This is a genomic window from Neisseria sp. HMSC067H09, from assembly GCF_001814135.1.
Lineage (GTDB): Bacteria > Pseudomonadota > Gammaproteobacteria > Burkholderiales > Neisseriaceae > Neisseria.
Genome location: NZ_KV814876.1, coordinates 1 through 50,493, shown reverse-complemented (window position 1 = coordinate 50,493; position 50,493 = coordinate 1). Strand labels below are relative to the sequence as shown.

54 protein-coding genes, 1 tRNA gene and 1 pseudogene are annotated in these 50,493 nt (G+C 50.6%); 25 read left to right on the top strand and 31 right to left on the bottom strand.

The window, feature by feature from the left end:
- Positions 1–300 precede the first annotated feature (300 nt).
- From HMPREF2954_RS03085 to HMPREF2954_RS03075, 3 genes are read right to left on the bottom strand one after another with little or no spacing between them, the layout of a single operon-like run.
- Complete coding sequence (locus tag HMPREF2954_RS03085; protein WP_045073527.1) at positions 301–855, bottom strand: hypothetical protein; 555 nt, start codon at positions 853–855, stop codon at positions 301–303.
- A 17-nt stretch (positions 856–872) separates the two neighbouring features.
- Positions 873–1,661 carry an N-6 DNA methylase gene (locus HMPREF2954_RS03080; RefSeq protein WP_045073525.1) on the bottom strand — a complete coding sequence of 263 codons (789 nt, stop codon included), beginning with the start codon at positions 1,659–1,661 and terminating at the stop codon, positions 873–875.
- 57 nt (positions 1,662–1,718) lie between these two features.
- Complete coding sequence (locus HMPREF2954_RS03075) at positions 1,719–2,117, bottom strand: hypothetical protein (protein WP_045073521.1); 399 nt, start codon at positions 2,115–2,117, stop codon at positions 1,719–1,721.
- A 664-nt stretch (positions 2,118–2,781) separates the two neighbouring features.
- Here HMPREF2954_RS03075 and HMPREF2954_RS03070 point away from each other — a divergent pair.
- Positions 2,782–3,162, top strand: coding sequence for a hypothetical protein (locus HMPREF2954_RS03070; protein ID WP_052673328.1), 381 nt, complete (start codon positions 2,782–2,784; stop codon positions 3,160–3,162).
- A gap of 45 nt (positions 3,163–3,207) precedes the next feature.
- On the opposite strand, the gene HMPREF2954_RS03065 is transcribed toward HMPREF2954_RS03070, so the two are convergent.
- From HMPREF2954_RS03065 to HMPREF2954_RS03040, 6 genes are all read right to left on the bottom strand, one after another.
- Positions 3,208–3,612, bottom strand: coding sequence for a type II toxin-antitoxin system VapC family toxin (locus tag HMPREF2954_RS03065; protein ID WP_045073518.1), 405 nt, complete (start codon positions 3,610–3,612; stop codon positions 3,208–3,210).
- Positions 3,609–3,896, bottom strand: coding sequence for an AbrB/MazE/SpoVT family DNA-binding domain-containing protein (locus tag HMPREF2954_RS03060; protein WP_016687813.1), 288 nt, complete (start codon positions 3,894–3,896; stop codon positions 3,609–3,611). Before HMPREF2954_RS03060 ends, HMPREF2954_RS03065 begins: the two co-directional genes overlap by 4 nt.
- 183 nt (positions 3,897–4,079) lie before the next feature.
- Positions 4,080–4,340, bottom strand: a complete 261-nt coding sequence (locus HMPREF2954_RS03055) for a Txe/YoeB family addiction module toxin (protein WP_019271414.1) — start codon at positions 4,338–4,340, stop codon at positions 4,080–4,082.
- Positions 4,340–4,588 (bottom strand): type II toxin-antitoxin system Phd/YefM family antitoxin, encoded by a 249-nt coding sequence (locus HMPREF2954_RS03050; protein ID WP_231574631.1) that lies wholly within the window; start codon positions 4,586–4,588, stop codon positions 4,340–4,342. Before HMPREF2954_RS03050 ends, HMPREF2954_RS03055 begins: the two co-directional genes overlap by 1 nt.
- A 507-nt stretch (positions 4,589–5,095) precedes the next feature.
- Complete coding sequence (locus HMPREF2954_RS03045) at positions 5,096–5,863, bottom strand: hypothetical protein (RefSeq protein ID WP_045073513.1); 768 nt, start codon at positions 5,861–5,863, stop codon at positions 5,096–5,098.
- Between the two features lie 15 nt (positions 5,864–5,878).
- Entirely contained in the window at positions 5,879–6,079 is a 201-nt protein-coding gene (locus HMPREF2954_RS03040; RefSeq protein ID WP_016688100.1) for a transcriptional regulator, read from the bottom strand.
- Between the two features lie 120 nt (positions 6,080–6,199).
- Here HMPREF2954_RS03040 and HMPREF2954_RS03035 point away from each other — a divergent pair, with 120 nt between their 5' ends.
- Positions 6,200–6,802 carry a LexA family transcriptional regulator gene (locus tag HMPREF2954_RS03035; protein ID WP_019271417.1) on the top strand — a complete coding sequence of 201 codons (603 nt, stop codon included), beginning with the start codon at positions 6,200–6,202 and terminating at the stop codon, positions 6,800–6,802.
- A gap of 117 nt (positions 6,803–6,919) precedes the next feature.
- Here HMPREF2954_RS03035 and HMPREF2954_RS03030 read toward each other — a convergent pair whose 3' ends face one another.
- Both HMPREF2954_RS03030 and HMPREF2954_RS03025 read right to left on the bottom strand, forming a co-directional pair.
- A complete protein-coding gene (locus tag HMPREF2954_RS03030) occupies positions 6,920–7,306 on the bottom strand; it encodes a type II toxin-antitoxin system VapC family toxin (protein ID WP_019271418.1) in 387 nt (128 codons plus the stop codon).
- Positions 7,303–7,548, bottom strand: a complete 246-nt coding sequence (locus HMPREF2954_RS03025) for a type II toxin-antitoxin system Phd/YefM family antitoxin (protein WP_019271419.1) — start codon at positions 7,546–7,548, stop codon at positions 7,303–7,305. The genes HMPREF2954_RS03030 and HMPREF2954_RS03025 overlap by 4 nt, the downstream gene beginning before the upstream one ends.
- 760 nt (positions 7,549–8,308) lie before the next feature.
- Between HMPREF2954_RS03025 and HMPREF2954_RS03020 the strand changes: the two genes are divergently transcribed.
- The gene (locus HMPREF2954_RS03020; RefSeq protein ID WP_045073504.1) at positions 8,309–8,614 is read left to right on the top strand and encodes a hypothetical protein; all 306 of its coding nucleotides are present in this window, start codon (positions 8,309–8,311) and stop codon (positions 8,612–8,614) included.
- A 599-nt stretch (positions 8,615–9,213) separates the two neighbouring features.
- Here the strand turns inward: HMPREF2954_RS03020 and HMPREF2954_RS03015 are convergent.
- Entirely contained in the window at positions 9,214–9,837 is a 624-nt protein-coding gene (locus tag HMPREF2954_RS03015) for a hypothetical protein (protein ID WP_141745297.1), read from the bottom strand.
- 379 nt (positions 9,838–10,216) lie between these two features.
- Between HMPREF2954_RS03015 and HMPREF2954_RS03010 the strand changes: the two genes are divergently transcribed.
- From HMPREF2954_RS03010 to HMPREF2954_RS13210, 7 genes are all read left to right on the top strand, one after another.
- A complete protein-coding gene (locus HMPREF2954_RS03010; protein WP_045073499.1) occupies positions 10,217–10,495 on the top strand; it encodes a hypothetical protein in 279 nt (92 codons plus the stop codon).
- Positions 10,496–10,693: 198 nt separating this feature from the next.
- Entirely contained in the window at positions 10,694–10,861 is a 168-nt protein-coding gene (locus HMPREF2954_RS12655) for a hypothetical protein (RefSeq protein ID WP_168165591.1), read from the top strand.
- A 126-nt stretch (positions 10,862–10,987) separates the two neighbouring features.
- Positions 10,988–11,539 (top strand): TrbM/KikA/MpfK family conjugal transfer protein, encoded by a 552-nt coding sequence (locus HMPREF2954_RS03005; RefSeq protein ID WP_070613224.1) that lies wholly within the window; start codon positions 10,988–10,990, stop codon positions 11,537–11,539.
- A 150-nt stretch (positions 11,540–11,689) separates the two neighbouring features.
- Positions 11,690–12,451, top strand: coding sequence for a P-loop NTPase family protein (locus tag HMPREF2954_RS03000; RefSeq protein ID WP_045073495.1), 762 nt, complete (start codon positions 11,690–11,692; stop codon positions 12,449–12,451).
- Positions 12,451–12,900, top strand: a complete 450-nt coding sequence (locus HMPREF2954_RS02995; RefSeq protein ID WP_045073493.1) for a hypothetical protein — start codon at positions 12,451–12,453, stop codon at positions 12,898–12,900. The genes HMPREF2954_RS03000 and HMPREF2954_RS02995 overlap by 1 nt, the downstream gene beginning before the upstream one ends.
- Positions 12,901–13,164: 264 nt before the next feature.
- Positions 13,165–13,494, top strand: coding sequence for an excisionase family DNA-binding protein (locus HMPREF2954_RS11405; protein WP_082054517.1), 330 nt, complete (start codon positions 13,165–13,167; stop codon positions 13,492–13,494).
- Complete coding sequence (locus HMPREF2954_RS13210; RefSeq protein WP_231574633.1) at positions 13,404–14,396, top strand: tyrosine-type recombinase/integrase; 993 nt, start codon at positions 13,404–13,406, stop codon at positions 14,394–14,396. The genes HMPREF2954_RS11405 and HMPREF2954_RS13210 overlap by 91 nt, the downstream gene beginning before the upstream one ends.
- Before the next feature lie 37 nt (positions 14,397–14,433).
- On the opposite strand, the gene HMPREF2954_RS02980 is transcribed toward HMPREF2954_RS13210, so the two are convergent.
- Positions 14,434–14,509: transfer RNA gene (locus HMPREF2954_RS02980), tRNA-Lys, on the bottom strand.
- Positions 14,510–14,679: 170 nt separating this feature from the next.
- On the bottom strand, positions 14,680–15,759 hold the full coding sequence (gene apbC / locus HMPREF2954_RS02975) for an iron-sulfur cluster carrier protein ApbC (protein WP_045073487.1): 1,080 nt from the start codon (positions 15,757–15,759) through the stop codon (positions 14,680–14,682).
- A 178-nt stretch (positions 15,760–15,937) separates the two neighbouring features.
- Between apbC and queA the strand changes: the two genes are divergently transcribed.
- Complete coding sequence (gene queA / locus HMPREF2954_RS02970) at positions 15,938–16,981, top strand: tRNA preQ1(34) S-adenosylmethionine ribosyltransferase-isomerase QueA (protein WP_045073485.1); 1,044 nt, start codon at positions 15,938–15,940, stop codon at positions 16,979–16,981.
- Between the two features lie 302 nt (positions 16,982–17,283).
- Here queA and HMPREF2954_RS02965 read toward each other — a convergent pair whose 3' ends face one another.
- The 6 genes from HMPREF2954_RS02965 to HMPREF2954_RS02940 all read right to left on the bottom strand — a co-directional run bounded on the left by HMPREF2954_RS02965 (position 17,284) and on the right by HMPREF2954_RS02940 (position 23,302).
- Positions 17,284–17,511 (bottom strand): hypothetical protein, encoded by a 228-nt coding sequence (locus tag HMPREF2954_RS02965; RefSeq protein WP_045073609.1) that lies wholly within the window; start codon positions 17,509–17,511, stop codon positions 17,284–17,286.
- Positions 17,512–17,800: 289 nt separating this feature from the next.
- Positions 17,801–18,559, bottom strand: coding sequence for an iron ABC transporter ATP-binding protein (locus HMPREF2954_RS02960; RefSeq protein ID WP_045073606.1), 759 nt, complete (start codon positions 18,557–18,559; stop codon positions 17,801–17,803).
- A gap of 71 nt (positions 18,560–18,630) precedes the next feature.
- Complete coding sequence (locus HMPREF2954_RS02955) at positions 18,631–19,254, bottom strand: FmdE family protein (protein ID WP_045073482.1); 624 nt, start codon at positions 19,252–19,254, stop codon at positions 18,631–18,633.
- Between the two features lie 58 nt (positions 19,255–19,312).
- Complete coding sequence (locus HMPREF2954_RS02950; RefSeq protein ID WP_045073480.1) at positions 19,313–21,178, bottom strand: acyltransferase family protein; 1,866 nt, start codon at positions 21,176–21,178, stop codon at positions 19,313–19,315.
- 161 nt (positions 21,179–21,339) lie between these two features.
- Positions 21,340–22,338: an iron chelate uptake ABC transporter family permease subunit gene (locus HMPREF2954_RS02945; RefSeq protein ID WP_082054515.1), complete on the bottom strand. Its 999-nt coding sequence runs from the start codon at positions 22,336–22,338 to the stop codon at positions 21,340–21,342.
- Entirely contained in the window at positions 22,328–23,302 is a 975-nt protein-coding gene (locus HMPREF2954_RS02940; protein WP_045073602.1) for an ABC transporter permease, read from the bottom strand. Before HMPREF2954_RS02940 ends, HMPREF2954_RS02945 begins: the two co-directional genes overlap by 11 nt.
- A gap of 433 nt (positions 23,303–23,735) precedes the next feature.
- Here HMPREF2954_RS02940 and HMPREF2954_RS02935 point away from each other — a divergent pair, with 433 nt between their 5' ends.
- The gene (locus HMPREF2954_RS02935; RefSeq protein ID WP_070688993.1) at positions 23,736–24,503 is read left to right on the top strand and encodes a HesA/MoeB/ThiF family protein; all 768 of its coding nucleotides are present in this window, start codon (positions 23,736–23,738) and stop codon (positions 24,501–24,503) included.
- Positions 24,504–24,704: 201 nt separating this feature from the next.
- On the opposite strand, the gene HMPREF2954_RS02930 is transcribed toward HMPREF2954_RS02935, so the two are convergent.
- From HMPREF2954_RS02930 to HMPREF2954_RS02915, 4 genes are all read right to left on the bottom strand, one after another.
- A complete protein-coding gene (locus HMPREF2954_RS02930; protein ID WP_003765585.1) occupies positions 24,705–25,490 on the bottom strand; it encodes a cytochrome c1 in 786 nt (261 codons plus the stop codon).
- A gap of 14 nt (positions 25,491–25,504) precedes the next feature.
- Positions 25,505–26,854, bottom strand: coding sequence for a cytochrome b (locus tag HMPREF2954_RS02925; RefSeq protein WP_003776257.1), 1,350 nt, complete (start codon positions 26,852–26,854; stop codon positions 25,505–25,507).
- An 18-nt stretch (positions 26,855–26,872) separates the two neighbouring features.
- The gene (petA, locus tag HMPREF2954_RS02920) at positions 26,873–27,454 is read right to left on the bottom strand and encodes a ubiquinol-cytochrome c reductase iron-sulfur subunit (RefSeq protein WP_003761390.1); all 582 of its coding nucleotides are present in this window, start codon (positions 27,452–27,454) and stop codon (positions 26,873–26,875) included.
- A gap of 122 nt (positions 27,455–27,576) precedes the next feature.
- Positions 27,577–28,326 carry a Nif3-like dinuclear metal center hexameric protein gene (locus HMPREF2954_RS02915; RefSeq protein WP_045073475.1) on the bottom strand — a complete coding sequence of 250 codons (750 nt, stop codon included), beginning with the start codon at positions 28,324–28,326 and terminating at the stop codon, positions 27,577–27,579.
- Between the two features lie 231 nt (positions 28,327–28,557).
- On the opposite strand from HMPREF2954_RS02915, the gene HMPREF2954_RS02910 reads away from it, so the two are divergent.
- From HMPREF2954_RS02910 to HMPREF2954_RS12650, 10 genes are all read left to right on the top strand, one after another.
- A complete protein-coding gene (locus tag HMPREF2954_RS02910; protein WP_003776250.1) occupies positions 28,558–29,496 on the top strand; it encodes a LysR family transcriptional regulator in 939 nt (312 codons plus the stop codon).
- 248 nt (positions 29,497–29,744) lie between these two features.
- Entirely contained in the window at positions 29,745–30,281 is a 537-nt protein-coding gene (locus tag HMPREF2954_RS02905) for a KdsC family phosphatase (protein WP_045073472.1), read from the top strand.
- Positions 30,278–30,859, top strand: coding sequence for an LPS export ABC transporter periplasmic protein LptC (gene lptC / locus HMPREF2954_RS02900; protein WP_045073471.1), 582 nt, complete (start codon positions 30,278–30,280; stop codon positions 30,857–30,859). The genes HMPREF2954_RS02905 and lptC overlap by 4 nt, the downstream gene beginning before the upstream one ends.
- On the top strand, positions 30,840–31,370 hold the full coding sequence (gene lptA, locus HMPREF2954_RS02895; RefSeq protein ID WP_003766057.1) for a lipopolysaccharide transport periplasmic protein LptA: 531 nt from the start codon (positions 30,840–30,842) through the stop codon (positions 31,368–31,370). Before lptC ends, lptA begins: the two co-directional genes overlap by 20 nt.
- Before the next feature lie 94 nt (positions 31,371–31,464).
- The gene (lptB, locus tag HMPREF2954_RS02890; RefSeq protein WP_003766063.1) at positions 31,465–32,199 is read left to right on the top strand and encodes an LPS export ABC transporter ATP-binding protein; all 735 of its coding nucleotides are present in this window, start codon (positions 31,465–31,467) and stop codon (positions 32,197–32,199) included.
- A gap of 245 nt (positions 32,200–32,444) precedes the next feature.
- Positions 32,445–33,797 (top strand): RNA polymerase factor sigma-54, encoded by a 1,353-nt coding sequence (rpoN, locus tag HMPREF2954_RS02885; protein ID WP_045073468.1) that lies wholly within the window; start codon positions 32,445–32,447, stop codon positions 33,795–33,797.
- 66 nt (positions 33,798–33,863) lie between these two features.
- Positions 33,864–34,178, top strand: a complete 315-nt coding sequence (gene hpf, locus HMPREF2954_RS02880) for a ribosome hibernation-promoting factor, HPF/YfiA family (protein WP_003757098.1) — start codon at positions 33,864–33,866, stop codon at positions 34,176–34,178.
- A 513-nt stretch (positions 34,179–34,691) separates the two neighbouring features.
- Positions 34,692–36,077, top strand: a complete 1,386-nt coding sequence (locus HMPREF2954_RS02875) for a GntP family permease (protein ID WP_045073466.1) — start codon at positions 34,692–34,694, stop codon at positions 36,075–36,077.
- Positions 36,078–36,156: 79 nt separating this feature from the next.
- Positions 36,157–36,675 (top strand): gluconokinase, GntK/IdnK-type, encoded by a 519-nt coding sequence (locus tag HMPREF2954_RS02870; RefSeq protein ID WP_003763385.1) that lies wholly within the window; start codon positions 36,157–36,159, stop codon positions 36,673–36,675.
- A 266-nt stretch (positions 36,676–36,941) separates the two neighbouring features.
- Positions 36,942–37,187 carry a hypothetical protein gene (locus HMPREF2954_RS12650; RefSeq protein WP_168165590.1) on the top strand — a complete coding sequence of 82 codons (246 nt, stop codon included), beginning with the start codon at positions 36,942–36,944 and terminating at the stop codon, positions 37,185–37,187.
- On the opposite strand, the gene HMPREF2954_RS02865 is transcribed toward HMPREF2954_RS12650, so the two are convergent.
- The 4 genes from HMPREF2954_RS02865 to HMPREF2954_RS11400 form a co-directional block, all read right to left on the bottom strand.
- On the bottom strand, positions 37,169–37,912 hold the full coding sequence (locus tag HMPREF2954_RS02865; RefSeq protein WP_070688992.1) for an ABC transporter ATP-binding protein: 744 nt from the start codon (positions 37,910–37,912) through the stop codon (positions 37,169–37,171). The genes HMPREF2954_RS12650 and HMPREF2954_RS02865 overlap by 19 nt on opposite strands.
- Before the next feature lies 1 nt (position 37,913).
- The gene (locus HMPREF2954_RS02860) at positions 37,914–38,846 is read right to left on the bottom strand and encodes a FecCD family ABC transporter permease (protein WP_039408307.1); all 933 of its coding nucleotides are present in this window, start codon (positions 38,844–38,846) and stop codon (positions 37,914–37,916) included.
- Between the two features lie 227 nt (positions 38,847–39,073).
- Positions 39,074–39,862 carry a heme/hemin ABC transporter substrate-binding protein gene (locus HMPREF2954_RS02855; protein ID WP_045072742.1) on the bottom strand — a complete coding sequence of 263 codons (789 nt, stop codon included), beginning with the start codon at positions 39,860–39,862 and terminating at the stop codon, positions 39,074–39,076.
- Between the two features lie 84 nt (positions 39,863–39,946).
- A complete protein-coding gene (locus HMPREF2954_RS11400) occupies positions 39,947–40,162 on the bottom strand; it encodes a ChuX/HutX family heme-like substrate-binding protein (protein WP_231574614.1) in 216 nt (71 codons plus the stop codon).
- A gap of 288 nt (positions 40,163–40,450) precedes the next feature.
- Here HMPREF2954_RS11400 and ileS point away from each other — a divergent pair, with 288 nt between their 5' ends.
- Entirely contained in the window at positions 40,451–43,243 is a 2,793-nt protein-coding gene (gene ileS / locus HMPREF2954_RS02845; protein ID WP_045072740.1) for an isoleucine--tRNA ligase, read from the top strand.
- A gap of 237 nt (positions 43,244–43,480) precedes the next feature.
- Here the strand turns inward: ileS and miaB are convergent, their stop codons facing one another.
- Positions 43,481–44,809, bottom strand: coding sequence for a tRNA (N6-isopentenyl adenosine(37)-C2)-methylthiotransferase MiaB (gene miaB, locus HMPREF2954_RS02840; protein WP_070688991.1), 1,329 nt, complete (start codon positions 44,807–44,809; stop codon positions 43,481–43,483).
- A 204-nt stretch (positions 44,810–45,013) separates the two neighbouring features.
- A complete protein-coding gene (locus HMPREF2954_RS02835) occupies positions 45,014–45,421 on the bottom strand; it encodes a hypothetical protein (protein ID WP_003758897.1) in 408 nt (135 codons plus the stop codon).
- Between the two features lie 212 nt (positions 45,422–45,633).
- Between HMPREF2954_RS02835 and hemL the strand changes: the two genes are divergently transcribed.
- Positions 45,634–46,917 (top strand): glutamate-1-semialdehyde 2,1-aminomutase, encoded by a 1,284-nt coding sequence (gene hemL / locus HMPREF2954_RS02830; RefSeq protein ID WP_045072738.1) that lies wholly within the window; start codon positions 45,634–45,636, stop codon positions 46,915–46,917.
- Positions 46,918–47,203: 286 nt separating this feature from the next.
- Here hemL and HMPREF2954_RS02825 read toward each other — a convergent pair whose 3' ends face one another.
- Positions 47,204–48,136, bottom strand: coding sequence for an AEC family transporter (locus tag HMPREF2954_RS02825; RefSeq protein ID WP_045072737.1), 933 nt, complete (start codon positions 48,134–48,136; stop codon positions 47,204–47,206).
- A gap of 664 nt (positions 48,137–48,800) precedes the next feature.
- On the opposite strand from HMPREF2954_RS02825, the pseudogene HMPREF2954_RS02820 reads away from it, so the two are divergent.
- Positions 48,801–50,493, top strand: a pseudogene (locus tag HMPREF2954_RS02820) (outer membrane insertion C- signal); the annotation flags it as partial.

The window sequence follows — 50,493 nt, the reverse complement described above, 5'->3', positions numbered from 1 at the left end:
ATTTGACGATGCGCTACTGTCCTATTTTGATTTTGATTTTGATTTTAATTTACTATACTAATTTTTCATAAATAAAAAAGCCCGCCGTAGGGGGCAAGAGAAAAATAGGCGTGGCAATTTTGCAGGCTGCCGAAGGTGCCGGAAAAGTTGCCTAAGTCTGTTTTTCTCTTGGGGGCGTGGGGACGTTTCTGCCGAACCTTGAGAGGCGGTAACGGGGCTGCGGCGGGCGTTTTTTTCCGTTAAGTTTCCTTCAGCATATAAAGGTCGTCTGAAATCGCCGTTTCAGACGACCTTTATATCTTAGTCATTGTAAATAACCTGCTCTACCGTCCACCATGTATGCTGGTAATTAGCCTGAAAATCTTCAATTTTCCATTGAATATTTTCATCGCCGCCCCCTGTATCATAGATAAATTTTTTGTTAGAACCTATAAAATGTGTTGCCCTAATACAACCTTTTCTGATGCTCACTTCAATTTCAGAAACATTATCCAACATCAAAAACTTAATTAGGGCTTCGGTATCCAGTCGCGTTTCAGCGGGAATTTTACCTTTAAGGCATTCAGAAAACATTTTGTCATACGTTTCACGCGGCAATAATGCAAATGTTTCCGTCATCGTGCCTACACTATAATCATGACAGGTATCCTTCAACAAATCATAGGTAAAATCCGAACTGCCTTTTAATGCAGTTGCAAAAAGTTCGACACAATCGTCAGCCGTCAAGCCGTCATTCAGTGCATCCATATGCCGCCACATCCGCATAAAAATTTCTCGGATTTCCTTCGGGCTTAACGCCGAAATTTCATTTAAAATTCTATCTATCATATTCACTTCTTTCACATCCTGAATCATCACTCTTCTACCTTTCTTTAAAACAAAACCAACTGTTCTTCCAATGTCAATACGGGGGCGGTTATCTTCGTTTCGTCTTGACTGTGCTGTTTTGCGTCGAAAGCGGCTTTTTTATCAGCTTCAATTTCAGCTCTCATATCGTCTTCAAAACCGCCACGCAACCAATGCACTGTGCGCCATGCCGTATGAAATTCGTTTTTTAAACTGTCTCCATGTATGATTTTTGCGGGGATACCGTAAAAATGGCATTGCACAAAACACATCCACACACACAAAACATCTATATCCACCGCAACCGCTGCCATATGTAAAGTCGGAACTTTTCCGCTATCGGCGATATGTTCAGCAAAGGCAAGCAGATTCGCACCGCTCCCGCAACATGGTTCAAGTAAGGAAACAAATCTTTGTTTCTCCAGTTTCTCCGCCGTGTCGATTCTTGCCAGTTTCGCCATCATCCTTGACACTGACATCGGCGTAAAATACTGCCCGTTACGCTCGTTTGACGCGCCCAAGTCCATATAAAGCTCACCCAAAAAATCTTCGTAGCTTCCGACGCTTACCGCACGAAGACAGCCTGAAGTTAAAACGCCCAACAGCTCAGGAAAGATTTTAAAAGCCTCTTCTTTATATTCTCGGCGGATAGTGTGGTATCGTTCCTCGCGTATTGCCCAATCATCATCCCGCATATAACTATTAAAAATCGCAAGGGCTGCCAGCTCCACGAAATCACGAAAAACATCAGACGGTTTATATGCCGCACCGAATGAATAAATAAGTTTTTTCAGGTCTTTAACCGTGTTATCCATTTTTTTGCTCCCGAAGGTTTCAGACGACCTTTGCCGCCCGAAACCGTTTAAATGGCATTACCACCAACTGTCATAGAAAACTGCTCGCCCCTCAGCTATCGCTAATCGCGCATTCGCTATAAAATTTTTGGTTTCTGTGATGTCTTCGGGATAAATTTGTGAATCTCCAAAGAAAAAGCCCGGCGTGTGTTCTAGTTTTTCATCATTTAAATCAGCTTCCAGCCGTTCCAAATCTTCGAGTTCTAACCGCACAGTGCAACAATTAAATACATCGGCTTTGCCGCCTTTCTGCCGATATAGTTTTTCCATCCAGCCATGTAGATGGTTAAACTTCCGCCAGTACGCAAATTGATTCAGTTCTGCTTCATCGCGTTCATCTTCACTCACATTCACATCGGTTTGACGGTCGCCAACAAACTCGGCATTCATGGTGTAGCCGTACATATCAAGTCCCATTTGATAATCCTTTCATAAATGTTCATTCATAAATAAACAACCATCGGGGGCAGCGGCCGCCGTGTTGTGATGTCGTAAAAAATTTCAAAGCGCAAAAAGTCCAGACTGGCTTTGTGCGGCTTTTATCTTTGTCCGGTGCGCCCTCTCGGCGTGGTGGAAAAGGTGGAAGCCGTGCAAAGACACTTGTCTTGGTCTGGACTTTTTGCGCTTTGAAATTTAGACATCAACCAACAACACGGCGGCCGCTGCCCCCGATGGTTGTTTCAAACCTTCAGCCGCTTTGCGGCGTTTCCGCCCTTTTGGGCGGAATTGAAAAAACGCTTTAGGGCGTTTTTTGGCACTCGTTGCCTATCCTGCGTTGTAGTTAAATTTGGTGTTGTACTTATGAAATATCCCTTTTTGAAGGGTAGATACGCGCTGATTGAGAAAATATTAGTTCAAATATTAGATATTATTGGATTCAAATAGATTGATATTAGATTATTAATAGGATGAATTTAGATTAAAATAGACTATTAATAGATTTAGTTAGATTTAAAATAGTTGTAAAATTAGAATGATATTAGATTGAAAAATAGATTCTGTTAGTTTAATATTAGATTTTATAGGCTATATATTAGATATTATTAGATTTAAATAGATTTATATTGGATTGGAATTATATATGGGTATTTCGGTAGAAAAATTCATAACCGAGCAGGAAGAAAAAGGGCGTCGATCTAAATTGGAACCGTTCAAAACAGACATCCTGCTACTTAAGCAAAAAGGCTTTTCTCAAAAACAGATTCAACAGTTTTTGAAGGAAAACGGTCTCAAAGTTGGACTAACGACAATTAACTGGTTTATCAAAACACGTTCAAAATCAGAAACAGTCCATAAACCTGAAAACAGCAAAGTGGAAGTTCAAAAAGCTCCGCGACTGCAAAATCATTTGCAAAAAAATGAATCCCAAAATTCAAAAATACCGGCAAATGGCTCATCTGAAACAGCAGGCGAAGGCAAGTTTGACTGGCAGAGTGGGATTGATCCAGAGGAATACAAATGAAAAAGCCGTCTGATTCACTCAGACGGCTGTACCAACAACAACGAATTATTTAATCTGCTCGACTACCAAGCCCTTACTTTCAAGCAAAACTGCTGCCTTACGGTCAAAAGTAACGAAACACGACGCTCCCATCATGCGTCCCAAAAACTCGTTGACTCCGTCGGCAAAGTCGCCATTGTCTTCCATAATGGCAAACCCCGCTCCCAGCTCGTCCTCCTGAATAACCAAATTGGGGATAGATTCGGAGAAACTGCGAAGTTGTTGCAAAACAAGGTTTTTTTCCATTTTATAACTACGGGTCAAAACCCATACGCATTCTAAAAATACCGTGGTTGGCACAATCACACTATCAGCATTTTCCAGTAATTCCAATGCCTTATCTCTTTGTACCAAATCGTCATCAACGAACAACCGTACCAAAACATTGGTATCAATAGCAATCTGCCTCATTTGAGTTTCAATCCTTCAGAACCTGCCGCTGCCCCAGCATCGGCAATAGCTTCGTTCAGCTCGTCAATGGAGAGATGGACATCATGCGGATTGCCCAAACAACCGGCGAAATCCCTAAATGATTTGTCAGAAACAGGTTTCTTCTTTTCCGCCCGTATCCGCAGCTCGCCGTTAGGCAGTTTGCTGACATGGATTCTGTCTCCGGCAGTAATGCCCAAATGCAGCAAAAACTCTTTTTTCAGCGTAACCTGATTTTTAGCGGTTAATCTCAAAGCCGTTCCCATGATTAATCTCCATCAAACAAAGTAAGGTAACTTTACCTTACTCTATGTTTCGTCTCAACCCATTTATCCACAAAATTCATCAGGCAAAGGTAAATTCGACTGGCAGAATGAGATTAATCCGGAGGAATACAAATAAAAAAGCCGTCTGAATTTTCAGACGGCTTTCGAGGTAAAATACCGCGTTCAGCGTTCGTAATGGTATCGGCAGGCATAAACCGTTACTGTATCTTCTTCTACCGAGTAAACCAAACGGTGTTCCCGATCAATCCTTCGTGACCACAGCCCCGATTTCTGATGACGCAGCGGTTCAGGTTTACCGATTCCCTTCGGATGGTTGGCTTTAATATCTTCCAAAAGCAACTTGATCCGTTCAACCTTCCTGGCATCGTGCTTTTTCCAATAAGCCAAATCTTCGGCGGCATCGGTGGTAAAACGGTGCTTCATCACAGATCAACCTCTACAAATTCTCCCTGTTCTGCCTGAGCCAGCGAGTGTTCCAAACGTGCAGCATTGGCAGGATTTCCGAACAGGTAAAGCGTCTCCATAATAGAGCCGTACTCTTCTTCAGACATCAAGACACAGTTCCCTCCGTTCCGGCGCGTAATATGTGTTACTACTTGGTCTTCGCACACTTTGGTCATAACCTTCGCCAAATCTTCACGGGCTGCGGTGTAGCTGATTACATAGTCCATTTTTTGTATCTCCATTAAGCAACACAATTAATTGTACAGTAAACCTGTACATATTTCTAGCTATTTATCCACAAAACCTGTACATATCCCCTCCTCAAAAACACCCCATATCCGCCCAAACGCCAATATCTATCTACATAGATCATAAATTGCACAAAAAACAATCAGGCGGCCGCCTGTAATATTTTTTGATAGTGGTCTGTGGATGTGGTCTTTGTATAAAGGCCGTCCTATACGGACAAAGTTCTCTGTCTTCTAAAGCCAAAGTTCTTTGTTCAATATGTACAAACACAATGTTTTCAATTACTTATTTTCATCAAAAAAGCGGGTTCTGATAATCTAATTGGTATAAAAACACGAAAGCAGGACGGAAAAACAGGTAAACATAACCCAATCTGCGCCGAAAAACAGGCAAAACAGCCTTTCAGACGACCTTTTCAGCGGCAAAAGGCACAAAAAAAGCTGCCGGAGCAGCGTTTGAGCGTGGCGGTGCCAACAGCCTGATGATTACTGTTTTTTCCTAAAGAGGTTTTTGAGATTTTGGCGATCGGGATTGTCGGGATTCCGCTGCCCGCTTGTATCAGGGGGCGGATGGGAGGATTGTTTGATTTGTTCTTCATACTCAGCCCGCGCTTTGCGCGTGGCCGCCTCGGACGTGGACGGCGCGGGGATATTGGAGGGACGGTCGGAGGCGTAGAAGCCTGCCCAGCCGTTCAGAATAGCTTTCCGCATGGCCGCTTCGAGATCGTAGTTCTTATTTTTGAGGTCTTTGAGCTGGTTGAGCAGGATTTTTTTCTGCTTGATATTGAGGGGCTTGCCTTTTTCGGCGCGCATCTTCAAAAAGTCATTCCAAAGACCGAGATTAATCCATTTCTCGAGGCGGAAATTGTCTGTATCGATATGATAGCGGCTGTCGAATTGCGGCACTGCCTCGCCTTTAACTAGATAGCAAAGCTCCAATAAACGCTCTTTATTGAGCTGCCAGTGCATTCTGCCGTGTACGCCTGCACGTCGGCATTGGATCACGCCTTTGCCCAATAAAAACTTTCTCGCTTTCTCGTACCCACGTCGCGTCAGTCCGAACTCGTCAAATAACTGGGTAGCCGTCTTGTATATCCAGCCATGACGTTTCGGCTCTTTGTCAACCACATCGCTCCACCAAAACAGCCCCGACAGCAATGTTGCCGCCTGAATATTAGAGCCGCACAAAAGCCCGAACTCGCGATAAACCACGAAGTCCGTTGTAATGTGATGGCGGAGGTCGGCGGTGAGCATGATTATTCCGAATGTTCAGTCGAATAAATCAGGTCTCAGTTCTTTTTTCTTCACTTTGGAGTCGGTCAATTTCTCGATCTTGATGGCAACCTCGGGCGGAATTTTGTTTCTACCATGAATCCAACTATTCACTGTTGAGCGTTGAACACCTAACTTTCGAGCTAATGATGCCTGACTACCAATTAATTCGACTACTACTTGAAGAGCTTTCAGCATATATTTTCTCGGTAAAATATTATCTTAAGTATATTTTTAATATACATATTAGTCAATTATTCAGATGCGACAACTATTTTGAGTCTATATAGAATCAAATTTTTAAATCAAGACTGTCCTATGAACTACGATTTGGCTAAATGGGTCACAAATGCAAGAAGGCAGGCGCGCTTGACGCAAGAAGAGTTGGCTGAGGCAATTGGATTCTCTGGCAAGGGTAGCGTTTCCGCTCTTGAAAAAGGAAGGAATAAGCCTACATTTGAGGTTATGGTAAAAATATCTGAGGTATGCAATTATCCACTACCTTACCAAAATCAAGTGATCAATAATAATGCAAATCATATACAAGTAGGAGGAAACAATTTTGGAGATGCCTCTTTTTCTTGCACACACAACGATAAGATAGATAGTCCTCTAATAAATCTTGAGAATGTCCCCCGGACCGGTTTTATAAAACCTTTTTTGGCTCGCGTCCCTGATAACGATTTACAAAGTGAAGGGATTTTCAAAAATGATATTCTAACTATTAACCCAAATATCATAGCCAAACATGGTGATTTTATAATGGTAGTCTCTGCACACAACCGAGGCATTGTTGCAAAACTTCTGCTGGATATAAAGAATCAGCATTTTTTAAAATACAATGATAACCAACCCGAAATCATGCCGTCCGATGCGAATATTATTGGCGTAGTTATTAATCTTAATAGAAACTTTTCCTAGCCAAACACAAGCCCTATTTTGAAGTTTGCCAATCAACATCTAATCAGAGAAAACTACTAGTTAAACCAAAAAGGTCGTCTGAAAGTTCAGACGACCTTTTGTGTTTGAAGTATATTTTTACTTGCTTGCATCAATTACCCTGATTCCGTATTGAGGGATATATCCGTCAACAGTCATCAGTTCTAAGCCTTCCGCTTGAGTTTGAGCAATCAGCATTCTGTCAAAGGGATCTCGGTGTATCGGAGGGAGTAATCCTGCTTGTTTTGCATGGAAGAAATCTATTGGCAGATTCTCAAAATCCTGTTGCCCTGTAATATCAAAAAATTCTTCAGGCAGTTTCAGCAGCCCTTTATTTAATTTGATGGAAATTTCCCAAATGCTTGCTGCACTGACAAAAATCAGATTATTGGGATTTCTGATTATTTTATGGGCATTTTCGCCTAATTTGTCATCATCCATCAGCCACCACAGTAAAACGTGCGTATCTAACAGAATCTTTCTCATAGTGAAGAAGCCTCAAATAAATCTGCGGTATCGTCATCACTTTCAAGGATTCTGGAAATATCGGTATTTTGGGAATTGCTGAATTTTTTCAGACCGCCTGCTTTCCGCTCTTGTTTGACAATACCGGTCAATTGAACGCAGGGTTTTCCTGCCTTGGCGATAATGACGGTTTCGCCTGCCTCAGCTTTTTGAATCAATTGGCTGAGATTGGTTTTTGCCTGATGGATATTTGCCTGGAACATGATTAATACCTTTAACTTAGTTTAGTTAGCTAACTATATCCTATATTGCAATAAACAGCTACTATTTTCATCAAAACAAAAAGGTCGTCTAAAAGTTCAGACGACCTTTTTGTTTTTCACATTTCTAGGACACCAATTTCAATTCCCCAAAAAGGTCGTTTCAAGGTTCAGATGTCCTTTCTTTTTTTAAATGAAAATAAAACATTAATAATCAATAAGTAAAAAATTTTCTTAGGAAAAATGTCAACTTGTAATAGACAGGTATGTATATTTAAAATATACTAAACATAACAATTTGATCTTTAACAGTTTGGAACGTAGCAACCGGCCTTCGGAGTTATTTCGGCTTAAAAAGTCCGAAACAACAAGCGTAGAAAAGGCGATCGAGCCTTTGGGTAAATCGGATAAACGGTTGCGGGCAGCTTTCAACCTGCCAAAAAAAATGCCGCGCATCCGGGTAGCCTGATGAGAGGGTCCGGTAACAGGCGGCAAGTTGGACGTATTTTTTAATCGGGACGTAATCCCGATGCAGCAGCGATAATCTGCGGACAAGCTGCAAAATACATTTGGTTTTTCTTTTTCCCCGCCGTGAGCGGGTATTTATCGGATAAATCCGATAGGGCGTATGCCCAAATGTTCAGACGGCTCTACCCGTCTTTAAAGGTGTATCCAAATCCAAGCCCACTTCTTGCACAAGTGGGTTTCCGTTTAGATTCATCCGAAATAATCAGACAGTTTATTATAGTTCAAAGGTGCGGTTATGACAAATATGACAAAGGATGAAATTAAAGCCCTGCAAATCAAAGCAGCAGAAATCAGTGATCATTTTGAAAAACGCTCGGCGGTTTATGTGCGATCGGGACAGGAAATTTATGAGGCGAACCGTGAGAATCACGATGACGCATTCGTCACATCGTGCATCGCGAACGACTACTGGTGGAAGTTTGAGTGGTATCTGAAAGGCAGCGATCTTTGGAAAGATAGCGATTTTGACGATATTGATGAGATTGCTGCGGAGTTTGAGGGGTGGTTTGCAGGATTTTGTCAGAAGAAATCGGCAAATTGACAGCACCTGTCGGCTGTATGTGCTGTATATGACTGTATGTGGTTGTCTGTGGCTGTATATCAGGATAAAATAAAGCCGTCGGGTGCGCCAAGAACCGACGGCTGCTTTATATTAAGTTGTCTTAGACTGCTACCAAGCAGGAATCGAAGCAAATAAAAGCAAAACTAATACTGCAATTTTTATTATTTTCACGAGGCTCCACCTCCTTTCGGGCGGTTCGATGCCGTGATACGCCTGACTTTCTCAGGGTGCGGGCGTATCGGTGCAGTCCGACCGCCTGACGTGATTATACTGCAAACCCGCTTATTCTGAATAAGCGGGTTTTGTTTTTGGGTCGTTTGAAGATGGCTTCAGACGACCTTTTCTACCACCTGAGTTCACATTTGGAGATGAATGATAAGATGGACTGCTGCAATAAAATCAGGCTGTTTATAATTTTAACATGGGCGTTGTTACATTCTTTCCATATATTCCGAGGTTGGAAAGAGTACGACAGGCAATCGGCTTTGATAACGATAACCAACGGCGTTCAGGTATGGATTTTATCTGAAATAATTATTTGGACATCCTTGGATGTCAGCTCATGCCACGGTTGCTCCTCATTTTTTAAGTGATGGGTATTCTTGCATCTCTATTTTGATGGGATTGTTAAATATGAACCGATAGCAGACCGTATCATTCTTCCGTATGGCAAAACTGCCCCGATTTGGTTTGCAGTCTGAATAGCTGTACGCATCCAACATGAGCAGCCAACGATCATATTCGACGGCTTGGTCATACGTTTTGATAAGAAGCCCCCACATCATGCACAGTGTTATTGCATATATCCCTTTTTTAAGTGATTTAAACACGGGAGCTCTTCTACCCTCTTTCATGAGTTTGAGTATATGCCACAAGATTGGAAGTGTTAAAAACATACCTGCGGTAATGACAGTCCATACGGAAATTGAATAATTGAGATATTCGGGATAGATTCCGTATTTGTGATTGAAATGATGGGTCGCGAATATTTTGGCGACAAATAATGCGAAGGCAGAAGTAACAAAAAACCTCCATGTCCATTTGAACTTTTTTGTGACCTCACTGCGGTTTTTCCATAACTGCCAAGCGGAAAACAATACGCATAAAAATACAAACAGTGGCAGTATTTGTATAAAAAACAGCGATAAATAAATAACGCTGACAGCAATATTTTCAAATAAGTCTTTTGAATGTTTTTCCATGGGCATTTCTTGTTTCGTGTAAAGAGAAGATGTGGTAATCCAATCTTAACACGGGTAAAGAAATGCCCGCCTATTCCCAAGATCGTCTGAAAACGTTTCAGACGACCTTTTCTACCGCCTAGCTACACAAAAGGCGGCGCGCAACTCAGCAGCTCGGAGCAAAAAGACTGAGCGGTTCCGATACCGTCCGTGTGTGATGTTGTGTGAACAAACACTTTGCCCGTGAACAACCAGCAGTAGCGGGAGGGTAAAAATCGGCGGCATGGCAGTTATCGCGCTTTGCCGTTTTGAGCGATGCCCTGATAAGGCTGACTACCGGCAATAGGTCGGGGAGCAGGTGGAAGCCCTGCATTTCAGCCTGTTTTGACGGAGACGCAAAATGAAGCAAGAGAACGACGCCTTAGTACGACTGAAGGCAAACATAGATGTCAAACTGCGCCATGCAGTGGAATACCGCCGCGATCAGGAAGAACGTGAAATGCTGGAGCGCATGATTTCACGGGGCGTGATTCCCCAAGACGATTACAGCAAGGAGGAACGGAAACTGCTGGTTAAGGCGTTCTTCGCCAGTATTTTCGGGCAGAAACAGGTTTCCATCGAGGAGGCAACACAAGAGGTTGAATCTGTATTGAGGGGAATTTTAAAGGCTAGAGGATAAACATTATTTTATCGAACTCTTGAGGCTTCCCGTGTCGTATGTATCGCCGCAAGCATCAATCAAACGTCCTGCCTGACGTTAAGGGCTGACTACCGGCAACAGGTCGGGGAGCAGGTGGAAGCCCTGCAATTAAATTCTGAGGTCGTCTGAAAACGTTTCAGACGACCTTCACTTTATCTGAAAGCGAAAGGAAGCAACATGAAAAAAATCGGAAAGCCCGTCAAACAGATCGTCATCGGTACTTATCAAAGCATGAGAGCCGCTGCCCAGCAGGTTGACCTGCTGATGAAGGGCAATGGTGATTTATGTGTGAACATTGTCCAAGAAGGAAGAAAGTTCCAAGTTCGGACGGTCGTATGGCAATGAAAAAACCGCTTTGTTGAGAAAGCGGTTTTTTCTGAGATTGGGTAATCTCGTGGGGTACGCAGATTATCCTTTTTTTCGTCTTTGGTTTCAATACCCGCATCGGTGGGTCTTTTAAAAGGTATGTGTATGAATAAATCTTTGGGTTTGCTGGCGGCCGCCATGCTGGGGGCTGCTCCTGCGGCTTTTGCCGACGATGTGCTGACGGGCGATACTCGCTTGGCGTGCGAGGCGGTTTTGTGCCTGTCGTCAGGCGACCGTCCAAGCGAGTGTGCGCCGTCGATTAAGCGTTATTTTTCGATCCGACACAAGAAATTGGGAGATACCCTCAAAGCACGTCGGAACTTCTTGAAGATGTGTCCGGCAAGTTCTGAAAATCGGGAAATGGCTGGATTAGTAGATGCCATCGCGGAAGGAGCCGGTCGTTGTGATGCAAAAGAGTTGAATCGAATGATGCGTTACCCGGCATGGGAACAGGTTTGCGAACAGAAAACCTATAACCGTCTTGGCCGAAACTACACCAAACAGGAAAACTGTCAGATGGTTAAAAAATTCCGTGTCCGTCCCGATAAACCGCAATACTGCAAAGCATATTTTGAACATGGTTGGACAACCACTGGCGACAAGGTGCGTTATGTAGGCGAAGAGAAAACCGGTGGTCGTTGGGTTGATGTTCACTGAAAATTTCACTCCTGCTCTACATCGGCATAATGTTTAGCAGTTTATGCAGCTCTTCCGAAAGGTGAGAGCTGCTTTTTTACAAACGAAAGCCTGTTCAAGGGCGAGCAGGTTTCTTTTTGTGAAAAATCATTACAAACGAAAGGTTATGCCATGAAGGAAGTCCATTTTATTGCCCAGGGTAAGGGCGGGGTCGGTAAATCTACGATTGCTGCATTTACCGCCGACTACTTGAAAAACGCCGCAGCCGCAGCCATGCCTGTCCCTCTGTTCTGCTTCGATACAGACCCTGTAAACCAAACCTTTCTGCGTCATCAGGCTTTCAAACCCGAGCTGGTTAAAATCATGACGGAACACAATACCATCAATTCGCGTAATTTTGACGGTTTGGTGGAAAAATTGGTGTTCGAAGAAGGCATAGCCATTGTTGACAACGGCGCGGCAACGTTTGTGCCGTTGATGTCCTATATGGCGGAGAACTCAATTCCGGAGTTGTTGGCCGAGAATAATGTTCGGATGGTAATTCATGTGCCACTGACGGGCGGACAGGCATTGAACGACTGTATTACCGGGTTAGTACAGATACTGAAAAGCCTGAAAGCCGAGGTTGTTGTGTGGTTGAACGATTTTCGGGGAAACGTGGAGCAGGAGAAACCGTTTGACCAATTTAAAGTTTATAAAGAATTTAAAGACCAAATTATAGGTATCGTACATATTCCGAACCGCAATCCCGACACTTTCGGTAAAGACCTGGAGGAGATGACAAGTAAAAATTTATCACTGTCCGAAGCAATCACATCTGACACATTTGGCTTGATGCCGCGCCAGCGTCTGAAAACCGTACAGCGCGATTTGTGGCAACAACTGGATAAAGTCCCGTTCTTGGCAACGCAGCAAACAGACGGAAGCGAGTGATGATGAATCAAGCCGATGTAGATGCCATTATTGCAGAAACATTCCGCCTGTCGGGCGTAAAGCTGACGGCGGACGATCCCATCATTCCCATCCTGCTGATAATGGAAGGCCGTCTGAAAGCCCTGTTTGCCGAGCAGCGTGTCCATACCCGTCAGGATTTTGACGAAATCACTGCCGAAATCGAAGAACCGCTGAAAGCAGCGGTTCAGATTGCGGAAGATTTGAAAACCTATCGGGCACAGATTCTGGCTGATCTGCTGGCAGGGTACGGCAAAGAATTGTCCGAAAGCGAAGGACGAATATCCAGTTCCATTCAACAAAAAATTGCAAAGCAAACTCAAGCACATATTGATGAAGTGGTAGCTAAAATGAATCGTTCTTGGTTAGTCGCTGCATTGATATTTTTTGCAATTCTTCTATTGGGGCTCTTTATTCCAAAATTTGTATAGGATTCATATGTTATCGGAATCAAGAATAAAGGTCGTTACCGTGAAAGTGGGTAGGCTGTTCGCGCCGACGGACGAACAGTATCCGCACTACCGCCTTGTTCCAATCGAAACAGACAGGCAGGGTTATCTCTGCCTGCTGTTTTATATCAACAGGAGCAATTTTTTGGTACTTGAGCCGCGTATTAAACGATATGCGGCAGTTCGGCGGTTGTCGCTGCTGCTGGAAAATGCCCCCTATACGGTCTATGAAACAGTGAGGTAGCCATGAAAACTTATGACGTAAAAGAAGCGGCGCAATACTGTAAATGCCACCCCGAAACCATACGGGAACACATCCGCTCCGGCCGTTTGGCAGCCTCCATGCCCGGGCGGAAATACTGTATCACGCAGCCCGCACTTGACGCATTTTTGACCGAACTGGAAAATGCGCGGTTGCTGGCTTCACTCGAAAGTAGGAGTGAACAAAAATGCCGATCTATAAACGCGAAAACGGCGTCTATTACATTGACATCACAACGCGCAGCGGTCAAAGAATTAGACAATCTTCTCGCACCAAAGACAAAAATGAAGCCCAAAGGCTGCATGACAAACTGAAACATGAATTGTGGCAGCAGGAACATTTCAACGAAAAACCGAAACGGCTGTGGGATGAAGCGGCAGTTCGGTGGATTGAAGAGATGGGGGACAAGAAAAGCATCAGGGATGACATCAGCCGGTTGCGCTGCCTAGTTCATTTCAGAGGTGTCTTCTTGCACCATATGAGCCGTGATTTCATCATGCAGACCATCAACCGCATGACTTGTTCGGACAGTACCAAAAATCGCTATCTTGCCTTAATCCGTTCGATTTTGAATAAGGCGGAAAAAGAATGGGGCTGGCTGGACAATGTGCCGAAGTTGAAGCTGTATCGTGAAGCCAAACGCCGTATCCGTTGGCTGAAACATGAAGAAGCCCAAAGGCTGATTGATGCCCTGCCGGAGTATTTGGCCGATATGGCAGTGTTCAGCTTAGCGACAGGCTTGCGGCAACGCAATGTATTGGGGCTGAAGTGGTCGCAGATCAATCTAAGCCGCAAGACGGCATGGATTGAGGCCGACGAAGCCAAAGCAGGACGCGCTATCGGCGTTGCCCTGAATCAGACGGCACTCGGTATATTGCAAAAACGGATGGGCAAACACCCGTCTTTTGTTTTTACCCAACCAAACGGCAAACCCGTGAAAAGCATCAGTTCGCGTATTTGGAAAAACTCATTGTCCCAGGCAGGCATTGTTGATTTCAGATGGCACGATCTGAGGCATACTTGGGCAAGTTGGCTGGTACAAGCCGGAGTTCCGCTCGCCGCTTTGCAGGAAATGGGCGGTTGGGAAAATGTCGGGATGGTTCAGAAGTATGCCCATCTAGCCCCCGAACATTTGCACGGACACGCGGCTATATTGGACAGTGTCGGTCTTAGTTTCGACACAAAACAGGCACACCCCAAGATAGGCGGTGGCTAAGAAAAAAGCCTAAACAATTGTTTAGGCTTAGGAAAAGTGGTGGGTCGTGAGCGATTCGAACGCTCGACCAACGGATTAAAAGTCCGCTGCTCTACCGACTGAGCTAACGACCCGATAAGCTGTGAATTATAGAAGGCGAGACTTTTCGTGTCAAGCAATTTTCTCAAAACAACAAGATTAAATCTTTAAATATTTGATTTTCTGATTATTCGCTTTTGCATAATCTTCAGCACCACAAGGTCGTCTGAAACCGTTCGAAAGGCTTTCAGACAACCTCTGCCCGTTATTCCACTACAATTTTTGGGAAACGGCTGCTGAAATCTTTGCCTTTGTCTGCAATCGTCAGTGCGATTTGGAAGGCTGCGTCTGTGTAGATTTTGGCAATGGCGGGATGTTCGTCAAACAACTGTTTCGCCGTGCCGCCATCCATTGCTTCACGCACGGGCAGGCTTAACGGGAGTTGTCCGAGCAGCGGGACATTCAGACGGCCTGCCAAGTTTTTGCCGCCTTCAGAACCGAAAATAGCTTCGGCATGACCGCAGTTGGAGCAGATATGTACCGACATGTTTTCCAGTACGCCGAAAATCGGAATATTGACTTTGTGGAACATATCGACTGCTTTGCGCGCATCAATCAGGGCAATGTCTTGCGGCGTGGTAACGACGACCGAACCGGTTACGGGGATTTTCTGCGACAGGGTGAGCTGGATGTCGCCAGTACCCGGCGGCAGGTCGATGAAGAGGTAGTCCACTTCGTCCCACTCGCTTTGGAACATCAACTGCTGCAAGGCTTGGCTGACCATCGGGCCGCGCCAAACGACGGCTTGGTCGGTATCGACCAGAAAGCCGATGGACATCACTTGGATGCCGCTGTCGGCTTCGACGGGAATCAGTTTTTTGTTTTGTTGGTCAGGTTTGCGGTCTTGTACGCCCAACATGGTCGGTTGGCTGGGACCGTAGAGGTCGGCATCCAGTACGCCCACGCGTGCGCCCATGCGTGCCATGGCGGTGGCAAGATTGGCGGTAGTGGTGGATTTGCCGACACCGCCTTTGCCGGATGCAACGGCGATAATGTTTTTGACGCCTTTGATGGTGGCAACGCCGGGCTGTACTTTGTGCGTTGTGATTTCCGTGTCGATGCTGAGGTGGATATGCGCGTCGCCCGTGATGCCGATGACGGCTTCTTGCAGGCTGTTGGCGATGTCGGCGGCGATATGCCCGACGGGGAATCCGAATTTCAGTCCGATATGGAGGCCGTCGGAACGTTCTTCCAACAGTTTGACGGCTTTTTCACTGCCGAGCGTGCGTTCGGTGCCGGGGATTTTTACTGCTTCGATTGCAGCGGAAATGGCGGGGATATTCATGTTGTTCTCTCTGATGCGGTGGCGTTTGAAACAGAACGAATGATACCGTATTGCCTTGTTAGGACGCAAAATATTGCGGGCTTGGCGTTTCAGACGACCTTTCGCATGAAACGCCAAGCCCGCGGGGAAATGCGTATAATGACCGCCTGACAAAATTTGTAAGCATCAAAATAAGATTATGGACATTTCCGATTTCGATTTTACCCTGCCCGACCGATTAATTGCCCAGCATCCGCCTGAAGTGCGCGGCAGCAGCCGCCTTTTGGTCGCGCTGCCCGATATGCCGCTGCAAGACCGCGTATTCGGCGATTTGCCTGATTATATTGAGGCGGGCGACGTTTTGGTGTTCAACAACACCAAAGTCATGAAAGCGCGGCTGTTCGGGCAAAAAGAGAGCGGCGGAAAAATCGAGGCCTTGATAGAGCGCGTTTTGGACAACCATACCGCACTGGCGCACATCCGCTCGTCCAAATCGCCCAAACCCGGCACAAAGCTGATTTTTGAAGGCGATATTTGTGCCGTCATGGTGGAGCGTGCGGACGAACTGTTCTGCCTGCGTTTTGAAGGCGAACAAACCGTTTACGAACTTCTGGAGCAAAACGGCCATTTGCCGCTGCCGCCTTATATCGAACGCGCTGCCGGCGCGGATGACGACAAGCGTTATCAAACCGTCTACGCCAAACATCAGGGCGCGGTCGCGGCGCCGACGGCAGGTTTGCACTTTACAGACGAGCTTTTAGGTCGTCTGAAAGCCAAAGGCGTGGAAACGGCGGAAGTGACCCTGCACGTCGGTGCGGGAACGTTCCAGCCCGTGCGCGTGGACAAAATCGAAGAACACAAAATGCACAGCGAATGGTTTGACGTACCGCCCGAAACCGTCGCCGCCATCGAAGCCGCCCATGCGCGCGGAAACAAAGTTTGGGCAGTCGGCACCACTTCCATGCGCGCCCTCGAATCCGCCGCGCGCGAGACAGGCCGTCTGAAAGCGGGACAGGGCGACACGGATATCTTCATCACGCCGGGCTACCGCTTCCGCGTCATCGACCGCCTGATTACCAATTTTCACCTGCCCAAATCCACGCTTCTGATGCTCGTCAGCGCGTTTTCGAGCATGGAACACATCCGTTCGGTATACCGCCATGCGGTCGAACATGAATACCGTTTTTTCAGCTATGGGGACGCGATGGTTTTGGGGCGGAGCGAAACGGACATCGCGGATTGAAAGATACTGCCCCTCCTGCCGCCCTTCTCGCTCTGGAAATCGGCTTTTGAATTCAGCAATGGTTTTAAACGCCTATTTCGTAAAATTTCCTATGGATTCCCGCCCGCGCGGGAATAACGGCAGGAACCTTATTATTTCGGTTCGCCATCTGTCTCCCGGTTCAATATGAAACCGGCTTTATAGTGGATTAACTTTAAACCAGTACGGCGTTGCCTCGCCTTGCCGTACTATCTGTACTGTCTGCGGCTTCGTCGCCTTGTCCTGATTTAAAGTTAATCCACTATAATTCATGAAGTCGAACTTCAATTATTTGCATCTTCCTTTTCTTGATTGGTTTTCCTGAAAATTCGTCTAACAAAAACATAGGGAAGAAATATTGAAAGAAAATTCAAAGTCCCCTGAATAAAATTCAAATTCCAACTGTATTTATTGATATAGCCGAGAAGGAACATATCAGATAAAAAATATAGAAATTGATAACAAGCTATGGCCAATATTACAAAAAATATAAACTGCTTCCAGTTGTTCATATAATCCCTCACACCATTTCCAAAAGGTCCAACGCTGCCAACGATACATCCATACCCTTGCTGCTTCATGCTTTTCCTGATTGAAGCCCGTCAGTAGGTTTTTCAATAACAAATATTCATTATTGCCGATGCATTCTAAAGCTTTTTCAGACTCATCCGTACTTATTCCCCATCAAATACCCTTTACATTCAGCCGCAGCTTGATGTCGTCTGAAAACGGGGTTACGTTGAGGTTGATGATGGAAGGTCGTCTGAAAACTTTTCAGACGACCTTTTCCACATCCGCATCTCAAACGTGATGGATAACCAGCTTCTTGCCCTGATAGTCCAATACGTCCACATCCATATCAAACAAATCTTTAATATTTTCAGCAGTAAAAATGTCGTTCGGCGTGCCGGTCATGGCGACTTGTCCGTTTTTCATGGCGATGACGTGGTCGGCGTAGGCGGCGGCTTGGTTGATGTCGTGCAGGACGACGACGGTGGTGCGCTTGTGTTCACGGGTCAGCCGTTGAAGCAGCTGCATGAGTGCGCGGGCGTGGTACATATCGAGGTTGTTGAGCGGTTCGTCCAAGAGGACGTAATCGGTGCTTTGGCAGAAGACCATGGCAATCATGGCGCGTTGGCGTTGTCCGCCGGAGAGTTCGGTCAGGTAGCGGTTGGCGAAGCTGTCCAGTTTGAACTCAGAAAGTGCGTTTTCGACGATGGCGAGGTCTTCGGGGGTCGGCCTGCCTTGGTGGTAGGGGTAACGCCCGAACATGAGCAGGTCGCGCACGGTAATGCGGCTCATGACGCTGTTTTCTTGGGTCAGGATGGAGAGCGTTTTTGCCAGCTCGGCGGTGGGCGTGGTCGAAACATCTTTGCCGGCGTAACTGATGCTACCCTGTTCCAGCGGGCGGAGGCGCGCCATGAAGGAGAGGAGCGTGGATTTGCCTGCGCCGTTTGGACCGATGAGCGCGGTGATGCCGCCTTCGGGGATGTCGAGGCTGACGTTGTTGAGGATGGGGTTGCCGCCGATGTGGAAGCTGACGTTGCGGATGGTAATCATGATGGGTGTGATGTGTGGATTTGTTTTCAGACGACCTCCGAACATGAGAGGTCGTCTGAAAAGGATGGGCTTCAGATTTCGCGAACGATGACGAATTGGGGATTGTCTGCCAAATCAATCAAGAAGGCTTTAACACGCGCCTGCCAGAGTTCGCCGAAACGTTTGAGTTCTTCTACGGTGGCGGTGCCGCTGACGGCTTTGGGCATGATGTCGCGCATTTCGGGGGCGAAGGGCTGCATGGCGGCGTTGAGGCTGACGGCGACGGTTTTACCGTTGTCTTTGCGGCGCAGGGTCAGCGTGCCTTCGATGTCGGCATCGAAACTCAACAGGTTGCGACGGACGAAGCGTCCTTGCGGGCCGACGCCGCCGAAGCCGGTTTCGGGAGCGGCGCCGGTTAAGAGTTGGACGACGGATGCGGTAACGCCGACCGTGCCTTCGTCGCGCGCGCCCTGCATGGCGGCTTCGATTCCGCCGCGCTTCGGCAGATCGCTGCCGTAAAGTGCTTTCAGGCCTTTAAGCGTCATGAGGTACGCGCCTGCAACGGTGGGGCAGGAGTGTCCGCACAGGCGGACGGCATCGGCGTAGCGATACTGCATGATGCCCTCCTCTGCCGCGCCGAGAAATTCGGCGAGCGCGTCTTGGACGGTCAGCGTCGGGGCTTGCTCGAAAAATTCGGGAAAGTGTTCTTGAGTCATACGGTATCCTTTTGCTTTAAAGAGGTCGTCTGAATCTGTTTTCAGACGACCTTTGTGCTTATTTCAACAGGGTGCGTTTATCGTTGATAAACATTTCGGCAATTTTACTTGAACCGAACGGGTTGAGGTGGTTGGTATCGAAATACACCGGCAGCCCGTCTATAAGTTTGTCCGCGGGGATGTACTGCATAAAGTCCACCCACTGCACGCCGCGGTGCTGCTTCACGATTTTTTCGACTTCGTCTTCCGACTTGGCGGAATCGCGGATTTCTGCCTTTTTATCCTCTGAAACATAATTGATGTCGATGCCGAGCTTTTGTCTCAGATAATAACGCCGCAACGGCAACTGCCCGTCCATAGGCGTATCGGCCAAAACGTACACTTTTTTGCCCGCCTTCACCAAATCCTCCAGCATTGTGTTGAACCGTTCCAAAAATTCCGGTTTGGCGGTATGGAGGAACCAGCGTTGCGAAATGATGATGACAGGATAGTCTTTGGTTTTTTGTTCGATAAACCTGTTATACGGATTGCAGCGGTCAGCGCGGCGGTCGCTGTCGGGCAGGACGAATCCGAACGCGGTGGCGCAGCTGTTGGACGTGATAACGTCTGCCGACCAGCCTTCTTTTTTGCCGACAATGTCGAGGAAGGGGCTCAAATGGGCGGCATGCGAGTCGCCGATGACCAAAACTTCAGGTTTTTGGTTTGCCGCGCCGACGGCGCAATCGGTTTTGGTCAGCGTGTCCGCGCAAATTTTGCTTTCATCGGCCTTGTACAAACTGCTTTCAAACGCGGCGGGTTTGGCGGTCATCAGGTAGGTTGCCGCAGGAATCAGCAGCGCGAAATAAGCCGCCATACTCCATTTGAATTTCGCCGTCGTAAAATTCTTCGCCTTCCGCGCCGGCGTTTCCACAAAATAATAAGACAACACCGACAACAGCAGCATGATGATGACAGCCAATGCCGATGCGGCAAGCGGAAGCTGCGCGTCCATATAAATGTAGCGCATGAGCGCCAACACCACCCAGTGCCACAAATACAGCGAATACGAAATCAACCCGATAAACACTACGGGCTTGAGGCTCAACAGTTTGGACGTATTGAAACCTTCCTGCATCTGCAATGATTTGCCCGAATAAATCAAACCGCCGACCGCCAGACAGCAAAGCAGCCGTTCGATATTTCCCGCGCCGGGCAGGACGCCGTAGGGCAACACCAGCGTGGCGGCGATGACCGCCATCATCAGCCATCCGAACAGCGGCGTACTGGCTTTATCGTTTTGTTCGGCAGGCGGAATGAAGGCAAAAAGCGAACCGACCAGCAGCTCATAAGCGCGCACATGCGGCAGGAAATACGCCTCCATGCCCAAAGTCGGCAACAGCGCGGAAAACAGGCTGATGACAATCAGCAAAAGGATAAACGTCCGCACATTGCGCCGTTTGCTGATACGGAAAAACAAAATCAGCAACGCGGGGAAAATAAAGTAAAACTGTTCTTCCAACGACAGCGACCAAATGTGCTGCAACGGCTTTTCCGTCGCATCCGCATCAAAATAGCCGCCGCGGCGGGCAAAGAACAGGTTGGCGGCAAACAGCAAGGCATAGACGGCGGATTTGACGTATTGGCGCAAATCGAAAGACAAAAAGAAAATGGCGGCAACGACCGTCGTGCAAAGCAATACACAGGCAAAGACAGGCAAGATGCGTTTGGCGCGGCGTTTGTAAAACTCGAGAAACGAAAAACTGCCGTCGCGAATCTCGCGGCTGATAATGGTCGTGATCAAATATCCCGACAACACGAAAAACATATCCACACCCAAAAAACCACCCGGCAGCCATTGGGGATCGATATGAAATACGATGACGGATAAAACGGCCAATGCCCGTATCCCGTCCAAATCAGGACGGTATTTCAACACTTTACTCATAACTCATACCTGATAGTAATCTCAGTGATGTTTACTATGAGTATAAACTCAATATTTAGTTTCACGCCCCCTATTAAATTTAAAGGGTGTACAAAATCAAAATACAGTCTGGAAATGATGAATTACCGCCTGAATTCAGGCTGGAAAAGTTTTCAGACGACCTACCGCTTGCGTTTCAGCACCAAATATAAAAACACCAGCCCGCCCGCAAATTCAACCACTACGCTCAACACCGCCTTCATGCCGAGCAGGTGTTCGAACACGGTTTGCCCGCCGACCAGCAGGATGCCGCCGACGCACACCGTCATCGGCAGCCGCACACTATGACGCACGCTCGGGGCAAAATGGTTGGCAAGCGCAGCAGCCAGCAGGCCGAAGAAGCTGACCGGCCCGACCACCGCCGTCGCCGTTGCCACCAGCGCGGCAATCCAAAGCAGCAGCCACAAAGTATTGCGCGTGTAGTTTATGCCCAAATTAATCGTTTGGTCGCGCCCCAAAAGATGGACGTCCAGACGGTGCCGCTCGCGCCAAACCACCACCGCGCTCGCCAGCAGAATCAGCGCGCCCACGCCCAAAAGCTCGCTGTGGACGGTATTGAAGTTCGCAAACATATTCGCCTGCGCCGCCGTAAATTCCTCCGGATCAATCATGCGCGTCAACAGCGAAGAGAGGCTGCGGAACAAAATCCCGAAAATCACGCCGATCAAAATCATGCGCGACAAATCGCGCCCGCCCTGCCGGATGAGCGTGTAAAACAAAAGCAGCGAACCGCCCATCATCATCACCAGCTCAAAGCCGAACTTGCCCGTCAGCGGCAGCGACGTATAGCCCACCCCGCCCAAGGCAAACAGCAAAAGCGTTTGCAAAAATACATACAGTGAGTCGAAGCCCAAAATCGAAGGCGTAAGGATCGGGTTGTTCGTCAACGTTTGGAAAAGCTGAGTCGAAACCCCGACCGCATACGCCACCAGCAGCAAAGCCGCCAGTTTGGTCAGCCGCAGCTGCAACACAAAATCCCAATCGCCTTGGATGTTCAAAGTCAGGAACAAGGTGCAACAAGCGAGCAGCAAGATAAACGCCGCCCACAGCGGACGGGAAGAACCCTGCATAAACGCAACCTTGTTCGAGCGAAGCGCGCTACGCTTGTTTTCAGACGACATGGGCAGGCTTCCTCAACAAAATCCACAAGAACAACACCGTACCCAACACACCGAACACGGTTGAGACCGGAATCTCAAACGGGAACACAATCACGCGTCCCAAAATATCGCACAAAAGCACCAGCGACGCGCCGAGCAAAGCCACCGCAGGCAGGCTTTGGCGCAGCTTGTCGCCCATCAGGCGGCTGATGATGTTCGGCACGACCAGCCCGATAAACGGAATATTGCCGACCGTTACCAACACCAGCGACGTAATCAGCGCGACAATCACCAAGCCGACCCACAACACCGCCGTCCGGTTCAGACCCAGATTCACGCTCACCGTCTCGCCCAAGCCCAAAATCGTCAGCTGGTCGGCAATCAAATACGCCGTCAACGCCAAGCCGCCCGTCAGCCACAGCAATTCGTAACGCCCCAACAGCACGCCCGAAAAATCGCCCTGCTGCCACACGCTCAACATCTGCATCATCTCAAACTCATACGCGATAAACGTCGCCACCGCCTCGATAACGCCGCCGAAAATAATCCCCACCAGCGGCACCATCAACTGCGCCGTCGGCGGCAAACGGCGTATCAGCATCATAAACACCAGCATCCCCGCCAACGCCGCCGCAGCCGCCACCGACATTTTCGCCGTCAGCCCGGCAGCCGGAAACATCAGCGTCATCACCAACACACCCAACGCCGCGCTCTGACTTGCGCCCACCATAGACGGCTCGACAAAACGGTTGCGCATCAAAATCTGCATAATCATCCCCGCCACCGCCATCGATGCCCCCGTCAGCACAATCGCAAACGTGCGCGGCAGGCGGCTGACCAGCATCAGTTCCGTACTGTCAGACAAAGTCCAGCGAAACACATCCGCCCAGCGGAAATCGCCGACGCCCACCGACAGACTGACGACAAACAGCACCACCAGCACAAAGCAGTTGATTAAATTTAAAGATAAAGGTTTGACGGACATAAGGGAAAAATGTGAAATATTTAAAACACGGCAACAGCCATGTTCGGCAATGTAATGCATCTTCCCCCTCTTTCAACATGAGGGGACACTTTGAATTTCGGCGTCTTTTAAAACAATCTCATCCTAAATACCCCATCCTTTCAGGATATGGCAAGGGGCAAAATTGCTGTTATGGCAATCAAGGTCGTCTGAAAATAAATCAGGCAACACCTTAATAAAATTCTGATACAAACCAAAAATCGTGCTAACGATAACATTTACTACAAAAAGAGACAATATTTATTCGAATAATAACCATTCTTGATGAAAACAAAGTTTGCCGGCATAGAATCCCATTAATAGGAATCTCCGTTTCCGCACAAATCTACTGTATCTTTCCAAATCCCATTTGCTATAAAATTCCCCGATACAACCTCTTTCAGACGACCTCATCATGAACGACCACCAACTGCTCCGTTACAGCCGCCACATCCTTCTCGACGAAATCGGTATCGAAGGACAGGAAAAAATCCTTGCCGCCCGCATCCTCGTCATCGGCTGCGGTGGACTGGGTGCGGCAGCCCTCCCGTATCTTGCCGCATCAGGCGTCGGCAAACTCATCATCGCCGATCACGACACCATAGACGATACCAACCTCCAACGCCAAACCGCCTTCACCGAAGCCGACATCGGACAAGCCAAAGCGCAAGTGATGGCAGGTCGTCTGAAAGCCGTCAACAGCGCGTGCGACATTACCGCACTGACCGAAAAACTGGACGAAACCCGCCTGACCGAGCTCATGCATACCGCCGACATCGTCCTCGACTGCACTGACAACTACCCCACCCGCCAAGCCATCAACCGCGCCGCCGTCGCCACCCGTACCCCGCTGGTTTCCGGCGCTGCCGTGCGTTTTGAAGGACAAATCGCCGTGTACCGCCCCGATTTACCTGACAGCCCTTGCTACGCCTGCCTGTTTGACGGAGATACCGCCGATGACGGCGCTTGCGCCCTGTTCGGCGTATTTTCTCCGTTGGTCGGCATCATCGGCGCCACCCAAGCCGCAGAAGCCCTCAAACTCCTCACCGGCGTAGGCGAACCGGCACACGGCAAACTGAAAACTTACAACGCACTTACCGGCAAATGGCAAGAATTCCTCTTCACTCAAAATCCCGACTGCAATGTGTGTGCCAAAGCCAAATCAGACGGAACATACCGATGATCGTATGCAGAACTTGGATTCTATGATCAGGTTCAAACGAGCATTAAAATATTATCAGCCGCCATTCCCTGCCGACTAATCATCACTGCCACACTATAAAGGTCGTCTGAATATATTTGAAATACGCGAAATCCAACCTATTGATTTTTTAATCATAAAAAAGGCAAACCCTTTTTGGGTTTGCCTTTTTAAGACGGCTGTTTAGTGAACGTCTTTCCAATATTCTTTTTTCAGGAAGTATGCCAGAGGCAGCATCACCGCAAGCAAGAACATCAACACGATATAGCCTGTACGTTTGCGCTGGAGCTGCGCCGGTTCACCCATGTAAACCAAATAGTTCACCAAATCGCGTACATAAGCATCGTACTCTGTTTGGACGACTTTGCCGTTTGGCAAACGACGGCTGTGTGCGCCGGTAGATTCCCAATAGAGCTTGGGTTTCAATTCGCCATGTTCGTCTTTCACCATGACCGGCTGACCTTTGGCATCCAGCTCAACCGCTTGAACGCCTTGTTGCTCCCACAAGGGGTGGGGCATGCCGACTTTGTCGAATACGACATTGTTCCAACCGTTCGGACGGGTCGGATCTTTATAGAAGCCGCGCATATAGGCATACAGATAATCCGCGCCTTTAGAACGGGCAATCAGCGTCAGATCCGGAGGAGCCGCACCAAACCATTTGGCAGCATCTTTAGGATTCATCGCCGCCAACATGACATCACCGACGTTGTCTGTCGTAAACATCAGGTTTTTCTTGATTTCTTCATCAGTCAAACCGATGTCTTTCAGACGGTTGAAGCGCATACCGCTTGCCGAGTGGCAGGATAAGCAGTAGTTGGTGAAAATTTGAGCACCGCGCTGCAAGCTGACTTGGTCGCGCAGGTCAATCTCGACTTTTTCATAGTGTCCGCCACCGCTGGCGACGGCGGCACTCATAGGCACTGCCAATAACAAGGCAGCAAACCAGTTTTTCAGGGTATGTTTCATTTTCGCTGCCCTCATCAGATATTGGTTGCAAACAGGTAAGCACCCACTGCGGTAATACCGACATAAACAAAGAACATGATTTTTTGTTTAGTGGTGCTCATGGTTACGCGTTCCGGAACCGGTTTGTTTGTATCCAGTTTGGTATAGAACGGCATACCCAGGAAGAATGCAAAATAGACGACAGACAGAATGCGCGCAACCAAAGTACGGGTATCGGTTGCTACCATCGCACCCAAAATACCCAAACCGATAAAGGCAATGATGAACAGAACCAACGCAGTTTTGAAGATTGGGCCGCGATAGCGGACGGATTTCACCTCACCTTTATCCAACCAAGGCAACAGGGCAATCAGGACAACTGCCGCACCCATACCGATTACACCCCAAACCTGAGTACCGAGGAATGAAGGAATCGCACGCAAAATGGCGTAGAACGGGGTAAAGTACCATACTGGTGCAATGTGCGGCGGTGTTTTCAGCGCGTTTGCCGCATCAAAGTTCGGAGCTTCAAGGAAGTAGCCGCCGCCTTCAGGGGCGAAGAACAATACGGAGCAGAAAACAATCAGGAATACGACAACGCCCAAGATGTCTTTGACGGTGTAGTACGGATGGAAAGGAATGCCGTCGAGCGGAACGCCGTTTTCATCTTTGAGTTTCTTGATTTCCACGCCGTCAGGGTTGTTCGAACCCACTTCGTGCAAGGCGATGATGTGTGCCACGACCAAACCGAGCAACACCAGCGGTACGGCAATAACGTGTAGTGCGAAGAAGCGGTTCAGGGTAACGTCGGAAACGTTGAAGTCGCCGCGAATCCAAGTGGATAAATCAGGACCGATGACAGGGATGGCGGAGAACAGGTTAATAATCACCTGCGCGCCCCAGAAGGACATTTGACCCCAAGGCAGCAGGTAGCCCATAAAGGCTTCGGCCATCAATGCTAGGAAAATCAGGGAACCGAAAATCCACACCAATTCGCGCGGTTTTTTGTACGAGCCGTAAATCAGGCCGCGGAACATGTGCAGGTATACGACGATGAAGAAGAAAGATGCGCCTGTGGAGTGCATATAGCGGATAATCCAGCCGCCGGACACGTCGCGCATGATGTACTCTACTGCGGTAAAGGCAGCAGGCAGGTGATAGGCGTTCAGGTTGCCGTCCGGTTTATAGTTCATGGTCAGGAAGATACCGCTGACGATTTGAATCACGAGGACGAGCAGAGCCAAAGAGCCGAAGTAGTACCAGAAGTTGAAGTTCTTCGGCGCGTAGTATTGAGCCAAATGCTCATTCCACATTTTAGACAGAGGGAAACGAGCATCCGTCCAGTCTAACAATGCTTTTGCTTTGCTATTGGTTTGGTTTGCCATAATTATCGTTCCTTATTTTTAGTCTTCGCCTACCAAGACTGTCGTATCGCTCAGATATTTGTAGGGCGGAACAACCAGGTTGGTCGGTGCAGGAACACCTTTATATACGCGGCCTGCCATGTCGAATTTCGAACCGTGGCAAGGGCAGAAGAAACCGCCTTTCCAGTCTGCACCCAAATCCGCGGGGGCAACGTCTGGACGGTAGGTCGGAGAACAGCCCAAGTGGGTACAGATACCGATGGCTACAAGGATGTTCGGCTTAATCGAACGGGTCTCGTTTTTAGCATATTCGGGCTGTTGATCCGCATCGGAATTAGGGTCGGCAACCGCGCCGTTCAAACTTTTCAGGTCTTTGAGCTGCTGATCGGTACGGTTAACCACCCAAATCGGTTTACCTTGCCATTCGGCAGTCAACATTTGTCCGGATTCGATTTTGCTGACATCGATTTCGACGGCAGCACCTGCGGCCTTGGCTTTTTCCGACGGGAAAAAGCTTGCCACGAAAGGCGTAGCTACGCCCAAAGCCGCCACACCGCCCGCGCCGCACGTAGCCAGCGTCAGAAAGCGGCGGCGACCGCTATTGATTTCTTGATTATCCATTATTCAGTCGTCCTAAAATTTTGGGAATACCGAGCCATTAAACGATGTAATTCTACCTAGTTTGCCGTGATACTCAAAGCATTATTTAAATTAAGGTAAATTTTCATGACGATTATCAAGGCTTAAGCGGGATTATCTTCGTCGAAATGACAGACTTCCAACTCAAAATGCTGTGCCACGGCTTCGCCCAGGGCGCGGATGCCGTAACGCTCCGTCGCATTGTGTCCCGCGCTGACAAACGCAACGCCTGTTTCATTGGCAAGGTGAAACTGCGATTCCGAGATTTCTCCGGTCAGATAAGCATCGACACCTTCGTCTATGGTCGTCTGAAAAAATCCCTGCGCACCGCCGGTACACCATGCGATGCGTTTGATTTCGCGCGACATATCGCCGACGGCTACGGGCTGCCGTCCCAGCGTTGCAGCAATGTGTTGCAACCATTCAGCCAAAGTCTGCGGCGTTTTCAGACGACCTATATTCAACAGGTTCTGTTCGCCGAACTGCCTTTCGACTTCCCAACCCAACTTATCGGCAAGCTGCGCGTTGTTGCCCAACACAGGGTGCGCATCCAGCGGCAGGTGGTAGCCCGCCATATTGATTTGGTGTTGCAATAATGTTTCGATGCGCACTTTTTTCCAGCCCGTAATCGTTACCGGCTCGCTTTTCCAAAACATCCCGTGGTGCACCAAAAGCATATCCGCGCCCTGCCCTGCAGCAAAATCGACCGCTGCCTTGCTTGCCGTTACCGATGTCGCTATTTTGCCGACTTCCGCCCTGCCCTCGACCTGCAAACCGTTGGGCGCATAGTCTTTGAACATGCCGACCTGCAACACCTCGTCGCACCACGCCAAAATATCGTTGCGTTTCGCCATATCATTCCTTTCAACACATAGCGGATTGAATTTCACAGGACAAGGCGAAACAACGCCATCCCCGCTCCAAGTCAATTCACCATATTCATACAAAATCGGACCCACATTCTAACCGCAAACCCTGACGCGTCCCAATCCCCATGCCGTTCAACACGCGCCCGCATTTACACCCCGGCATGAAATATTTTAATATTGCCCGTTTCAAAAGGTCGTCTGAAAGCATAAAAACCAATGGATTCCATCATCGAACTGCGCCATCTCAAAACCCTGCTGGCACTCGAAGAAACCGGCAGCGTATCCCTTGCCGCCAAGCGCGTCTTCCTGACTCAATCCGCCCTTTCGCACCAAATCCGCGCGCTTGAAAACTATTACGACACGCCCCTGTTCGAGCGCAAATCCACGCCCTTGCGCTTCACACCCGCCGGCGAACGCCTGTTGCGGCTCGCACGCGAACTCCTCCCGCAAGTTTCTGCTGCCGAGCGCGACCTCGCCCGCATCATCGAAGGCGAAGCAGGCGAGTTGCGGCTGGCAGTCGAATGCCACACCTGTTTCGACTGGCTCATGCCCGCGATGGGCGAATTCCGCCCCATGTGGCCGCAAGTCGAATTGGACATCGTTTCCGGCTTTCAGGCAGACCCCGTCGGACTCCTGCTGCAACACCGTGCCGATCTTGCCATCGTATCCGAAGCCGAAAAGCAAAACGGCATCAGCTTCCGCCCCCTGTTTGCCTACGAAATGGTCGGCATCTGCGCCCAAGACCACCCGCTTGCCGCCAAAACCGTTTGGGAAGCAGAAGACTTCATCGGCGAAACCCTCATCACCTATCCCGTTCCCGACGAAATGCTCGACCTGCCCAAAAAAATATTGTTACCCAAAGGCATTAACCCGCCGCGCCGCCGCAGCGAACTGACCATCGCCATCATCCAACTCGTCGCCAGCAAACGCGGCATCGCCGCCCTGCCCTACTGGACCGTCATGCCCTATCTCGAAAAAGGCTACGTCGTCCACCGCCAAATCACCGCCAACGGCCTGCAAAGCGAACTCTACGCCGCCACGCGCACCGAAGACGCCGACAAAAGCTATCTCGACAACTTCTGCCAAATCGTCCGCGAACGCAGCTTCGCCGACCTCCCCGGCTTGAGCGAACTGAAAATGCACGGGCACGATTAATGTTTTCTTGAAACACGGTGTTACAGTATCAAATCAATCTGGCTTCAATATCAAAAGGTCGTCTGAAAACCCAAATCTCAGGTTTTCAGACGACCTTTACCCGACAGACACATATTATAAAACTATTTATAAAGCAGCCCCATGACCGTTAAACCGCATTAATACCCACAAACACAGGCTAACCGTTTTCAGACGACCTTTATGTTAGAATAGGTCGTCTGAAACCTAGCAATCCGCAAGGAAACACTATGCAAACCTTAGACCCCGAGCTGCAACAGCGCGCGGCGCATATCAAGCTGCTGATATTGGATGTGGACGGCGTTTTGACCGACGGCCGCATCTTTATCCGCGACGACGGCGAAGAAATCAAATCGTTCCACACCCTGGACGGACACGGCTTGAAGATGCTTCAGGCAAGTGGCGTGCAGACTGCGGTTATCACAGGTCGGGATGCGCCCTCCGTCGGCATCCGCATCAAACAGTTGGACATAAATTACTACTTCAAAGGCATTTCGGACAAACGCGCCGCCTATGAAGAATTGCGCGCGCAGGCAGGCGTAGAAGAAGCCGAGTGCGCCTTTGTCGGCGACGACGTGGTCGATTTGCCGGTGATGGTGCGCTGCGGATTGCCGGTTGCCGTTCCCGATGCGCATTGGTTTACGCTGCAACACGCCGCCTATATTACGAAACAGGCGGGCGGCGCAGGCGCGGTGCGCGAAGTGTGCGACCTGATTATGCGCGCAAAAGGTACGCTGGGCGCGGCTTTGAACGAGTACATCAAATGAAAGTAAGATGGCGGTACGGAATCGCATTCCCTTTGGTGCTGGCGGTCGCGCTCGGCGGATTGTCGGCATGGCTGGGGCGCATCAGCGAAATCGACATTGAAGAAGTCAAACTCAACCCCAACCAGCCGCAATATACGATGGACGGCATAGACGGGCGGCGGTTTGACGAACAAGGTCGTCTGAAAGAGCATCTGAGCGCAAAAGGGGCGAAACAGTTTCCCGAAAGCAACGACGTCCATTTCGAGCTGCCGCACCTCGTCTTCTTCCAAGAAGGCAGCCGGCTTTACGACGTCGGCAGCGACGAAGCCGTATACAACACCCAAACCAAACAACTCCTGTTCAAACACAACGTCGTCCTGACCAAAGCCGCCGATGCCAAGCGGAAGGCAGGCGTCGTCAAAACCGATCTCCTGCACGTCGATACCGAATCGCAATACGCCCAAACCGACACGCCCGTTACCTTCCAATACGGCGAATCGAGCGGCAGCGCCGAAGGTCTGACGTATGACCACAAAAAAGGTTTGTTGAACTTCCCATCCAGAGTGAAAGCCACGATTTATGATACAAAAAATATGTAAGGCATGTGTTTTAACCGCATTTTTCGCCACCGCCCCCGCCTACGCCCTGCAAAGCGACAGCAAGCAGCCGATACAGATTGAAGCCGACCAAGGCTCGCTCGACCAAAACAACCAAAGCACCACCTTCACCGGCAACGTCATCATCAAACAAGGCACGCTCAACATCCGCGCCGGCAGCGTCAACGTCTCCCGCAACGACAAAGGCGAACAGTTTATGAAAGCCAGCGGCTCGCCCGTCCGCTTCAGCCAGACGCTCGACGACAACAAAGGCACGGTTAACGGACAAGCCAACAACGTAACCTACTCCTCCGCCATCAACCTCGTTACCCTGACCGGCAACGCCAAAGTCCAACGCGGCGGCGACGTTGCCGAAGGCGCAGTCATCACCTACAACACCAAAACCGAAGTCTATACCATCAACGGCAGCTCCAAATCAGGTGCCAAATCCGCCGCCAAATCCGGCAGGGTCAGCGTCGTCATCCAGCCGTCCAGCACCCAAAAAACCAAATAACCAATATCTGACAACACAAAAGGTCGTCTGAAAACCAAAGCAGCAAAAAAAACCAAACAATATTTTCAGACGACCTCCGAACCAAGAGTCATTTATGAGCGAAAACACCAGCCGCCTCGTCGTTCAAAACCTGCAAAAAAGTTTCAAAAAACGCCAAGTCGTCAAAAGCTTCTCCCTCGAAATCGAAAGCGGCGAAGTCATCGGCCTGCTCGGCCCCAACGGCGCAGGCAAAACCACCAGCTTTTACATGATCGTCGGACTCATCGCCGCCGATGCAGGCAGCGTTACCCTCGACGGACAAGAACTGCGCCACCTGCCCATACACGAACGCGCCCGCCTCGGCGTCGGCTACCTCCCCCAAGAAGCCTCGATTTTCCGCAAAATGACCGTCGAACAAAACATCCGCGCCATTTTAGAAATCAGCACCAAAGACAAAAGCCGCATCGACGGCGAAGTCGAAAAACTGCTTGCCGATCTCAACATCGGCCACCTGCGCCACAACCCCGCCCCCTCCCTGTCCGGCGGCGAACGCCGACGCGTCGAAATCGCCCGCGTACTCGCCATGCAGCCGCGCTTCATCCTCTTGGACGAACCCTTTGCCGGCGTCGACCCCATTGCCGTCATCGACATCCAAAAAATCATCGACTTCCTCAAATCGCGCGGCATCGGCGTACTCATTACCGACCACAACGTACGCGAAACCCTCAGCATCTGCGACAGGGCCTACATCATCAGCGACGGCACCGTCCTCGCCTCCGGCAAGCCGGACGACTTGGTCAACAACGAACAAGTCCGCTCCGTCTATCTCGGCGAAAACTTCAAATACTGATTTCAAATACTGACCATGACAAACCGCACAATCAATTGTGCGGTTTTTTTAAATGACGAAACCACCCAAAGTAAGTTGACGCATGAAGTGTAAAGTGTTGAAATACACATATCGAATAAAAAAACAGCGTTCCCCAAAACGCTAAACACACCATAAAACCTTTTCAGACGACCTCTTTGCCATCGAACCAAACCCGAGGACAAATGCCGTCCGAAATATAAAAAACAATCAACATACATTGCACCATGACCTTACTCGGCCTCAAACTCAGGCAGACCCAACAACTCAACCAACGTCTGCAACAATCCCTGCGCATCCTGCAAATGTCCGGCATCGAACTCGAACGCGAGGTCGAAGACTGGTTGCAGGACAATCCCCTGCTCGAACGTCCCGAAGCCGACGAATTTGCCGACGCAGAGTTCAATCACGGCACCACCATGCCGCGCAGCAACCACCTCGGCGGCGACGATGCCGAAGACGCGTGGCTCAACATCGCCAAAGAAGAAGATTTCAACCAATACCTGCACGCCCAAGTGTGCGAACACCCCCTTTCCGACAAAGAAGCCGCCTACGTCCATATCCTTATCGACTTCCTTGACGACCAAGGCTATTTCACCGACAGCATTCAAGACCTTATCGACAACACGCCCTTGGAATGGATGCTGGACGAAGACGAGCTGCAAAACGCCCTCGACCTTTTGCAGACCTTCGACCCGCCCGGCGTTGCCGCCGCCGACCTGACCGAATCCCTGATGCTCCAACTCATACGCCTGCCCGCCAGCCCCGCGCGTCAGGCGGCCGCCCACCTCATCCAAAGTTCGCTGCACGATTTGGGCAAAAACCGCAAACAAAACATCATCCGCTTCCGCAAACTCTTTCCCGAAATCGACAGCGAAACCATAGAAGCCGCACTCGACATCATCGCCACGCTCAACCCCTACCCCGCCTACGGTTTCGCCTCCTCCGAACCGACCGCCTACATCCAGCCCGACGTTTGGGTCAAAGAAGGCAAAGACGGCTGGAAAGTCATCGGCAACGAAGCCGCCTGGCCCAAACTGCAACTCAACCGCGAATACTGCGAACTCATGAAATCCGCAGAAGACGGCGCGCCCGAATGGAAAGAAAAAATCAACGAAGCCAAGCAGCGCATCGACTCTCTCGAACTGCGCAAAAGCACCGTCATCCGCCTTGCTGAATACATCGTCAAAAATCAGGAAGACTTCTTCATCTTCGGCGAAATCGGACTCGCACCCATGCTTATGAAAGACGCAGCCGCCGAATTGGGGCTTGCCGAAAGCACCATTTCGCGCGCCGCCAACCAAAAATATTTGTCTTGCCCGCGCGGACTATTTGCGTTACGCTATTTCTTCACACAGGCAGTCAATTCCGAAGGCGACAAAGAAGGCCTGAGCCAAGGCGCGATTAAAGCCGTTTTGGGGCAGATTATCGAAAACGAAGACAGCAGCAAGCCCCATTCCGACGAAACCCTTGTCCGCCTCCTCAAACAACAGGGCATAGACATCGCCCGCCGCACCGTCGCCAAATACAGGGAGTCGCTCGACATCCCGCCGGCACACAAACGCAAACTTACCGAATGACAGTTTTAAACCGCAGTTTTCCCGTTCCGTTTCTGACGGACTGAACCCCACCGAAGGAGCTGTATTATGAATCTGAAAATCACCGGTCTGAATTTCGACGTTACCGAGGCCATCAAAAACTACGTTTCCGAAAAATTGGAACGCATCAACCGCCATGCAGCCAACGCCATTTCCGTTACCATCACCCTTTCCGTGGAAAAACTCAATCAACAGGCTGAAGCAGACATCCATCTGGCGGGCAAAGACCTCCACGTCGAGGCCGTTGAACAAGATATGTACGCCGCCATTGATGTTCTGATGGACAAGCTCGACCGTGCAGTGCTGAAACACAAAGAAAAAAGCGGCGATGTCCGCAACACGGTAAAACCTGCCGCAGAATAAGCCTTGATTCAATAATAAAAGCGTCGTCTGAAAATTTTCAGACGACGTTTTTTGTTTTGGCCAAGTTTGAGAGCCAGTAATCTAGGGGCTGAACATAATGATTTGAATCCCACATAAGCGTTTTTCTGCGGGTAAAGCCCACGCCATACCGGTCAACAAGTATTGCAGTATGTTAGCCCCATCAGACCAAAATTTTGAAAAACCATTGTATTTAAGAAAGAAATTGTTTTCTTGTTCTGAATTCATGTCGAATTAGAAAAATAGAAAATATCCACGCCCACCTCCTTTGTTCATGAAAGCAAACTACGTTTTCAGATGACCCTCCCTCTCTTCACAAGAGTAAATGACACCGCCCGACTTACTCTCATTATTCAAATCCATTTGAAAAAATAAATACTTAAACCCATCCGAAAACCCACAATACCGCCCCGTTGCAAATCATGCTATGGTCTATTTGATACGTTTGAAAAACCTTAACTACCTTGTATTCTGATTACAAAGAAAGGCTTCAAAATGGATGGTTGGACTCAGACTTTGAGCGCGGGCTGGCTGCTGGGTATTGCGGCGATGGCGATTGTGCTGATTTTGCTGTTGATTGTGAAACTGCGTGTTCATGCGCTGTTGACCTTGGTGTCGGTGAGCCTGCTGACGGCGGTGGCGACGGGGCTGCCGATGGATAAGATTGTGAACGATGTCCTACTGAAAAACTTCGGCGGTACGCTCGGCAGCGTGGCTTTGCTGGTCGGCTTGGGCGCGATGCTCGGGCGGCTGGTGGAAACTTCGGGCGGGGCGCAGTCGCTGGCGGATGCGCTGATTCGGATGTTCGGCGAAAAACGTGCGCCGTTTGCTTTGGGCGTGGCGTCGCTGATTTTCGGTTTCCCGATTTTCTTTGATGCGGGATTGGTGGTGATGCTGCCGATTGTCTTCGCGACGGCGCGGCGCATGAAGCAGGACGTATTGCCTTATGCTCTGGCGTCTATCGGCGCGTTTTCGGTGATGCACGTTTTCCTGCCTCCCCACCCCGGCCCGATTGCGGCTTCGGAATTTTATTCGGCGAACATTGGGCAGGTGCTGATTTTGGGATTGCCCGTCGCCATGTTCACTTGGTATGTCAGCGGTTATCTGCTTGGGAAGGTTTTAGGACGCACCATCCGCGTTCCCGTTCCCGATTTGCTCAGCGGCGGCGCGGTGGACAACGACCGGCCGCAAACGCCTGCCAAGGCTTCGACCGTGGTTGGCATTATGCTGATTCCTATGCTGTTGATTTTTATGAACACAGGGCTGTCCACCTTAATCAGTGAAAAAGTCGTCAGCGCAGACGAACATTGGGTACAGGTGGCGCGCATGATCGGTTCGACCCCTGTCGCGCTGCTGATTTCGGTTTTGGTGGCGCTTTATGTTTTGGGCAGAAAACGCGGCGAAAAAGCAAGCGCGCTGGAGAAAACGGTGGACGGAGCACTCGCTCCCGTTTGTTCGGTTATCTTGATTACCGGCGCGGGCGGGATGTTCGGCGGCGTGTTGCGCGCGTCGGGCATCGGTCAGGCGTTGGCGGACAGCATGGCGGATTTGGGTATACCCGTATTGTTGGGCTGTTTCTTGGTGGCATTGGCGCTGCGTATCGCGCAAGGTTCGGCAACCGTCGCGCTGACCACCGCCGCCGCATTGATGGCGCCCGCCGTTGCCGCCGCAGGCTTCAACGACTGGCAACTCGCCTGTATCGTTTTGGCAACCGCGGCAGGCTCGGTCGGTTGCAGCCACTTCAACGACTCGGGCTTCTGGCTGGTCGGCCGCCTTTTGGATATGGACGTACCGACCACGCTCAAAACATGGACGGTCAACCAAACGCTGATTGCCGCCATCGGTTTTTCAGTGTCGGCGCTGCTGTTTGCCGTGGTTTGAGGTCGTCTGAAAACGGTTTTGAGACGCTGAAACCGTCTGCCCGACCTTATATCTTTCAAATCCAACAAAGGAAGAAAACATGACGACGCATTTTGTGATGATGGGCGTTTGCGGCTGCGGCAAGACCACCGCCGCCCTATCCCTGCAAAAACACCTCGACCAATGCCCCTACGCCGAAGGCGACGATTTCCACACCCAAGCCAACCGCGACAAAATGGGCGCGGGCATCCCGCTGACCGACGAAGACCGCTATCCGTGGCTCTGCAACCTACGCGACTGGATGACGGAACAGGCACAAAGCGGCGCGGCGTACACCATCGTTACCTGCTCCGCCTTGAAACGCCAATACCGCGACATCCTGCGCGGCGCACAAGGCAAAACCGCCTTCATCCACCTGACACCGCCGCAAGCCATCAACCTCGAGCGCATGATGGCGCGCCAAGGGCATTACATGAAGGCGGGGATGCTGGATTCGCAACTGGAAATTCTGGAAGAACTCGGCGCAGACGAATACGGCGTCAAAATCGACAATCCCGGTTCGCCCGAAGCCGTAGAAGCCGATATTTTGGCGTGGGTCAAAGCGGAAGGTTTGTTGTGAAGAAAGCGTGTAAATAGTTGTCAGGAAGGTCGTCTGAAAGTTTCAGACGACCTTTTTTGCGAGGATTTCGAACATCTACAACTGTTCGGATTCGAGAATCCAACTACACACTCAACAACTTACGATAAGCCGTAGCAAGAGAGAATAGAAACCCGTAGCGTGGGCTTTGCCCACGAATCAAACTCAAAATTTCAGACGACCTCTTACCCAACATTATCGTGGGCAAAGCCCACGCTACAATGTATACCGACTACTGACGGTATTGAATGATTACTTTGCCGACAACAGCATCCGAACGGCTTGATTTGAGTTTTGGTATTTTTGCCCGACGGGGTGAAAAATACAGTTGCTACGCAGGTCAGGAAATGACGTCATGGGTATCTTTTATTTATATTGACGATAAAGGTCGTCTGCATATTCTTTTTCAGACGACCTTTTTGCGGAGATTCATTTTACAAACCACCCGTGATACACCCGCTTTTCAGACGACCCCTCACAAAGTCTCCGCCTGAAACCACGTTTTACCGTTGGCGGTGCATTCGAGGATGCGCCAGTCGTAGGTTTGGCTGAGGCGTTCGGCGTGCATGATGTCGGCGGTTGCGCCTGCGGCGGTGATGCTGCCGTTTTTCATCAAGGTGATGTGGCTGGCGTAGTGGGCGGCGAGGGTGAGATCGTGCAACACCATGACGACGGTCATGCCTTGTTCGGGCAAGGTTGTGAGGTGCTGCATCAGGCTGTGTTGATAGCGGACGTCGAGATGGTTGGTCGGCTCATCAAGAAAGAGGACTTCGGCATCCTGCAACAGCGCGCGGATGACGGCGGCGCGTTGCTGTTCGCCGCCGGAGAGGGTTTGGATGCGTTTGTGTCGCAGGTCGGCGAGGTCGAAATGCTCGAGCAGGGCTTGGGCGCGTCGGGTGTCTGCCTGTTTGGGTCGCCGATACCAGGCGAGTTTGGGGTATCGCCCGATGAGTACGTATTCGGACAGGGTCATGGGTAGGTTGAAATGTTCGTGTTGCCCGACCCAGGCGATTTTATGTTGTCTGAGCGCGTCCTTCATGGGCGTTCCACACCAGCTTGCTTGCGGATGGTAGAGGAACTGTTTGAGCAGGGTGGACTTACCCGCGCCGTTGGGGCCGATGACCGCGCTGACGGCGCATTGGGGAAATTCGGCGCGTTCCAAAGACAGGATGGTGCGTTTACCGGCTTTGACGGTACAGTTTTCGATCAGCAATGCCATGTCAGCTCCTTTGGTCTTTGACAATCAGCCACAGGAAAAACGGCCCGCCCAAAATGGCGATGACGATGCCGACGGGCAGATCGATGGGGTACACCACCCAGCGGGCAAACGTATCGGCGAGCAACATGAAAATCGAGCCGACGGCGGCGGACAGGATAATCAGGCGGGTGCGCGATCCGCCGACTGCCTGCGCCAATACGTTGGGTATCATCATGCCGACGAAACCGATGATGCCGCCGAGCGAGACGGCGGCGCCGGTCATCAAAGCCGCGCCGATGATGGTTGCCACGCGTGTGGCGGCGACGCTGATGCCCATGGTGTGTGCGGTTTCGTCACCCAAAAGCAAATAGTCGAGACGGCGGCCGACGGCGGTCAACACGACCAAACCCGCCAGCATCACGCCGCCTGCGTAAGCCGGCGAAACAAAACCCGCTTCGGAGAAGCTGCCCGAGAGCCAAGTCATGGCACTGCGCAATGCCATGTCGTCTGAAAGGAAGAGAATCAGGCTGACCAACGCGCCGCACAAAGCGCTGACCACAAAACCCATGACCAACAGCCCCAGCTTGCCGCCGCCGACCAGACGGTGTCCGAGCAAAATCAGGATGCAGACGGCAAACGCGCCCGCAAATGCCGCCAGCGGTACGGCGATGTTCCAGCCCATCGCAATCGCCAACACCACGCCCATCGCCGCCCCGCCCGACGTACCGATCAAGCTCGGGTCGGCAAGCGGGTTTTCAAACAATGCCTGCAACGCCGCGCCGCTGGCGGAAAGTGCCGCGCCGACCAGCAAAGCGACAAAAATACGCGGCAGGCGGATTTCCATCAACACGGGATCGGCGGCAAGCGGATTGCTCCAGCCGCCCTCGCCCACTCCGGCGCAAAACCAGATGAGAAACAAAGATAAAACCGGCAACGCCGGAAGCCATTTTTTCATGTTGTGATTCTTTGAAGAGTATTTCGGCAGCGGCTGCGAAACGCCGACGGATTCGCCGTTGCCCGTTTTCAGACGACCTTTTTACGATAAACGCACATGAAACACCGTTGCCTTCATGTGCTTCTGTTCCGAAACAACGGCGGCAAAAGAAGGTCGTCTGAAACCGACAAAAAGCCGGATTGCCCATCCGACTTCGTGCCATCACGCCACTTTCAGACGACCGCCTCTTATTTCCCTAAATCGTGCAGCTTGCGGACGATGTCGGGTGTGTAGAGGCCGTAGCGCATATAGTCGTCCGCCTGCCAGAACAAGATGCGTTTGTTTTTCCCGGCGGGGCTGGAAGCGATTTCGGGGCGCGTCATGATTTTGTCGAGGCCGCCGAGGGCTTTTTCATTGTGTTTGGCGATGATGATGACGTCGGGTTTCGCATTGAGCCAGCCTTCACGCGAAAACGGTTTGAGTCCGTCCACCGAAGCCGCCGCGTTCGTCCCACCGGCTAAGCGGATAAGCACGTCGCCGACAGTATTTTTACCCGCAACATAACGTCCGTCGTAGCTCAAGATGTAGCGTTTGCCGTTGGCAGGCTGCGCCTTGATGCTGCTTTTAAACTGCTGCGCCAAAGCCTGCGCCTGCTTTTCCTTGCCCAACAATTTGCCGATGCGGGCGAAACTTTGCTGGTATTGCTCCAGCGTTTCGTTTGAATTGACGTTTTCCGCTTTGACACCGGCGCGGCTGAGTTGGGCGTAAATACCGTCAGGTTTCGCCATCCAGCTTCCGATGACCAAATCAGGCTTTTTGGCGATGATGGGTTCGGCGGAGAAATTGCGGTAAAAGCCGATGGACGGCGTGTTTTTATAGGCGGGGTTGCGGTTGAACTCGTGGATGCCGACGACTTCTTTGTCCGCACCGAGTTTCGCGGCGATGTCGGCAACGTCGGGCGTCAGGATAACGACGCGCTGCGCGGCGGCATGGGCGGCAAGCAGGGTCAGAACGGCGGCGAAAATGTGTTTTTTCATGATGTTTCCGTATGGTTTGCGGGGTTTTGGGGTCGTCTGAAAACCCAAAACGGGGTTTCAGACGAGGTGTGGGTTCAAAAAAGATTACAACCCGTATGTTTGGCGCACTTCGGCAATCAACACGCGCCACGCTTCGGATTCCGCCTCCGCATCGGCGGGTCTGCCAAACAGTTGCAGCACCAAATTGCGGCGGTCGTCATAGGCTTCGATGCTGTGGACAATGCCGTTACTGCCCGGACGGCGGACGAACCAAAGTTCGGCAAGCTTGGTATCGTCGAGGAAGAAATTTAGAAAGTTAATGATATAGATTATTATTTTATTTTAATTTACGGTCAACCTTCATCAAAAAGTAACGAAAAATCAAACCAAATTGAGACAATGCCGCATCGGTTGAATGTGCATCCGTCAAACCGCAAAATTTACGGCAAAACCGACTCCTCCACCCTTGCGCCGAGCATCGGCCTTTCGTCCAAACCCCTTATAAAAACAATACAATTCCGCTACAATAGCCCTTTGCATTTTTTCAGACGACCTTGTTTGCAAAACGTCGTCTGAAACCGAAATACCGAAACCATAGAGAATCACAACATGACCGATTACAGCAAAACCGTAAACCTGCTCGAAAGCCCGTTTCCGATGCGCGGCAACCTCGCCAAGCGCGAGCCTGCGTGGCTGAAAAGCTGGTACGAGCACAAACGCTATCAAAAACTGCGCGAAATCGCCAAAGGCCGTCCGAAATTCATCCTGCACGACGGCCCGCCGTATGCCAACGGCGACATCCACATCGGTCATGCCGTCAACAAAATCCTCAAAGACATCATTATCCGCAGCAAAACCCAAGCCGGTTTCGACGCGCCTTATGTGCCGGGCTGGGACTGCCACGGCCTGCCCATCGAAGTGATGGTGGAAAAGCTGCACGGCAAAGATATGCCCAAAGCGCGTTTCCGCGAATTGTGCCGCGAATATGCCGCCGAACAGGTTGCCCGCCAGAAAAAAGACTTCATCCGTCTGGGCGTGTTGGGCGACTGGGACAACCCCTACCTGACCATGGATTTCAAAACTGAAGCCGATACCGTGCGTATGCTCGGTGAAATCTACAAATCGGGCTATCTCTACCGCGGCGCGAAACCGGTTCAGTTCTGCTTGGACTGCGGCTCTTCGCTGGCGGAAGCGGAAGTGGAATACAAAGACAAAGTATCGCCTGCGATTGACGTTGGCTATCCGTTTAAAGACACCGCCGCGCTTGCCGCCGCATTCGGTTTGGCAGGCATCGAAGGCAAAGCGTTTGCCGTCATCTGGACGACCACGCCTTGGACGCTGCCCGCGAGCCAAGCCGTATCTGCGGGTGCGGACGTGGTGTATCAATTAATCGATACGCCCAAAGGCAAATTGGTGCTGGCGAAAGATTTGGCGGAAGACGCGCTCAAACGCTACGGCTTCGTTTCAGACGACCTGAAAGTATTGGCAGAAACCACCGGCGACAAGCTGGAAAACCTGCACATGAATCATCCGTTCCTCGAACGCGATATTCTCATGCTCAACGGCGAACACGTTACCACCGATGCCGGTACGGGCTTGGTACACACCGCCCCCGCGCACGGTTTGGAAGACTACGCCGTCTGCAACAAATACGGCATCGAGCTTTACAACCCCGTCAACGCCGAAGGCAAATACATCAGCGAAACGCCGCGCGTGGCAGGCATGAGCGTTTGGGAAGCGAATCCCGTCATCCTGCAATGGCTGGAAGAAACCGGCAACCTCTTGGCAAGCAGCAAAATCGAACACAGCTACGCCCACTGCTGGCGCCACAAAACCCCGTTGATTTACCGCGCGACGGGTCAATGGTTTATCGGCATGGACAAAGCGGGAAGCGACGGCAAAACCCTGCGCGACAAAGCCATCAAAGCCGTGGACGACACCGAATTCTTCCCGTCTTGGGGTCGCGCGCGCCTAGAAGCCATGATCGAAGGCCGCCCCGACTGGGTCGTGTCGCGCCAACGATATTGGGGCACGCCGATGACCTTCTTCGTCCACAAAGAAACGGGCGAGCTGCATCCGAATTCCGCCGAGCTTTTGGAAAAAATCGCCCTGAAAATCGAAGAAAAAGGCATCGAAGCATGGTTCTCCCTCGATAAAAGCGAATTGTTGAGCGCGGAAGATTGCGAAAACTACGACAAACTTTCCGACACGATGGACGTATGGTTCGACTCCGGTTCGACCCATTATTCCGTCTTGAAACAGCGCGAAGAATTGGGCTGGCCCGCCGACCTCTACCTCGAAGGCAGCGACCAACACCGCGGCTGGTTCCAATCCTCCATGCTGACCGGCTGCGCCTCTTCAATGGGCCGCGCCCCGTACAAACAGCTTCTGACCCACGGTTTCGTAGTGGACCAAAACGGCCGCAAAATGTCGAAATCCATCGGCAACGTCGTCGCGCCGCAAGAAGTCTATAACGAATTCGGCGCCGACATCCTGCGCCTGTGGGCGGCATCCACCGATTACAGCGGCGAATTGGCGATTTCCAAAGAAATCCTCAAACGTGTCACCGAAAGCTACCGCCGCATCCGCAACACCTTGAGCTTCCTGTTTGCCAACCTCAGCGATTTCGACCCGTTCGAACACACCGTACCGCAGGCAGACATGGTTGAAATCGACCGCTACGCCTTAGTGTTGGCGCGTCAGCTGCAAGAACGTTTGGCGGGCGACTTCTATCCGCGCTATGCCTTCCACTTCGCCGTGAAAGACATCGTCGCCTTCTGCTCGGAAGACTTGGGCGCGTTCTACCTCGACATCCTGAAAGACCGCCTCTACACCACCAAAGCCGACAGCCACGCCCGCCGCAGCGCGCAAACCGCCCTGTATCACATCACGCGCAGCCTGGTTCTCTTGATTGCACCGATTTTGTGTTTCACCGGCGAAGAAGCGTGGGACATCATCGGCGGCGGCGAAGAAGACAGCGTCCTCTTCCACACTTGGCACGAGTTCCCGCCCATCAACGAGAAAGCCGAAGCCGAACTGGTGAAAAAATGGACGGCAGTCCGCGAAGCCCGCGAAGCCGTAACCGCCGCCATCGAGCCTTTGCGCGCTGACAAAACCGTCGGTTCGTCCTTGCAGGCAGAAGCCGAAATCACCGCGCCGGAAGCCACCGCCGACTACCTGAACGCCCTGGGCGAAGAATTGCGCTTTGCCCTCTTGGTGTCCAAAGTCGAAGTCAAAACCGGCAGCGAACTTGCCGTTACCGCCAAAGCCAGCGACGGCGAAAAATGCGAACGCTGCTGGCACTACACCCACGACATCGGCACAGTCGCAGGCCATGAAACCATCTGCAAACGCTGCGCCGAGAATGTGGACGGCAAAGGCGAAGAACGGCATTACGCTTAAGTGCTGCCGACATTTGATTTTCGAAGTGGATTTTTGTTTGAAAAGCGGTAAAATCAAGCTGGAAACCGCAGCAAGATTGGATACCTTGCGAGAATTTCCAACGCAGAAGATGCCGCTTTAAGAACAAAAAGATACAGAAATTATTGAATATCGACAGACTCTCAGGTCATCTGAAAAAAGGTCGTCTGAAAACCAAGACACAGGTTTTCAGACGACCTTTGCTATGGCGGAACGGCTTTACGCTTCGACCGGTTTGCCGCGCAGGGAGAAGGTGTAGGCTTCGGTGATTTCCAAATCGATCATTTGGTTGATCATATCGGGCGTGCCGGTGAAGTTGACCACGCGGTTGTTGGCGGTACGGGCTTGGAGCTGATCGGGGTCTTTTTTGGAGATGCCTTCGACCAGACAGCGTTGTACGGTACCTATCATGGTTTGGTTGATGCGGGCGGTTTCGGCTTCGATGACTTCGTTCAGGGCTTCGAGGCGGCGCACTTTTTCGGCGTGCGGGGTGTCGTCCGGCAGGTTGGCGGCGGGCGTACCGGGGCGCGGGCTGTAAATGAAGACGAAGCTCAAATCGAAGGCAATGTCTTTCACCAGCTTCAGGGTTTGCTCGAACTCGCGCTCGGTTTCGCCGGGGAAGCCGACGATGAAGTCGCTGCTCAGGCACAAGTCGGGGCGGATGGCGCGCAGTTTGCGGATGATGGATTTGTATTCCAAGGCGGTGTAGCCGCGTTTCATCGCGCTCAATACGCGGTCGGAACCGCTCTGAATCGGCAGGTGCAGGTGCGACACCAGCTTGGGCAGGTCGCGGTAGCACTCGATAATCGAATCGGTAAACTCGCGCGGGTGGCTGGTGGTAAAGCGCATACGTTCGATGCCGGGGATTTCGTGGACGATGCGCAGCAGGGTGGCGAAGTCGCAGATTTCGCCGTCTTCCATTTCGCCGCGATAGGCGTTGACGTTTTGTCCTAAGAGGTTGATTTCTTTAACGCCTTGCTGGGCAAGGTTCGCGATTTCGGTCAAAACGTCGTTCAGCGGGCGGGAGAACTCTTCGCCGCGGGTGTAGGGGACGACGCAGAACGAGCAGTATTTGGAACAGCCTTCCATGATGGACACGAATGCTGCGCCGCCTTCGACGCGGGCGGGCGGCAGGTGGTCGAATTTTTCGATTTCGGGGAAGGAAATATCGACTTGCGACAGGCCGCTGGTTTCTTTATCCACAATCATTTTGGGCAGTCGGTGCAGCGTTTGCGGGCCGAAGACGACGTCCACATAAGGCGCGCGTTTGATGATGTTTTCGCCTTCTTGGGAGGCGACGCAGCCGGCAACGCCGATGATGAGGTCGGGATTTTTTTCTTTGAGCGGGCGTACGCGGCCTAAGTCGGAGAATACTTTTTCCTGCGCTTTTTCGCGCACGGAGCAGGTGTTGAAGAGGATGATGTCGGCTTCGTCGACTTCGGTCACTTGTTCGATGCCGCCGTTTTCTTCGGCGAGTACGGCAAGCATTTTTTCGCTGTCGTATTCGTTCATTTGGCAGCCGAAGGTGCGGATAAATACTTTTTTCATGGTTTGTGTCTTTCTCAGGTAGCCCGTAATTGCGGGGCTGATTGTTATGGAAATCTTAATTTCAGACGACCTTGGGGGAAGGCTTGGCAGGTCGTCTGAAACACTGATTCGTCAGGGCGCAAAAATGCGCGGTTGCGCTGCTGCGGCTGCAACAGCCAACCACGCGGTGTGTGTTTGGGTCGTCTGAAACGGGCAGGCGGCGGCTTATTGCGCGTCTTGCTTAATCTCGTCGCGGACTTCTTTTTGCGCGGTAAAACGGGAGGCTTCGTCGTCGGTCAAAACCCACACTTCGCGCACGAGGGCGTTGGTGTCGTTGTGTTTAAAGGCGATGGTTTTGCCGGTTTTTCCCGCCAGCCGCCCCATCGGGATGAAGCGGTCGTTTTCGTCGTGGATTTTGGTGAAACGGGTAATCTGCAGCTTGGCGGAATTGCCGTCGGCAAGGCCCAGCGTCAAGAGGCGCGTCCATGAGAAGCCGCCACGGCTCACTTTCAGATAAGGCAGTTCGACCTGTTTCAAAACCGCCGCGTCCATATCGCTCGGCAGCTTGCGCTGGGCGGCGTAGGAGACGGTGGAAACCAAAAGGGTAAGCATTAAAATGAATCCGCGTAACATGATGTTTTCTTTATGGTATAAATGGGTGCGGATTATAGCACAAACGCTTCAAATATGAACAGAGTGATTGTTTTTACAGAACAATTTTCATTTTCAGATACGGCGTTGCGCCGTGGCGGTTTGGGCTTTCGGGGTCGTCTGAAACGGCTGGCACCGGCAATCTGATGATAAAATACCGCTTATTTTTCAGACGACCTCAGAAAGAACCCGCTATGAACCGTAACGAAATCCTGTTTGACCGCGCCAAAGCCATCATCCCCGGCGGCGTGAATTCCCCCGTCCGCGCATTCGGCAGCGTCGGCGGCGTGCCTCGCTTCATCAAAAAAGCCGAAGGCGCGTATGTTTGGGACGAAAACGGCACGCGCTACACCGATTACGTCGGTTCGTGGGGGCCTGCGATTGTCGGACACGCGCACCCCGAAGTCATCGAAGCCGTGCGTGAAGCCGCGTTGGGCGGTTTGTCGTTCGGCGCGCCCACCGAAGGCGAAATCGTTATCGCCGAAGAAATCGCCAAAATCATGCCGTCCGTCGAAAGGCTGCGCCTCGTCAGCTCCGGCACCGAAGCGACCATGACCGCCATCCGCCTCGCACGCGGCTTCACCGGACGCGACAAAATCATCAAGTTCGAAGGCTGCTACCACGGCCATTCCGACAGCCTGCTCGTCAAAGCCGGCAGCGGCCTGCTCACCTTCGGCAACCCGTCTTCCGCAGGCGTTCCCGCCGATTTCACCAAACACACCTTAGTCCTCGAATACAACAACATCGCCCAACTCGAAGAAGCGTTCGCCCGCAACGGCGACGAAATCGCCTGCGTCATCCTCGAACCCTTCGTCGGCAATATGAACCTGGTCCGCCCGACCGAAGCCTTCGTCAAAGCCCTGCGCGAATTGACCGAAAAACACGGCGCCGTGTTGATTTACGACGAAGTGATGACCGGCTTCCGCGTCGCGCTCGGCGGCGCGCAATCGCTGCACGGCATCACGCCCGACCTGACCACGATGGGCAAAGTTATCGGCGGCGGTATGCCGCTTGCCGCGTTCGGCGGACGCAAAGACATCATGGAATGCATTTCCCCGCTGGGCGGCGTGTATCAGGCAGGCACATTATCAGGCAACCCGATTGCCGTCGCCGCCGGCTTGAAAACGCTTGAAATCATCCAGCGCGAAGGCTTCTACGAAAACCTGACTGCCTTGACCCGCCGCCTCGCCGACGGGCTTGCCGCCGCCGCTAAAGCGCACGGCATCGAGTTCACCGCCGACAGCGTGGGCGGTATGTTCGGCCTGTATTTCGCCGCCCATGCCCCGCAAAACTACGGCGACATGGCTCGTTCCAATATCGACGCCTTCAAACGCTTCTTCCACGGCATGCTCGACCGCAACACCGCCTTCGGCCCGTCCGCCTATGAAGCGGGCTTCGTCTCCGCCGCGCACACGCCCGAGCTGATTGACGAAACCATCGCCACCGCGCACCAAGTGTTTGCGGAAATGGCGAAATAAGGCGAAGCGCATCCGCAGAAGCAGGCAGGTGTGATTTATAGTGGATTAAATTTAAATCAGGACAAGACCGACGAAGCCGCAGACAGTACATATAGTACGGAACCGATTCACTTGGTGCTTCAGCACCTTAGAGGATCGTTCTCTTTGAGCTAAGCGAGGTAACGCCGTCCTGGTTTAAAGTTAATCCACTATATATTCCGCCCGTCATGATGGGAATAACAACAAAAGGTCGTCTGAAAACCCTGTTCAGGATGTTTCAGACGACCTTTTTCTTTACCCAACCCTTTCAAACCATCGCTTGATACAACGCAATCATCAGCGGCATGGTAATGACGCACAGCAGCGTCGTGATGCCGTAAATCGCGCTGGCTTTACGGGCGTTCTGATCATAAACCATCGCCATTTGGGTAACGGTGGACGCGGCGGGGCTGACGGTGGCGAGGAAGCTGATGAGGACGACGGTATCGCTGTGTCCGCCCAAATGGGCAATGCCCGAAATTTTGACAAACACCAGCAGAATCAGTGGGATAAGCATCAGACGCAGGAAGGCGACGAGGTAAATCCGTTTGGAGAGGACGATTTCTTTAAGCGGCAGCGAGGCAATCAACATTCCGGCAACGAGCATGGCGACGGGGCCTATCATGCTGCCGACGGTGGCGAGCGTGTTGTCGATGATGTGCGGCAGTTTAATTTGGAAGGCAAACATGAACACGCCGATAAAGATGGAAAGGATGTTGATGTTGGTAAGTACGGTTTTCCACGCAAGATTGCCGCGCCCGCAAAGCAGAAGGCGCAGGTGCGTCCAGAAAAGGAACATTTGGACGATGATGAAGCCGCTGGTGTAAATCACCCATTGCGGTCCGAAAATGGACATTACCAGCGGGATGATGAGGTTGCCGGAATTGGTGTAAACCGTGGCAGCGTGTTCGAGCGTATCGAGCTTAAACACAGTTTTGAAAAGCCTGCCCAGCGCAATCAGCAGGATATGGAACACGACCGCCAAGGCAACCGAGAGTTTCAGTCCGTCAATGATGTCGGGTGTATTCTCGATTTGAAAGGCGTGAATCATCACCGACGGGCTGATGAGGTAGAGCGCGATGACGGAGAGCGTGCGGCTGTGTTCGGAATTCAGAAGCTTAAACTTTACCAACGCCATGCCCATCAGGACAATCAGCGTCAGCTCGGTGATTTTTCCGGCAAGGAGCAAGGCGGTTTCCATAGCTTATCCGTATCTGAATATAGAAAAGGAATTTTATAGCAAATCGCAGCTTTCGTTATCCATAAAGCCCCGGTTTTCCAAGCTATATCGCCATCACTATGCAGACCCCTATAAATAAAAGGCAAAAGGGTCGTCTGAAACCTATTTAAGCCTTATGCCAGAATACCAGAGCCTTGCCGACAACAAGTACATCATCCTCATACGCAAGAGAATTCTTTACAAAAATTAAAACATTTACTTGTAGTAGCAAAATGCCAAATGCATCCGAATAATCAAATTAAAATACCGTTCGTCGCTTTTTCCCCACAAATTGATAAAAATAGAAATTTAAAATATTTTCTACGAAACAAGGTAATACCCATCAAAAAAACCCAAAAATCAAATTAAAATATCATATATTTCATATGCTTATTATTCTATTGCCATTTATTGCATCAAAATGCATTTCAAAAAAATCGAAGAATACCGGCCTATGCGCCCCTATTCCCACTATAAAAAATGACACAAGCCTTGATTTTTAATTTCGTACTTTTACAATATGCATTGAAACTTTTCTTGGCGATTATTAAGTTCCAGCCCGAAACGGCATAATCCTTTTACAGTTTACGGGGAGCCGCCGGAAAAGCATCAACGTCCCTACACCCACCATACAAAGGTAAAAAACATGAAAAAATTCAATGTAAAAGTATTGAGCATGGCTGTTACGGCAGCCGTAGCAAGCGGCGCAGCGGGAGCGGCTGAACAAAACTTTGCAGCAGCGGTTGGCGGCAAAGACGATCAAGGTCAAGCAGCGTTTTTTACTGTCTTCGGCGAAGGCACAACATATGATAAAAGTACCGGTAAGCTGACTTTCAAAAAAGATAGCGATGCCCTGCTTTTGAAAACCTTAGAGTTAGAACAAACCATTAATGGTTTTGCATCTGGTTCAAATTTCATCACAACTGATGCTAATGGCAACAAAACCGTCCGCGAAGCCACTAATGAAGATATCGAAGCCGACAGTCTGAAAGGTGTAGGCTTGGCAGGCGGCCTTACAGCCGTCAATGCTCGTGTGGACAACTTGGCAAAAGAAACATCGGCTGCTTTAGATGATCAAGACGAAACCATCGAACAACTGAAAACTGCCATTACCACCAATGGTACTCGTATTGTCGAAGTTGCCACAGGTGTGAACAAGCTGAATGAATCAGTTGCAGAAATGGGTAAAGACATTTCCGACCAATTTGACGAAATCGGCGAAGACGTAACCGCAGTAAACACTCGTGTGGACAGCCTGGCGCAAGACACGGCAGATGCCAAAGCCGCTGCCAAAGCCGCCGAAGACAAAGTAACCGAACTTTCTGCCAACGTTGACAGCAAAGTAAAAGAAGCCAAAGATGCCGCTGATAAAGCAGTAGATGCTGCTTCTAAAATTGACGCAGTTGCCGATAAAGCCGACAAGGCAAGCAAAGGCGTAGCAGGTCTGACCAAAGGCGTAGCAGGTCTGACCAAAGCCCTAGAAGCGGCTGCCGAACAAGCTGCACTTGCATCAGCTGAGAATGCTCAAGCGCTCAACGGCTTCGCAGAGGGCCATGAAATCGTCTTTACCGATGCTGATGGTATCAAATCTGTCAAAAAAGCTACCAAAGAAGATGTTGAACAAGATGAGTTTGGCGGACTGGGCTTGAAAGAAGTTGTTGCACAACATGACCAAAGTCTTGCTGATTTGACCGCTGAGACTGAACGAGCCAAAAAAGCCGCTGAGCAAGCCGCATTTGCAGCAATCGAAAATGCTCAAGAACTCAACGGTTTCAAAGATGGCGATGAAATCGTTGTGACTGATGATGATGGCGTCAAATCCACTAGAAAAGCTACACAAGCAGATGTTGAAGCTGACGGCTTTGGCGGATTGGGTTTGAAAGAAGTTGTAGCTGCACACGATGAAGCATTGGGTGACTTGACTGAAACCGTCAACGAAAACAGCGAAGCATTGGTGAAAACTGCAGAAGTCGTTAATGCCATCAGCGCAGATGTAAATGCCAATAAAGCAGCATTGGAAGAGCAAAAAGAAGCTAACGAAGGCTTCAACAATGCGATCGCCAGCTTGGACAAAGACATCGGTGATCTTGCCTCGGCAGGTAAAGCTGCGATGGAAGCTTTAGAAGTTAACCGCCAAGACATTGATGCCAATAAAGCGGCAATTGAAACTAAAGCCGACAAAGCTGACTTCGAAGAATTGGCAAAATACACTGACAATATGGGCAAAAAAGTTAACGACATCGGTGATGAAGTAACTGCCCTGAGCGATGCAACTAACGCAGCCATCACTCGTCACGATAAAGATATCGTTGACTTGGCACAAGCAGGTCTGAAAGCAA

Bases quoted from the DNA above. Each gene is read 5' to 3' on its own strand.
- lptC (WP_045073471.1), top strand. From the start codon at position 30,278: ATGAAAGTAAGATGGCGGTACGGAATCGCATTCCCTTTGGTGCTGGCG.
- HMPREF2954_RS03045 (WP_045073513.1), bottom strand. From the start codon at position 5,863: ATGCTCACCGCCGACCTCCGCCATCACATTACAACGGACTTCGTGGTT.
- ileS (WP_045072740.1), top strand. From the start codon at position 40,451: ATGACCGATTACAGCAAAACCGTAAACCTGCTCGAAAGCCCGTTTCCG.
- HMPREF2954_RS03065 (WP_045073518.1), bottom strand. From the start codon at position 3,612: ATGAGGCAGATTGCTATTGATACCAATGTTTTGGTACGGTTGTTCGTT.
- HMPREF2954_RS12655 (WP_168165591.1), top strand. From the start codon at position 10,694: ATGAAAAAAATCGGAAAGCCCGTCAAACAGATCGTCATCGGTACTTAT.
- HMPREF2954_RS02935 (WP_070688993.1), top strand. From the start codon at position 23,736: ATGAACGACCACCAACTGCTCCGTTACAGCCGCCACATCCTTCTCGAC.
- HMPREF2954_RS03000 (WP_045073495.1), top strand. From the start codon at position 11,690: ATGAAGGAAGTCCATTTTATTGCCCAGGGTAAGGGCGGGGTCGGTAAA.
- HMPREF2954_RS03040 (WP_016688100.1), bottom strand. From the start codon at position 6,079: ATGCTGAAAGCTCTTCAAGTAGTAGTCGAATTAATTGGTAGTCAGGCA.
- miaB (WP_070688991.1), bottom strand. From the start codon at position 44,809: ATGAAAAAAGTATTTATCCGCACCTTCGGCTGCCAAATGAACGAATAC.
- HMPREF2954_RS02875 (WP_045073466.1), top strand. From the start codon at position 34,692: ATGGATGGTTGGACTCAGACTTTGAGCGCGGGCTGGCTGCTGGGTATT.
- HMPREF2954_RS03035 (WP_019271417.1), top strand. From the start codon at position 6,200: ATGAACTACGATTTGGCTAAATGGGTCACAAATGCAAGAAGGCAGGCG.
- HMPREF2954_RS03070 (WP_052673328.1), top strand. From the start codon at position 2,782: ATGGGTATTTCGGTAGAAAAATTCATAACCGAGCAGGAAGAAAAAGGG.
- HMPREF2954_RS02965 (WP_045073609.1), bottom strand. From the start codon at position 17,511: ATGAACAACTGGAAGCAGTTTATATTTTTTGTAATATTGGCCATAGCT.
- lptB (WP_003766063.1), top strand. From the start codon at position 31,465: ATGAGCGAAAACACCAGCCGCCTCGTCGTTCAAAACCTGCAAAAAAGT.
- HMPREF2954_RS02865 (WP_070688992.1), bottom strand. From the start codon at position 37,912: ATGGCATTGCTGATCGAAAACTGTACCGTCAAAGCCGGTAAACGCACC.
- HMPREF2954_RS03010 (WP_045073499.1), top strand. From the start codon at position 10,217: ATGAAGCAAGAGAACGACGCCTTAGTACGACTGAAGGCAAACATAGAT.
- HMPREF2954_RS02950 (WP_045073480.1), bottom strand. From the start codon at position 21,178: ATGAGTAAAGTGTTGAAATACCGTCCTGATTTGGACGGGATACGGGCA.
- HMPREF2954_RS02855 (WP_045072742.1), bottom strand. From the start codon at position 39,862: ATGAAAAAACACATTTTCGCCGCCGTTCTGACCCTGCTTGCCGCCCAT.
- HMPREF2954_RS03020 (WP_045073504.1), top strand. From the start codon at position 8,309: ATGACAAATATGACAAAGGATGAAATTAAAGCCCTGCAAATCAAAGCA.
- HMPREF2954_RS03005 (WP_070613224.1), top strand. From the start codon at position 10,988: ATGAATAAATCTTTGGGTTTGCTGGCGGCCGCCATGCTGGGGGCTGCT.
- HMPREF2954_RS02835 (WP_003758897.1), bottom strand. From the start codon at position 45,421: ATGTTACGCGGATTCATTTTAATGCTTACCCTTTTGGTTTCCACCGTC.
- HMPREF2954_RS03055 (WP_019271414.1), bottom strand. From the start codon at position 4,340: ATGAAGCACCGTTTTACCACCGATGCCGCCGAAGATTTGGCTTATTGG.
- HMPREF2954_RS03085 (WP_045073527.1), bottom strand. From the start codon at position 855: ATGATTCAGGATGTGAAAGAAGTGAATATGATAGATAGAATTTTAAAT.
- HMPREF2954_RS02995 (WP_045073493.1), top strand. From the start codon at position 12,451: ATGATGAATCAAGCCGATGTAGATGCCATTATTGCAGAAACATTCCGC.
- lptA (WP_003766057.1), top strand. From the start codon at position 30,840: ATGATACAAAAAATATGTAAGGCATGTGTTTTAACCGCATTTTTCGCC.
- HMPREF2954_RS02960 (WP_045073606.1), bottom strand. From the start codon at position 18,559: ATGATTACCATCCGCAACGTCAGCTTCCACATCGGCGGCAACCCCATC.
- petA (WP_003761390.1), bottom strand. From the start codon at position 27,454: ATGGATAATCAAGAAATCAATAGCGGTCGCCGCCGCTTTCTGACGCTG.
- HMPREF2954_RS02860 (WP_039408307.1), bottom strand. From the start codon at position 38,846: ATGAAAAAATGGCTTCCGGCGTTGCCGGTTTTATCTTTGTTTCTCATC.
- HMPREF2954_RS03025 (WP_019271419.1), bottom strand. From the start codon at position 7,548: ATGTTCCAGGCAAATATCCATCAGGCAAAAACCAATCTCAGCCAATTG.
- HMPREF2954_RS03060 (WP_016687813.1), bottom strand. From the start codon at position 3,896: ATGGGAACGGCTTTGAGATTAACCGCTAAAAATCAGGTTACGCTGAAA.
- HMPREF2954_RS02915 (WP_045073475.1), bottom strand. From the start codon at position 28,326: ATGGCGAAACGCAACGATATTTTGGCGTGGTGCGACGAGGTGTTGCAG.
- HMPREF2954_RS12650 (WP_168165590.1), top strand. From the start codon at position 36,942: ATGATTACTTTGCCGACAACAGCATCCGAACGGCTTGATTTGAGTTTT.
- HMPREF2954_RS02910 (WP_003776250.1), top strand. From the start codon at position 28,558: ATGGATTCCATCATCGAACTGCGCCATCTCAAAACCCTGCTGGCACTC.
- HMPREF2954_RS03075 (WP_045073521.1), bottom strand. From the start codon at position 2,117: ATGGGACTTGATATGTACGGCTACACCATGAATGCCGAGTTTGTTGGC.
- rpoN (WP_045073468.1), top strand. From the start codon at position 32,445: ATGACCTTACTCGGCCTCAAACTCAGGCAGACCCAACAACTCAACCAA.
- HMPREF2954_RS02870 (WP_003763385.1), top strand. From the start codon at position 36,157: ATGACGACGCATTTTGTGATGATGGGCGTTTGCGGCTGCGGCAAGACC.
- hemL (WP_045072738.1), top strand. From the start codon at position 45,634: ATGAACCGTAACGAAATCCTGTTTGACCGCGCCAAAGCCATCATCCCC.
- HMPREF2954_RS11405 (WP_082054517.1), top strand. From the start codon at position 13,165: ATGAAAACTTATGACGTAAAAGAAGCGGCGCAATACTGTAAATGCCAC.
- HMPREF2954_RS02905 (WP_045073472.1), top strand. From the start codon at position 29,745: ATGCAAACCTTAGACCCCGAGCTGCAACAGCGCGCGGCGCATATCAAG.
- queA (WP_045073485.1), top strand. From the start codon at position 15,938: ATGGACATTTCCGATTTCGATTTTACCCTGCCCGACCGATTAATTGCC.
- HMPREF2954_RS03030 (WP_019271418.1), bottom strand. From the start codon at position 7,306: ATGAGAAAGATTCTGTTAGATACGCACGTTTTACTGTGGTGGCTGATG.
- HMPREF2954_RS03050 (WP_231574631.1), bottom strand. From the start codon at position 4,588: ATGGACTATGTAATCAGCTACACCGCAGCCCGTGAAGATTTGGCGAAG.
- HMPREF2954_RS02925 (WP_003776257.1), bottom strand. From the start codon at position 26,854: ATGGCAAACCAAACCAATAGCAAAGCAAAAGCATTGTTAGACTGGACG.
- HMPREF2954_RS02945 (WP_082054515.1), bottom strand. From the start codon at position 22,338: ATGTCGTCTGAAAACAAGCGTAGCGCGCTTCGCTCGAACAAGGTTGCG.
- hpf (WP_003757098.1), top strand. From the start codon at position 33,864: ATGAATCTGAAAATCACCGGTCTGAATTTCGACGTTACCGAGGCCATC.
- HMPREF2954_RS03015 (WP_141745297.1), bottom strand. From the start codon at position 9,837: ATGGAAAAACATTCAAAAGACTTATTTGAAAATATTGCTGTCAGCGTT.
- HMPREF2954_RS02955 (WP_045073482.1), bottom strand. From the start codon at position 19,254: ATGACTCAAGAACACTTTCCCGAATTTTTCGAGCAAGCCCCGACGCTG.
- HMPREF2954_RS02940 (WP_045073602.1), bottom strand. From the start codon at position 23,302: ATGTCCGTCAAACCTTTATCTTTAAATTTAATCAACTGCTTTGTGCTG.
- apbC (WP_045073487.1), bottom strand. From the start codon at position 15,759: ATGAATATCCCCGCCATTTCCGCTGCAATCGAAGCAGTAAAAATCCCC.
- HMPREF2954_RS02930 (WP_003765585.1), bottom strand. From the start codon at position 25,490: ATGAAACATACCCTGAAAAACTGGTTTGCTGCCTTGTTATTGGCAGTG.
- HMPREF2954_RS02825 (WP_045072737.1), bottom strand. From the start codon at position 48,136: ATGGAAACCGCCTTGCTCCTTGCCGGAAAAATCACCGAGCTGACGCTG.
- HMPREF2954_RS03080 (WP_045073525.1), bottom strand. From the start codon at position 1,661: ATGGATAACACGGTTAAAGACCTGAAAAAACTTATTTATTCATTCGGT.